The organism is Mycobacterium sp. IDUB_28 (assembly GCF_055419285.1).
Window position 1 is genome coordinate 56028 of the sequence record NZ_JBVAXK010000013.1, and the last position, 57671, is coordinate 113698.

Annotated in this window: 52 protein-coding genes and 1 pseudogene (2 of these 53 cut by a window edge); 34 read left to right on the forward strand and 19 right to left on the reverse strand. The window is 67.2% G+C overall.

The window, feature by feature from the left end:
• Positions 1 to 144, forward strand: partial view of a carbonic anhydrase gene (locus ACZYZ9_RS22895; protein WP_463828560.1) — the 3' portion only. The gene continues 486 nt to the left of window position 1, outside the view; the window shows 144 of its 630 coding nt (coding positions 487-630); its start codon lies off the left edge, out of view; it ends in the stop codon at positions 142 to 144.
• Positions 145 to 249: 105 nt separating this feature from the next.
• Entirely contained in the window at positions 250 to 1050 is an 801-nt protein-coding gene (locus tag ACZYZ9_RS22900; RefSeq protein WP_463828648.1) for a hypothetical protein, read from the forward strand.
• Between the two features lie 21 nt (positions 1051 to 1071).
• Here ACZYZ9_RS22900 and disA read toward each other — a convergent pair whose 3' ends face one another.
• Genes disA through ACZYZ9_RS22915 form a run of 3 tightly spaced genes read right to left on the reverse strand, consistent with a single transcriptional unit; the run spans position 1072 to position 4218 of the window.
• Positions 1072 to 2148 (reverse strand): DNA integrity scanning diadenylate cyclase DisA, encoded by a 1077-nt coding sequence (gene disA, locus ACZYZ9_RS22905; protein WP_463828561.1) that lies wholly within the window; start codon positions 2146 to 2148, stop codon positions 1072 to 1074.
• Between the two features lie 30 nt (positions 2149 to 2178).
• Entirely contained in the window at positions 2179 to 3594 is a 1416-nt protein-coding gene (gene radA / locus ACZYZ9_RS22910) for a DNA repair protein RadA (protein WP_463828562.1), read from the reverse strand.
• Between the two features lie 51 nt (positions 3595 to 3645).
• Positions 3646 to 4218 (reverse strand): copper chaperone PCu(A)C domain-containing protein, encoded by a 573-nt coding sequence (locus ACZYZ9_RS22915; protein ID WP_463828563.1) that lies wholly within the window; start codon positions 4216 to 4218, stop codon positions 3646 to 3648.
• Positions 4219 to 4542: 324 nt separating this feature from the next.
• On the opposite strand from ACZYZ9_RS22915, the gene carD reads away from it, so the two are divergent.
• From carD to ACZYZ9_RS22955, 8 genes are all read left to right on the forward strand, one after another.
• A complete protein-coding gene (gene carD / locus ACZYZ9_RS22920) occupies positions 4543 to 5031 on the forward strand; it encodes an RNA polymerase-binding transcription factor CarD (protein WP_065132069.1) in 489 nt (162 codons plus the stop codon).
• A gap of 18 nt (positions 5032 to 5049) precedes the next feature.
• Positions 5050 to 5721, forward strand: coding sequence for a 2-C-methyl-D-erythritol 4-phosphate cytidylyltransferase (ispD, locus tag ACZYZ9_RS22925; protein ID WP_463828564.1), 672 nt, complete (start codon positions 5050 to 5052; stop codon positions 5719 to 5721).
• Positions 5718 to 6197 carry a 2-C-methyl-D-erythritol 2,4-cyclodiphosphate synthase gene (gene ispF, locus ACZYZ9_RS22930; RefSeq protein ID WP_463828565.1) on the forward strand — a complete coding sequence of 160 codons (480 nt, stop codon included), beginning with the start codon at positions 5718 to 5720 and terminating at the stop codon, positions 6195 to 6197. The genes ispD and ispF overlap by 4 nt, the downstream gene beginning before the upstream one ends.
• Before the next feature lie 46 nt (positions 6198 to 6243).
• Entirely contained in the window at positions 6244 to 7650 is a 1407-nt protein-coding gene (gene cysS, locus ACZYZ9_RS22935; protein ID WP_463828566.1) for a cysteine--tRNA ligase, read from the forward strand.
• On the forward strand, positions 7650 to 8579 hold the full coding sequence (gene rlmB, locus ACZYZ9_RS22940) for a 23S rRNA (guanosine(2251)-2'-O)-methyltransferase RlmB (protein WP_463828567.1): 930 nt from the start codon (positions 7650 to 7652) through the stop codon (positions 8577 to 8579). The genes cysS and rlmB overlap by 1 nt, the downstream gene beginning before the upstream one ends.
• A 90-nt stretch (positions 8580 to 8669) precedes the next feature.
• Positions 8670 to 9590 (forward strand): glycerophosphodiester phosphodiesterase family protein, encoded by a 921-nt coding sequence (locus tag ACZYZ9_RS22945; RefSeq protein ID WP_463828568.1) that lies wholly within the window; start codon positions 8670 to 8672, stop codon positions 9588 to 9590.
• Between the two features lie 70 nt (positions 9591 to 9660).
• On the forward strand, positions 9661 to 10923 hold the full coding sequence (locus ACZYZ9_RS22950) for a TetR/AcrR family transcriptional regulator (protein WP_463828569.1): 1263 nt from the start codon (positions 9661 to 9663) through the stop codon (positions 10921 to 10923).
• Between the two features lie 19 nt (positions 10924 to 10942).
• Positions 10943 to 13564, forward strand: coding sequence for a LuxR C-terminal-related transcriptional regulator (locus ACZYZ9_RS22955; RefSeq protein ID WP_463828570.1), 2622 nt, complete (start codon positions 10943 to 10945; stop codon positions 13562 to 13564).
• On the opposite strand, the gene ACZYZ9_RS22960 is transcribed toward ACZYZ9_RS22955, so the two are convergent.
• The 4 genes from ACZYZ9_RS22960 to ACZYZ9_RS22975 are packed head-to-tail and all read right to left on the reverse strand — an operon-like array spanning position 13561 to position 17223.
• Entirely contained in the window at positions 13561 to 14802 is a 1242-nt protein-coding gene (locus ACZYZ9_RS22960; protein ID WP_463828571.1) for an SLC13 family permease, read from the reverse strand. The genes ACZYZ9_RS22955 and ACZYZ9_RS22960 overlap by 4 nt on opposite strands.
• A 4-nt stretch (positions 14803 to 14806) precedes the next feature.
• Positions 14807 to 15727: an MBL fold metallo-hydrolase gene (locus ACZYZ9_RS22965; RefSeq protein WP_463828572.1), complete on the reverse strand. Its 921-nt coding sequence runs from the start codon at positions 15725 to 15727 to the stop codon at positions 14807 to 14809.
• Positions 15727 to 16485 carry a LamB/YcsF family protein gene (locus ACZYZ9_RS22970; RefSeq protein WP_463828573.1) on the reverse strand — a complete coding sequence of 253 codons (759 nt, stop codon included), beginning with the start codon at positions 16483 to 16485 and terminating at the stop codon, positions 15727 to 15729. Before ACZYZ9_RS22970 ends, ACZYZ9_RS22965 begins: the two co-directional genes overlap by 1 nt.
• A 24-nt stretch (positions 16486 to 16509) precedes the next feature.
• A complete protein-coding gene (locus ACZYZ9_RS22975; protein ID WP_463828574.1) occupies positions 16510 to 17223 on the reverse strand; it encodes a sensor domain-containing protein in 714 nt (237 codons plus the stop codon).
• Between the two features lie 351 nt (positions 17224 to 17574).
• Here ACZYZ9_RS22975 and ACZYZ9_RS22980 point away from each other — a divergent pair, with 351 nt between their 5' ends.
• Positions 17575 to 18654 carry a LacI family DNA-binding transcriptional regulator gene (locus tag ACZYZ9_RS22980; RefSeq protein WP_463828575.1) on the forward strand — a complete coding sequence of 360 codons (1080 nt, stop codon included), beginning with the start codon at positions 17575 to 17577 and terminating at the stop codon, positions 18652 to 18654.
• Between the two features lie 17 nt (positions 18655 to 18671).
• On the opposite strand, the gene kstR is transcribed toward ACZYZ9_RS22980, so the two are convergent.
• Positions 18672 to 19271 carry a cholesterol catabolism transcriptional regulator KstR gene (gene kstR, locus ACZYZ9_RS22985; RefSeq protein WP_463828576.1) on the reverse strand — a complete coding sequence of 200 codons (600 nt, stop codon included), beginning with the start codon at positions 19269 to 19271 and terminating at the stop codon, positions 18672 to 18674.
• 262 nt (positions 19272 to 19533) lie between these two features.
• Between kstR and ACZYZ9_RS22990 the strand changes: the two genes are divergently transcribed.
• Entirely contained in the window at positions 19534 to 21651 is a 2118-nt protein-coding gene (locus ACZYZ9_RS22990) for an acyl-CoA dehydrogenase family protein (protein ID WP_463828577.1), read from the forward strand.
• Between the two features lie 15 nt (positions 21652 to 21666).
• On the opposite strand, the gene ACZYZ9_RS22995 is transcribed toward ACZYZ9_RS22990, so the two are convergent.
• Together ACZYZ9_RS22995 and ACZYZ9_RS23000 are read right to left on the reverse strand one after the other, a co-directional pair.
• Positions 21667 to 22200, reverse strand: coding sequence for a hypothetical protein (locus tag ACZYZ9_RS22995; RefSeq protein ID WP_463828578.1), 534 nt, complete (start codon positions 22198 to 22200; stop codon positions 21667 to 21669).
• Between the two features lie 73 nt (positions 22201 to 22273).
• A complete protein-coding gene (locus ACZYZ9_RS23000) occupies positions 22274 to 23344 on the reverse strand; it encodes a 2Fe-2S iron-sulfur cluster-binding protein (protein WP_463828649.1) in 1071 nt (356 codons plus the stop codon).
• Between the two features lie 172 nt (positions 23345 to 23516).
• On the opposite strand from ACZYZ9_RS23000, the gene hsaA reads away from it, so the two are divergent.
• From hsaA to ACZYZ9_RS23025, 5 genes are all read left to right on the forward strand, one after another.
• Positions 23517 to 24701 carry a 3-hydroxy-9,10-secoandrosta-1,3,5(10)-triene-9,17-dione monooxygenase oxygenase subunit gene (gene hsaA, locus ACZYZ9_RS23005; RefSeq protein ID WP_463828579.1) on the forward strand — a complete coding sequence of 395 codons (1185 nt, stop codon included), beginning with the start codon at positions 23517 to 23519 and terminating at the stop codon, positions 24699 to 24701.
• Positions 24698 to 25573, forward strand: coding sequence for a 4,5:9,10-diseco-3-hydroxy-5,9,17-trioxoandrosta-1(10),2-diene-4-oate hydrolase (hsaD, locus tag ACZYZ9_RS23010; protein ID WP_463828580.1), 876 nt, complete (start codon positions 24698 to 24700; stop codon positions 25571 to 25573). Before hsaA ends, hsaD begins: the two co-directional genes overlap by 4 nt.
• Positions 25570 to 26472, forward strand: coding sequence for an iron-dependent extradiol dioxygenase HsaC (gene hsaC / locus ACZYZ9_RS23015; protein WP_463828581.1), 903 nt, complete (start codon positions 25570 to 25572; stop codon positions 26470 to 26472). The genes hsaD and hsaC overlap by 4 nt, the downstream gene beginning before the upstream one ends.
• A gap of 2 nt (positions 26473 to 26474) precedes the next feature.
• Complete coding sequence (gene hsaB, locus ACZYZ9_RS23020) at positions 26475 to 27041, forward strand: 3-hydroxy-9,10-secoandrosta-1,3,5(10)-triene-9,17-dione monooxygenase reductase subunit (protein ID WP_463828582.1); 567 nt, start codon at positions 26475 to 26477, stop codon at positions 27039 to 27041.
• Between the two features lie 203 nt (positions 27042 to 27244).
• Positions 27245 to 27853 carry a hypothetical protein gene (locus ACZYZ9_RS23025; RefSeq protein WP_463828583.1) on the forward strand — a complete coding sequence of 203 codons (609 nt, stop codon included), beginning with the start codon at positions 27245 to 27247 and terminating at the stop codon, positions 27851 to 27853.
• A gap of 12 nt (positions 27854 to 27865) precedes the next feature.
• Here the strand turns inward: ACZYZ9_RS23025 and ACZYZ9_RS23030 are convergent, their stop codons facing one another.
• Complete coding sequence (locus ACZYZ9_RS23030) at positions 27866 to 29599, reverse strand: GMC oxidoreductase (protein ID WP_463828584.1); 1734 nt, start codon at positions 29597 to 29599, stop codon at positions 27866 to 27868.
• 441 nt (positions 29600 to 30040) lie between these two features.
• Between ACZYZ9_RS23030 and ACZYZ9_RS23035 the strand changes: the two genes are divergently transcribed.
• From ACZYZ9_RS23035 to ACZYZ9_RS23080, 10 genes are read left to right on the forward strand one after another with little or no spacing between them, the layout of a single operon-like run.
• Positions 30041 to 30859 (forward strand): MlaE family ABC transporter permease, encoded by an 819-nt coding sequence (locus ACZYZ9_RS23035; protein ID WP_463828650.1) that lies wholly within the window; start codon positions 30041 to 30043, stop codon positions 30857 to 30859.
• The gene (locus ACZYZ9_RS23040) at positions 30859 to 31731 is read left to right on the forward strand and encodes an MlaE family ABC transporter permease (RefSeq protein WP_463828585.1); all 873 of its coding nucleotides are present in this window, start codon (positions 30859 to 30861) and stop codon (positions 31729 to 31731) included. Before ACZYZ9_RS23035 ends, ACZYZ9_RS23040 begins: the two co-directional genes overlap by 1 nt.
• A gap of 3 nt (positions 31732 to 31734) precedes the next feature.
• On the forward strand, positions 31735 to 32721 hold the full coding sequence (locus ACZYZ9_RS23045) for an MlaD family protein (RefSeq protein WP_463828586.1): 987 nt from the start codon (positions 31735 to 31737) through the stop codon (positions 32719 to 32721).
• Complete coding sequence (locus ACZYZ9_RS23050; RefSeq protein WP_463828587.1) at positions 32718 to 33734, forward strand: MlaD family protein; 1017 nt, start codon at positions 32718 to 32720, stop codon at positions 33732 to 33734. Before ACZYZ9_RS23045 ends, ACZYZ9_RS23050 begins: the two co-directional genes overlap by 4 nt.
• Entirely contained in the window at positions 33734 to 34744 is a 1011-nt protein-coding gene (locus ACZYZ9_RS23055) for an MlaD family protein (RefSeq protein WP_463828588.1), read from the forward strand. The genes ACZYZ9_RS23050 and ACZYZ9_RS23055 overlap by 1 nt, the downstream gene beginning before the upstream one ends.
• 1 nt (position 34745) lies before the next feature.
• The gene (locus ACZYZ9_RS23060) at positions 34746 to 35873 is read left to right on the forward strand and encodes an MlaD family protein (RefSeq protein WP_463828589.1); all 1128 of its coding nucleotides are present in this window, start codon (positions 34746 to 34748) and stop codon (positions 35871 to 35873) included.
• On the forward strand, positions 35870 to 36874 hold the full coding sequence (locus tag ACZYZ9_RS23065; RefSeq protein ID WP_463828590.1) for an MlaD family protein: 1005 nt from the start codon (positions 35870 to 35872) through the stop codon (positions 36872 to 36874). Before ACZYZ9_RS23060 ends, ACZYZ9_RS23065 begins: the two co-directional genes overlap by 4 nt.
• Positions 36871 to 37836, forward strand: a complete 966-nt coding sequence (locus ACZYZ9_RS23070) for an MlaD family protein (RefSeq protein WP_463828591.1) — start codon at positions 36871 to 36873, stop codon at positions 37834 to 37836. Before ACZYZ9_RS23065 ends, ACZYZ9_RS23070 begins: the two co-directional genes overlap by 4 nt.
• Positions 37833 to 38507 (forward strand): hypothetical protein, encoded by a 675-nt coding sequence (locus tag ACZYZ9_RS23075; protein WP_463828592.1) that lies wholly within the window; start codon positions 37833 to 37835, stop codon positions 38505 to 38507. The genes ACZYZ9_RS23070 and ACZYZ9_RS23075 overlap by 4 nt, the downstream gene beginning before the upstream one ends.
• A 52-nt stretch (positions 38508 to 38559) precedes the next feature.
• The gene (locus ACZYZ9_RS23080) at positions 38560 to 39384 is read left to right on the forward strand and encodes a CHAD domain-containing protein (protein ID WP_463828593.1); all 825 of its coding nucleotides are present in this window, start codon (positions 38560 to 38562) and stop codon (positions 39382 to 39384) included.
• A gap of 72 nt (positions 39385 to 39456) precedes the next feature.
• Here the strand turns inward: ACZYZ9_RS23080 and ACZYZ9_RS23085 are convergent, their stop codons facing one another.
• Together ACZYZ9_RS23085 and ACZYZ9_RS23090 are read right to left on the reverse strand one after the other, a co-directional pair.
• Complete coding sequence (locus tag ACZYZ9_RS23085; RefSeq protein ID WP_463828594.1) at positions 39457 to 39921, reverse strand: hypothetical protein; 465 nt, start codon at positions 39919 to 39921, stop codon at positions 39457 to 39459.
• Positions 39922 to 40028: 107 nt separating this feature from the next.
• The gene (locus ACZYZ9_RS23090) at positions 40029 to 43133 is read right to left on the reverse strand and encodes a Kelch repeat-containing protein (protein ID WP_463828595.1); all 3105 of its coding nucleotides are present in this window, start codon (positions 43131 to 43133) and stop codon (positions 40029 to 40031) included.
• Between the two features lie 125 nt (positions 43134 to 43258).
• Between ACZYZ9_RS23090 and ACZYZ9_RS23095 the strand changes: the two genes are divergently transcribed.
• Positions 43259 to 44107, forward strand: a complete 849-nt coding sequence (locus ACZYZ9_RS23095; RefSeq protein WP_463828596.1) for an arylamine N-acetyltransferase family protein — start codon at positions 43259 to 43261, stop codon at positions 44105 to 44107.
• Here the strand turns inward: ACZYZ9_RS23095 and ACZYZ9_RS23100 are convergent.
• From ACZYZ9_RS23100 to fadD3, 5 genes are read right to left on the reverse strand one after another with little or no spacing between them, the layout of a single operon-like run.
• Positions 44072 to 45238, reverse strand: coding sequence for a pyridoxal phosphate-dependent aminotransferase (locus ACZYZ9_RS23100; protein ID WP_463828597.1), 1167 nt, complete (start codon positions 45236 to 45238; stop codon positions 44072 to 44074). The two genes, ACZYZ9_RS23095 and ACZYZ9_RS23100, sit on opposite strands and share 36 nt — an antisense overlap.
• A complete protein-coding gene (gene ipdE2, locus ACZYZ9_RS23105; RefSeq protein WP_463828598.1) occupies positions 45235 to 46188 on the reverse strand; it encodes an acyl-CoA dehydrogenase IpdE2 in 954 nt (317 codons plus the stop codon). Before ipdE2 ends, ACZYZ9_RS23100 begins: the two co-directional genes overlap by 4 nt.
• Positions 46185 to 47126 carry an acyl-CoA dehydrogenase family protein gene (locus ACZYZ9_RS23110; protein ID WP_463828599.1) on the reverse strand — a complete coding sequence of 314 codons (942 nt, stop codon included), beginning with the start codon at positions 47124 to 47126 and terminating at the stop codon, positions 46185 to 46187. The genes ipdE2 and ACZYZ9_RS23110 overlap by 4 nt, the downstream gene beginning before the upstream one ends.
• An 8-nt stretch (positions 47127 to 47134) precedes the next feature.
• On the reverse strand, positions 47135 to 48271 hold the full coding sequence (locus ACZYZ9_RS23115; RefSeq protein WP_463828600.1) for an acyl-CoA dehydrogenase family protein: 1137 nt from the start codon (positions 48269 to 48271) through the stop codon (positions 47135 to 47137).
• On the reverse strand, positions 48271 to 49800 hold the full coding sequence (gene fadD3 / locus ACZYZ9_RS23120) for a 3-((3aS,4S,7aS)-7a-methyl-1,5-dioxo-octahydro-1H-inden-4-yl)propanoate--CoA ligase FadD3 (RefSeq protein WP_463828601.1): 1530 nt from the start codon (positions 49798 to 49800) through the stop codon (positions 48271 to 48273). The genes ACZYZ9_RS23115 and fadD3 overlap by 1 nt, the downstream gene beginning before the upstream one ends.
• A 103-nt stretch (positions 49801 to 49903) precedes the next feature.
• Here fadD3 and ipdE1 point away from each other — a divergent pair, with 103 nt between their 5' ends.
• Both ipdE1 and ipdF read left to right on the forward strand, forming a co-directional pair.
• Complete coding sequence (ipdE1, locus tag ACZYZ9_RS23125; protein ID WP_463828602.1) at positions 49904 to 51052, forward strand: acyl-CoA dehydrogenase IpdE1; 1149 nt, start codon at positions 49904 to 49906, stop codon at positions 51050 to 51052.
• A complete protein-coding gene (gene ipdF / locus ACZYZ9_RS23130; RefSeq protein ID WP_463828603.1) occupies positions 51049 to 51837 on the forward strand; it encodes a (5R,7aS)-5-hydroxy-7a-methyl-1-oxo-2,3,5,6,7,7a-hexahydro-1H-indene-carboxyl-CoA reductase in 789 nt (262 codons plus the stop codon). Before ipdE1 ends, ipdF begins: the two co-directional genes overlap by 4 nt.
• A gap of 25 nt (positions 51838 to 51862) precedes the next feature.
• Here ipdF and ACZYZ9_RS23135 read toward each other — a convergent pair whose 3' ends face one another.
• The gene (locus ACZYZ9_RS23135) at positions 51863 to 53521 is read right to left on the reverse strand and encodes a PPE family protein (protein ID WP_463828651.1); all 1659 of its coding nucleotides are present in this window, start codon (positions 53519 to 53521) and stop codon (positions 51863 to 51865) included.
• A 294-nt stretch (positions 53522 to 53815) separates the two neighbouring features.
• Between ACZYZ9_RS23135 and ACZYZ9_RS23140 the strand changes: the two genes are divergently transcribed.
• The 4 genes and pseudogenes from ACZYZ9_RS23140 to ACZYZ9_RS23155 all read left to right on the forward strand — a co-directional run.
• The gene (locus ACZYZ9_RS23140) at positions 53816 to 54949 is read left to right on the forward strand and encodes a hypothetical protein (RefSeq protein WP_463828604.1); all 1134 of its coding nucleotides are present in this window, start codon (positions 53816 to 53818) and stop codon (positions 54947 to 54949) included.
• Between the two features lie 56 nt (positions 54950 to 55005).
• Positions 55006 to 55608: a TetR family transcriptional regulator KstR2 gene (gene kstR2, locus ACZYZ9_RS23145; protein ID WP_463828605.1), complete on the forward strand. Its 603-nt coding sequence runs from the start codon at positions 55006 to 55008 to the stop codon at positions 55606 to 55608.
• Position 55609: 1 nt separating this feature from the next.
• Positions 55610 to 56770, forward strand: coding sequence for a steroid 3-ketoacyl-CoA thiolase FadA6 (gene fadA6, locus ACZYZ9_RS23150; RefSeq protein ID WP_463828606.1), 1161 nt, complete (start codon positions 55610 to 55612; stop codon positions 56768 to 56770).
• A gap of 186 nt (positions 56771 to 56956) precedes the next feature.
• A pseudogene (locus ACZYZ9_RS23155) lies at positions 56957 to 57671 on the forward strand (DUF559 domain-containing protein); it runs 144 nt beyond the window's last position.

The window sequence follows — 57671 nt, forward strand, 5'->3', positions numbered from 1 at the left end:
CAGCTGATGGAGCGTTCGACCGTCATCTCGGACCGTGTGGCGGCCGGCACGGTGGGGATAGCCGGTGTGACCTATCGCCTGGCCGAGGGACGGGCGGTGCTGGTGCATCACGAGGGCGACATCGGAGCCGAGCCGCAGAGCTGATCGCTCGATGCGCTGGCCGCCACTACACGGCAATCGGCCAGCTAACTCGGCGACACGCCGAGGCAGGTCAAGCGAGTCGGCGTGACCTGGCCCTACCGTGGGAATGTGCTGGATCTGGAACCACGAGGCCCGCTACCTACCGAGATCTACTGGCGGCGCAGGGGACTTGCCCTGGGCATCGCGGTCGTCGCGGTCGGGATCGCCGTAGCCATCGTCATCGCATTCGTCAGTAGTAGCGCCGGAGCGAAGCCTGCTGACAAGCCGACCTCGGCTCAGGGACACCCGGGGTCGGACGCACCCCAGGCGCCGGGGGCGCAGTCGCCGCAGCCGGCCGGACAGACGCAGGCCCCGGCCGGCGCGCCGCCGGGAACGATCAACCCCGAGTCGCCCACGCCGACGGCTGCGGTGCAGCCGCCACCGGTGCTCAAAGAGGGTGACGACTGCCCGGACTCGACGCTGGCGGTCAAAGGACTGACCAACGCGCCGCAGTACTTCATCGGCGACCAGCCGAAATTCACGATGGTGGTCACCAACATCGGGCTGGTGTCCTGCAAACGCGATGTCGGAGCCGCCGTGCTGGCCGCCTACGTGTACTCGCTGGACAACAAGCGGCTGTGGTCCAACCTGGACTGCGCGCCGTCCAACGAGACCCTGGTCAAGACGTTCACCCCGGGCGAGCAGGTGACCACCGCGGTGACCTGGACCGGCATGGGGTCCGCGCAGCACTGCCCGCTGCCACGACCGGCGATCGGACCCGGCACCTACAACCTGGTCGTCCAGCTCGGAAATCTGCGCTCACAACCGGTTCCGTTCGTGCTGAACCAGCCACCGCAACCACCCGGGCCTGCCCCCGCACCGGGACCCGCCCAGGCACCGCAACCCGAGGCGCCGCCGTCGGGCGGATAGCCGCCGGGGATCACTGACTTCTCAGTGATCCGCGATCGTGGACTCGGCCAGTTGCGAGAGTCCTTCGCGCACGTGTCGGGCCCACATCGCCCCGATGCCGTCGACGGACTGCAAATCGTTGGCGCTGGCCGCCAGCAGCCCCTGCAACGTTCCGAATGACCGCACCAGCAGGTCGACGTGGGCGAACTGCAGCCGGGGGATGCCGTCCATGGCGCGGTAGCCGCGCGGGCTCAGCGCCGAATCCTGTGCCTCGGCGCTCGTCGGATATCCGAAGACCTTGGCCAGTGCGGTGAGTTCGAGCAGGTCGGTGTCCGACAGCGCGTCCAGCTCGTTGAGCGTGGCGGCGATCTGTGCCGTGGTCGGCGGTTCAGGGTTGGCGTGGTAGTCGCGCACGATCAAATCGCGGGCGGTGTCGTTGCCGCCCAGCAGTTCCTCCAGCTGTAGGCGCAGTTGGCGGCCGTCGGTGCCCAGCTCCACAGCGTCGGAGTCGATGGCCAGGCCGATGCGGCGGACCAGCTCGAGCCGCTGCACCACCGTCATCACGTCGCGCAGTGTCACGAAATCTTCGATCTCGGCCCGTGAGAGCTGCCGGCTGACCTCGTCCAGGCGTGTCTTGTACCGTTCCAGGGTTGCGATGGCCTGGTTGGCCCGGGACAAAATGGTCGCGGAATCGGCCAGGACGTGGCGTTCGCCGCCGACGTACACCGTCACGATGTTCATCGAGTGGCTGACCGAGATCACCGGGTAGCCGGTCTGGATCGCGGACCGTTCCGCCGAGCGGTGCCGGGTCCCCGACTCGTCGGTGGGTATCGACGGGTCCGGGACCAGCTGGACGTTGGCCCGCACGATGCGGCTGCCGTCGGTCGAGAGCACGACGGCGCCGTCCATCTTGCACAGTTCGCGCAGCCGGGTAGGTGCGTAGCGCACGTCGAGCGAGAAGCCGCCGTCGCAGATGGCTTCGACGCTCTCGTCGTGGCCGAGCACGATCAGGGCGCCGGTGCGGCCACGCAAAATGCGTTCCAGGCCGTCGCGCAGCCCGGTGCCGGGGGCTAGACGGGCGACAGCTTCACGCAGGGTCGGACGGGTCACAGCGTGCATTCTGCTATGCCGCGCGGTCCGGCGGGACCCTTATGCCGAGCCGCCCGTCGGCGGGTTCGGTCGCGGCCGGGCGGCACGGTGATCGGCGATGGCGACGATGTGGTGCATCGCCTCGCCGATGGTGGCCGCACTCAGCGCCCGCATCCCCGTCGGGACGGCAGCACAACCCGGTGGAATCAGCGCCACGGTGAAGCCCTGCCGGGCAGCCTCGGTCAGCCGCCGCTCCATGCCGTGGACCCGGCGCAGGTCGCCCGCCAGGCCCACTTCGCCGATCATCACCGCGGTGGTGGGCAGCGGCAGGCTGTGGTACGCCGAGGCCAGCGCCGTGGCGATCGCCAGGTCCGCCGACGGTTCGGTCAACCGCATGCCGCCCACCGTCGACAGATAGATCTCGGTGACGCCCAGCTTCAAATCGGCGTGCTTTTCCAGCACCGCGGTGATCATCGCGGCCCGGGAATGGTCGATACCGCTGACCGCCCGCCGCGGCGAACCGCCGTTCGGGACGGCCAGCAAGGTCTGGACTTCCCCGATCAGCGGACGCTTCCCGTCCAAGGTCACCGTGATCGCGGTGCCGGGCACCGGGGTCGGCCGCTGGTCCAGGAAGAGGTGTGAGGGATCGGAGACGCCTTCGATGCCGTTGTCGTGCATCAAAAAGCAGCCGACCTCATCGGCAGAACCGAACCGGTTCTTGATCCCTCTGACCATCCGCAACGATCCGTTGCGGTCGCCTTCGAAGTGCAGCACCACGTCCACCAGGTGCTCGAGCGAGCGCGGCCCGGCGATCGCCCCTTCCTTGGTGACGTGACCGACCAGAATCATCGCCACGCCACTGGTCTTGGCGACGGCGGTCAGCGCGGCCGTCACGGCACGCACCTGGGTGACCCCGCCGGCCACGCCGTCGGCCTCGCTGGTCGACATCGTCTGTACCGAATCGACGATGACCAGCGCCGGCCGCACCGTCTCGATATGGGCCAGGACGGCGTGCAGGTCGGACTCGGCGGCCAGATAGACCTCGTCGAACGTCCCGCCGCCGCCGATCCGGTCGGCGCGCAGCCGTATCTGCCCGGCGGACTCCTCGCCGGAGATGTACAACGCGCGTTGCCCGCGCTGCGCCCAGCGGTGGGCCACCTCGAGCAGCAGGGTGGACTTGCCCACCCCGGGGTCCCCGGCCAGCAGCGTCACCGAGCCGGGCACGACACCGCCACCCAGCACCCGGTCCAGTTCGCCGACCCCGGTGCGACGATGCCGGCTGCTGTCGGGCTCGACCGAACTGATCGGCACGGCACGCGACGACGACGGGGGCGAGCGCCGGCCACTGCCGACCGCAGTCAGGACAGCGGATTCTTCAACGGTGCCCCAGCTGCCGCAGTCCAGGCAGCGGCCCACCCACTTGGCGCTGACATGACTGCATTCCGAGCAGCGGTATTGCGAACGCGCATTGGCCACGCCGTGACGCTATCGCCGGGGGGTGACAGATCCCGGTATCGACAGGCTGGTTCAGGAGTGGTGCGGCGCGCGTTCCTGCGCCTGCTCCACACCGGCCGAAATCGGTACCTGGACGCTGCGCTCGCCGGCCTTTTCGAACTTGAAGCTGAACTGGTAGGTGAGGCCGTTCGTGATCGGCTTGGACAGGTTCACGGTCGCTTTCGCGACGCCGTTGGCTCCCGGGGGCCCCGGCGCCACGGTCTGACCGTCCGGTGTCCCGACGAACAGCATCCCGGCGGCCGGCAGCTTGGGGTCCCCGGACAACGTCACCTGCCCGATGTCACTGGTGATGCCGGTCAACCGGTCGGCCTCGTACGGCGAGCTGTTGACGGCCACCAGCACCAGCTCCACGGTGCGGCCGGGCTGCAGGAAGTCACTGGTCTGCGCGGCCTGGATCCGGATGTCGCGCAGCGCCACGTTGCCGATGGTGAGCCGGTTGCCGTTGACGGCGGGTTCCTGGGCGGCGGTCTGCGAGATCTGGCCGGTCCCACAACCACTGAGCACGGCCGCCGCCACACCAGCGGTTGCCACCCAGGTGGTCAGCTTGGCCAGGCGCAGCGGCAGTCGGATGTTGAAGCGGTTCACTCAATGCCTCCTGGTCCCGGATTTCAACTATGGACAGTAGTAGCAACGCATCGTCGGCGGTAGCGGGGACACCCGATATCGAGTGCCGGCCAGCTTGTGCCCGGTGCCCGCTGAACTCCGGCAGGGGCCGGCCAGATATTCTCGGAGGGCGGATTCGGGCCCGTGCCCAAGGGACTGAATGCGCCACCGAAGATGGTCCCCCTGCACGTCCTGGCCCGCCTGTCAAGACCTAATATGCACCCGGCGTGCCTCTGACCTGCACCGTTGTTCCCCACGCGTCGGGCCCGCGTGTTAGACTCAACTAACGAAAGGGGCTCGAATCAGATGATCTTCAAGGTCGGTGACACCGTTGTCTATCCACACCACGGTGCTGCGTTAGTCGAGGCGATCGAAACTCGAACCATCAAAGGGGAGCAAAAAGAGTATCTCGTCTTGAAAGTCGCGCAGGGCGACCTGACCGTTCGAGTCCCGGCGGACAACGCCGAGTACGTCGGTGTCCGTGATGTCGTGGGCCAGGAAGGCCTCGACAAAGTTTTCCAGGTGCTGCGTGCTCCGCACACCGAAGAGCCCACCAACTGGTCCCGCCGGTACAAGGCCAACCTCGAGAAGCTCGCCTCCGGCGATGTCAACAAGGTGGCCGAGGTCGTGCGCGACCTGTGGCGGCGCGATCAGGAGCGCGGTCTCTCGGCGGGCGAGAAGCGGATGCTAGCCAAGGCGCGCCAGATCCTGGTCGGCGAATTGGCCCTGGCTGAAAGCACCGACGAGGCCAAGGCGGACACCATTCTCGACGAGGTCCTGGCCGCCGCCTCCTGAATTCCCCGGAGCTCGTAGGTGAGCGCGGGAAAGGTCGTCGCGATAGTCCCGGCCGCTGGGTCCGGGCAGCGTCTGGCTGCCGGCGTCGCTAAGGCGTTCTATCAACTCGAAGGCCGTTCGCTGGTCGAGCGCACCCTCGAGGGTCTGCGGGCCTCCGGCGTGGTGGACTCCGTGATCGTCGCGGTCCCGCCCGATCGCACCGACGAGGCCAAGCTGATCCTGGGACACCTCGCCACGATCGTGCCCGGGGGGCCGACCCGCACCGAGACCGTGCAGTTGGCGTTGTCGGCGCTCGGCCAACCGCCGGAGTTCGTCCTGGTGCACGATGCGGCGCGGCCGTTGACACCGCCGTCGCTGATCGCGCGGGTCGTCGAAGCGCTGCGGGCGGGTCACCAGGCGGTGGTACCCGGCCTGCCGTTGGCGGACACCATCAAGGCCGTCGACGCCAACGGCGTGGTGCTGGGGACGCCGGAGCGGGCCGGTCTGCGCGCGGTGCAGACGCCGCAAGGTTTCGCCACCGAGTTGCTGGTGCGCGCCTACCAGCACGCCGGCACTGCCGGCTTCACCGACGATGCGTCGCTGGTGGAGCAGATCGGCGGCCGGATCCAGGTGGTCGACGGCGACCCGCTGGCCTTCAAGATCACCACCCAGCTGGATCTGCAGCTGGCCAGGTCGGTGGTGCGGACGTGATTCAGCAGCCACGCGTCGGGTTGGGTGTCGACGTGCACCCCATCGAACCCGGGCGGCCGTGCTGGCTGGTCGGCCTGCTGTTCCCCAGCGTGGACGGCTGCGCCGGACACTCCGACGGCGACGTCGCGGCGCATGCGCTGTGTGACGCGGTACTGTCTGCCGCCGGGCTGGGTGACATCGGTGGCGTCTTCGGCGTCGACGATCCCCGCTGGCAGGGCGTCAGCGGCGCCGACATGCTCAGGCACGTCGTCCAGCTGCTCGCCGCGGAGGGCTACCGGGTGGGCAATGCGGCGGTCCAGGTGATCGGCAACCGGCCGAAAATCGGCCCGCGCCGTTCCGAGGCGCAGGCGGTGTTGTCGCGGTTGCTCAACGCGCCGGTATCGGTGTCGGCCACGACTACCGACGGGCTCGGTCTCACCGGACGCGGCGAGGGTCTGGCCGCCATCGCGACCGCGATGGTCATTCCGCTCCGCTAGGCCGCGCGGCGCCCCGGCCGCGGTGCAGGCAGTAAGCTGGCACGTCGTGACCGATCGTGCCGTCCTGCGGCTCCATGACACGGCAACAGGTGCCGTGCGTGATTTCGTGCCGATCCGGCCCGGCCACGTCTCCATCTACCTGTGTGGCGCGACTCCGGACACGCTGCCGCACATCGGGCACGTCCGCAGCGGTGTGGCCTTCGACATCCTGCGCCGCTGGTTGATCGCTCGCGGCTACGAGGTCTCGTTCATCCGCAACGTGACCGACATCGAGGACAAGATCCTGACCAAGGCCGCCGCGGCGGGCCGGCCCTGGTGGGAGTGGGTGGCCACCTATGAGCGAGCCTTCACCGCCGCCTACGACGCGCTCGGTGTGCTGCCGCCGTCGGCGGAGCCCCGGGCCACCGGTCACATCACGCAGATGGTCGAATTAATGGAACGCCTGATCGAAACCGGTCATGCGTACGCCGCCGCCGGCGATGTGTACTTCGACGTCCTCAGCTACCCCGAGTACGGCCAGCTCTCCGGGCACCGGATCGACGACGTGCACCAAGGCGAGGGCGTGGCCACCGGCAAGCGCGATCAGCGCGATTTCACCCTGTGGAAGGGGGAGAAGCCGGGCGAGCCGTCGTGGCCTTCGCCGTGGGGGCGCGGGCGTCCCGGCTGGCACCTGGAATGTTCGGCGATGGCCCGCACCTATTTCGGACCGGAATTCGACATCCATTGCGGTGGAATGGATTTGATCTTCCCGCACCACGAGAACGAGATCGCGCAGAGCCGCAGCGCCGGCGACGGGTTCGCTCGTTACTGGCTGCACAACGGCTGGCTGACCATGGGTGGCGAGAAGATGAGCAAGTCGCTGGGCAACGTGGTGGCCATCCCGGCGATGCTGCAACGGGTGCGACCCGCCGAACTGCGTTACTACCTGGGCAGCGCGCATTTCCGCTCGATGCTGGAATACACCGAGACCGCACTGCAGGACGCGGTCAGCGCTTATGTCGGGTTGGAGGACTTCCTGCACCGGGTCCGCAGCCGAGTCGGCGCCGTCGTACCCGGCGAATGGACCCCGCGCTTCGCCGCCGCGCTCGACGACAACCTGTCCGTGCCGATGGCGCTGGCCGAGATCCACCAGACCCGTGCCGACGGCAACCGTGCGCTGGACGCCGGTGACCACGAGGGCGCGCTGCGCAGCGCGTCCTCGATCCGCGCGATGATGGGCATCCTGGGTTGCGATCCGCTCGACGAGCGCTGGGAATCCAAAGACGAGACATCGGCCGCGCTGGCGGCGGTGGACGTGCTGGTCCAGTCCGAATTGAAGAATCGGCAGAAAGCGCGCGAGGAGCGCAACTGGGCACTGGCCGACGAGATCCGGGACCGGCTCAAGATGGCCGGTATCGAGGTCACCGACACCGCCGACGGTCCGCAGTGGACGCTGAGCGGTAGCGGCAAGTAGTGGCCGGCAACTCGCAGCGCCGCGGGGCGATCCGCAAATCCGGCTCCAAGAAAGGGCCGACCGTCGGCTCGGGTGGCCAGCGTCGCCGCGGACTGGAGGGGCGCGGACCCACGCCCCCGGCGCATCTGCGCCCGCACCATCCGGCGGCCAAGCGGGCCAAGCCGCAAGCCCAGCGCCCGGCCCGCAAGGTCGACGAGACCGAAACGGTATTGGGCCGCAATCCGGTCCTGGAATGCCTGCGTGCGGGGGTCCCGGCGACGGCGCTCTATGTCGCACTGGGTTCGGAGGCCGACGAGCGACTGACCGAATCCGTCTCCCGCGCGGCCGATTCGGGCATCGCGATTCTCGAGGTGCCGCGCACCGACCTGGACCGCATGACGGCCAACCACCTGCACCAGGGCATCGCGTTGCAGGTGCCGCCCTATGACTACGCCCATCCCGACGATCTGGTCGCCACCGCACTCGCCACGCCACCGGCAATGCTGGTGGCGCTGGACAATATCTCCGACCCGCGCAACCTCGGCGCGATCGTGCGTTCGGTGGCGGCGTTCGGCGGCCACGGTGTGCTGATCCCGCAGCGCCGCTCCGCCTCGGTGACCGCGGTCGCGTGGCGCACCAGCGCCGGGGCGGCGGCCCGGATACGGGTGGCCCGGGCGACCAATCTGACCAGGACGCTGAAGGATTGGGCCGGACGGGGCCTGCGGGTGGTGGGTCTGGACGCCGGGGGCGACACAGTGCTCGACGATCTGGACGGCACCGATCCGATGGTGGTCGTCGTCGGTTCCGAGGGCAAGGGACTCTCGCGGCTGGTGCGGCAGAACTGCGATCAGGTGGTGTCCATCCCGATGGCGGGTCAGACCGAATCGCTGAACGCCGCGGTCGCCGCCGGGGTGGTGCTCGCCGAGATTGCTCGCCAGCGCCGGGGGTGACTTTCCCTGGCCGAGCAGACGCAAAAGCTCCGGAATCTTCGGCGTGTCGCGGGCTTTTGCGTCTGCTCGGCAATAGCGGGGGCGGCGTGGGTGCCGGTGGCGTCGGCGCAACCGGTCGGCTTCGATGTGCAGGCCCACGCGGGGGGCCGCGGTGAGACCACCGGCGAGTCGCTGCGTGCCTTCCGCAAGGCGGTCGAAACAGGGGTCAGCACAATCGAATTGGATGTCGGGATCACCAAGGACGGCCAACCTGTGGTGTGGCACGACACGGTCATCGAGGCCACTGCCTGTGCCGACACCGCGCCGGCGTTCACCGGTGACCCGGCCTATCCGTACGTGGGCAGCCAGGTGCACGAGCTGACCCTGGCGCAGCTCCGCACCTTGGACTGCGGCCGGCCCGACCCGCAGTTTCCCGCAGCAGAAGTGGTGTGGGGCAACAAGATCGCCACCTTGTCCGAAGTGTTCGCCGACACCGGGTCGGCCGGTGTCGGGTACAACATCGAAACCAAAGTGCAGGCGGATCGGCCGGGGGCCACCGCCGGCCCGCAGGAGTTCGTCGACGCCGTGCTGGCCGCGGTCCGGGCCGCCGGCACCACGGACCGGGTGCAGATCCAGAGCTTCGACTGGCGCACGCTGCCGCTGGTGCGCCAGGCCGAGCCGTCGATTCCGTTGGTGGCGTTGTGGAGTGCGCAAACCTGGGTGCCGGGTTCACCGTGGACCGCTCACATCGATCCGGGGATCGTGGGTGACCCGATGCTCGGCGCCGCGATGGTCGGGGCGGACATCCTGTCGCCGGACTACCGTCTGGTTGACACCGCCTTCGTTGCTCGAGCGCACGCGTTGGGACTCAAGGTGATTCCCTGGACCGTCGACGACGCCGAGGCGATGCGCGAGCAGATCGGCGCCGGGGTGGACGGGCTCATCACCAACTATCCGACGCTGTTGCGTACCGTCCTGGCCGATCTCGCACTGCCGGTGATGTGGCGCGACCGCGCACCCCGCGGTTCCTGATCGAGGCGCCCGGAGCCGAATGAGCACGTTCGTCCCTCCGTACCCAGGCCGCGCGGCTACGGTGATCTACATGCCCCAGGCGCGCCGCACCTCCGCCAAGGAAGTCAAGCGGCGTCCGAAGGACCGCAAGGAGCAGATAGCCCGCGCTGCCTCCGACGCGTTCAGCGAATTGGGCTATCACGCGGTGAGTATGGAAAACATCGCCGCCCGGGTGGGGATTTCCGCGGCGGCTCTCTACCGGCACTCCCAAGGCAAGTACGACCTGTTCCGGGATGCTGTGCTGGCACTCGGGCAGCACCTGGTCGACGCAACCGATTTCGCGGAGAACCTGTCCGACGACGCCGATCCCGGCGAGACCGTCCGGCTGTTGATCGGCGCGCTGATCGAAACCACCATCGCCAACCGCACCGCCGGGGGGTTGTACCGCTGGGAAGGCCGCTACCTGCACGGCGCCGACCAGAGCGCACTTGCCGATCAACTCAAGTTGGTCAACCGCCGCCTGCAGCGACCCCTGATGGAGCTGCGGCCGAAACTCACCTCGCACCAACGCTGGAGCTTGTCGGCCGCGATTCTGAGCGTGATCGGCAGCATCACCGACCACCGTTCCCGCCTCAGCAACGGCGAGATTCGGGAGACCCTGATCGACATCTGTGCCGCGGTGCTGCTGACCGACCTGCCGACCCGGCGCGGGACTGCGCCCCGCACGGCGCCGCCGGCCCCGTTCTCGGGCACGGGCGGGGAGTACGAACTGCTGTTGCGCGAATCGATGCGGTTGTTCTACGAGCGTGGCTACCGGGAAACCGGGATGGACGACATCGCCTCCGCGGTCGGCTTGCCGGTGGGCAGCATCTACCGTTACTTCCCCGGCAAAGCCGACATCCTCGCCGTGTCGTATCGGCGGATGGCCGATCAGTTGCTCGCCGATCTGTCCACCAGCCTGGCCGCTAACAGCGACCCGGAACAGGCGCTTGCACAGCTGGTCGACGCCTACGTGGCGCGGTCGCTGGCCAATCCCGAACTGGCGTGCGTGTACTACACCGAGCGACACAACCTGCCCGAGACCGATGCGATCCTGCTGTACAACATTCAGCGGTCCACCGTCGAATCCTGGGCGCGCCTCGCGGTGGAGGCGCGACCGGAGCTCAAGATCGGGCGGGCGCGATACGCCGTGCACGCCGCGTTCGCACTCGCCGTCGACATCGGCCGGCTCATACACTTCGACACCGACCAAGCCGCACGCCTCACGGTCCGTCGGTTGATGGAGGTCACTTTGCTGGGCAGGCCGGCCGTCGTGCCACCGAAGGCGGGCCGCGCCACCATCCGACAGCGCTGACGAACGTTATAGTCGCGGGGTGATCGGCGCCGCGCCGTTGACCGGGCGTGCCAGCGAATTGGCAGCCATCCGCCGTGCCCTCAGCGGGACCGGTGCGCAGGCGGGCGTGCTGATCGCCGGGGCGGCGGGGGTGGGGAAAACCTGGCTGGCGCGCGAAGTGTTGCGACAGGCCAAGATCGCGGGTGGGCGTACCCAGTGGATCGTAGGCACCGAGTCGGCGCGGGCGCTGCCGCTCGGCGCGTTCATCGGTGTGCTGAGTGAGCCGGTCGACCCGTGGCAGAGCGTGCGACGGGTAATCGATTCCTTTGTGCTGCAACAGGATCGAGGCCGAGTATTGGTGGGTGTCGATGACGCGCACCTGCTCGACGGGTTGTCGGCCCTGGTTGTCCACCAGCTGGCCCAGTCCGGCGGGGCGCGGCTGGTGGTCACCATGCGTACCGGCGGCGCGGAACCCGACGCCGTCACGGCGTTGTGGAAAGACGGCCTGCTGACCCGCCTGGATCTGGAGCCGCTCTCGGCCGAGGCGACCCGCGAGGTGATCGAGACCACGCTCGGCGGCCCCGTGGACGCCCGCAGTGCCGCCCGGTTCCGGCAGCTCACCGGCGGCAACAGCCTGTTCCTGCGGCAGTTGCTCGCCGACCAGCTGGCGGCCGGTCGGATGCGGAACCTGGCCGGGGTCTGGATCTGGGACGACGATGTTGCGGTGTCGGCGAGCCTGTCCGACACCGTGATGCGCCAGATGGGCCGGCTGGATCCGCCGATGGCGATGGTGGTCGACGTCCTGTCGCAATGCGAGCCGTTGCCCGTCGACGTGTTGTGCGACCTGGTGAGCCGCGCTGATCTGCACGCCGCCGAGCGGATGGGACTGGTCACCGTCGAGCGCACCGGTGCCGCATTGACGGTCCGGCTGGCGCACCCGTTGTTCGGCGAACTGCGCCGTGCCGTCGCAGGCGAGATGCACCTGTCGGCGATCCGCGGCCGGCTCGCGACGCGGCTGGCCGACGACGGCGACGCCGACATGCAGGCCACCGTGCGCCGGGCGCTGCTGCGCCTCGAGTCCGATCTCGGTCCGGATCCCGTGCTCTATCTGGAATCGGCGCGTCACGCCATGACGCTGCTGGACCTCGATCTGGCCGACCGGTTCGCCGCCGCGGCGACCCGGGCAGGCGCACCCGGTGCGGCGGCGGTGCGGGCGATGAACCTGGTTCTGCTGGGCCGTGGCGATCAGGCGGAGGAGGCGCTGCGTCAGCTCGCCGACCTGCCCGACGGTCAGCACTGGGCGACCGTGCGCGCAGCCAACCTGGTCTGGATGCTGGGCCGGCCTGCGGAGGCGGCCGCCGTCCTGGACGGCCTGGCGGCCGGGTCCGAAACGCCGGCTCAGTCAGCCGAGCGCCTGGCGGTGCAGGCCTGTCTGGATGCGGTATCGGCGCGCTGCCGGGATGCTGCCCAAAATGCTTGCGCCGCCTTGGAATCCACCGAACTGCCGGACTTCCACGCGATGATGGCGGCGCTGGCGTTGATCATGGCCAGGGGAGCGCTGGGTGAGGTCGACGACCTCACCGTGCTGGCCGATCAGGCGTTGCGGCGTGCGACGACGTCGTTCGAGGCCTCGCACATGAGGTTCTGGTTCGGAGCGGTGTACGGCCGGGCGTGCCGGCTGACCGGTCGGATCGCCGAATTCGCCGACATGGCAACGACATTGGCTGATTCGGCGCGCGATGTTCCCGGCCTGGCCTATGCAAATCTGGCGTGCCTGTTGAGTAACGTCGAGTTGGCCCGCGGAGCGGTCGCCGACGCCGCCCGGCTGGGTCACGAAGCACTTGCCGGAGTGCATAAGCATGCCGTCACCACCGGTCTGCGGCCGGCCACCTTTTTCGCGTTGGCCGAGGCGCACGCCAAACTGGGTCAGGCAGCTGACGCCGCCGAAGCGGTCGCTTCGGCGCGGTCCTGCGTACCGCCGGACTTCCTGTTCATGCACACCGGGCTGGCGGTGGCGGTCGGCTGGGGGCTGGCTGCCGACGGGCAGTTGCGCGCAGCCGTGACCGAGGTGCGGCGGGCTGCGGAAATTGCCCGCGACCGCGGGCAACCCACCCATGAACTGGCCTGTATCCAGGCTGCGGCGCAGTGGGGCGACACCGCGGGTGCGGGGCGCGCCCGCGAGTTGGCCAAGACGTTGTCGCTGCCACTGGCGGATGCGGTCGCGGCGCACACGGCGGCGTTGGCGGCCGGTGACGGTACGGCTCTGCTGGCGGCGTCGGCGGCCTACCGCGCCATTGGTGACCGGGCCGCCGCCGCCGATACCGCGGCGCAGGCTTCCGTAGCATTCACCGGCAGTCAGCAACAGCGACGCGGGCTCTATGCGGCGGCACTGGCCAAGGAACTGGCGGTCGAGTGCGGCGGACTGCACACGCCGGCGCTGCGAACTCCGGCCGGGCTCAAGCTGTCCGGTCGGCAGCGCGATGTCACCGAACTCGTCGCGGCCGGTCTGTCCAACCGGCAGATCGCCGAGAAGCTGGTCATGTCGATACGCACCGTGGAAGGCCACATCTACCGCGCCTGTCAGCGGGTGGGGGCACAGTCCCGCGAGGAACTGGCGGCGATCATCCGATCCGGCCCGGGCGGGCCACACCGCGGCGGCTAGACACCCAGTACCCGCACGCCTGCCCACAACGCCAGCACCGCCACCAGCAATGCGGCCGGCACTGTGCACAACCCCAGGAGGGTGTACTCCCCGACACCGGGCTCGACCCGGTACTGGCGCAGCACCCGTCGCCACAACAGGTTGGACAGCGAACCCACGTAGGTCAGGTTTGGTCCGATGTTGACGCCGATCAACACGGCCAGTACGGCCGCAGGTCCGCCGGCGGCGACCAGCGGCACCAACACCAGCGTTGCCGGCAGGTTGTTGACCACATTGGCCAGCACGGCCGCCAGGGCCGCGACGCCGAGCAGGGCCGCCAACCCGGAACCGGCCGGGACCAGGGCCGACATCGTGGCGGCCACGCCGTTGAGCATGACGGCTTGCACCACGATGCCCAGCGCGGGCACGAACACGAGAAACGGAATGTTGAGCGAGTGCAGTATCTCGGTGACCGTCGTGCGCCGGTGCCGCAGACTGCGGGTAGCCAGCACCGCGGCACCGCACAGCGCAGCCCATGCCGGCGGGATGTCCAGGTACTCGGCCACCGCGAAACCGGCCAGCGTCGCACCCACCACCAGCAGCACGAACACCGGTGGACGCGGTGGCGGTCCGAGATCCGCGCGGTCGGGTTGGGTGCGCAGGTCGCGGACGAAGAACAGCCGGAACGCCACGTACACCGTGCCCGTCGCGGCCAGCCACGGCAACGCCATCAGTTCGGTGAACTTGACGAACGAAAGGTGGGCACCGCGGTAGGCGAGCAGGTTGGTCAGGTTGGACACCGGAAGCAGCAGCGAGGCCGTATTGGCCAGGTGCGCGGTGGCGTAGGTATACGGCAGGACCGGGGTCCGCAACCGGCGCACGGTGGCCAGCACCACCGGGGTCAACAGCACGACGGTGGCGTCGAGGCTGAGCACCGCGGTGATGATCGCCGAGATGACGAATACCTGCCGCAACAGCCCGTAGGACCCCGAACCGGTGCGCGCCATCGCCGCACCCGCTGCTTCGAACAGCCCTTCGTCGTCACACAGCTTGGCCAGCACCAACACCGCGCCCAGGAAGGCGACCACCCGGCCGAGGCCGGACACCTGGGCGCCCGCCTGGTGTGGTGAGATCGCGCCGACCGCCACCAGAATCGCTGCCGCCGGTACGGCCGCCACCGCCTCGGGCAGGCCCCGGGGGCGTGCCACCGCGCACGCGAGCACGACAACCAGCAGCACCAGCGAGAGGGTCAGGGTCAACGGTCTAGACCCAGGGATCTTCGCGCCGCCACAGCGTGGGCATCTGCACGGCAACGCCGTCCTCGGCGGCCAGCTCGTCGAGGACGCGGATCGACACATCCAGGTCGTCGCCCGCATAGGGCAAGGCGCGCAACGGTTTCGACAGCGGACGGAAGAAGTCGTCCCAGTGGATCAGGACGACCCGTCGTGCCCCGACCGCCCGCACGGTCTGGTTCCAGTACTCGACGAGATAGGACCGCGGCTGCAGACCCAGCTGGCCGACGCTCAGATAGGCAACGTCGGCCGGTCGGTTGTGCAGCGCACCGGCGACGTAACCGGCGCTGCCCTGGATCAGCAGTCGCCGGCCGGACGGCAGATGGTGAATGAGCGCGGACCAGGCTTCGCCGCACCGGTAGGCCGACGCCTGCACCGGCGGCACCACCGGGGCATCGATCACTCCCGGGAACCGGTCGGGCGGGCAGTGATGCGACTCGATCAGCGTTACTTCGAAGGCGCCCAACATGATCGGCTCACCGGAAACCGCCACCGTCAGGCGGTCGTCGGCCAACCCGTGCCCGCGGCCCACATTGGCCGCCGATTCACCGCCGACCAACCGGGCACCGGTGCGCTCGGCGACCAGCGCGGAATCCATGACGTGGTCGATGTGGGTGTGCACCGGTATGACGGCGGCGAGTCGGGTGATCTTGGCCCGCGCCAGGCAACCGTCAACGCGCGCAGGCGAAGGCGCCACCTTGCCGGCCACCACCCGCGCCAGTCCGGGGCGGGAGAAATAACCGTCGGTCAGCAATGCCGACGATCCGTCGTCCAGGAGCAGGGTCGCCACCCCCATCCACATCGCTGACAGTGGCGAGTCAGGTGCTGCGACAGGCACATCGAACCGATGTGAATATCGGCTGAGGTCGGGACGCCCCAGTTTGAGCCGCACTAGCAGCAGGCCTTCAACTCGACGCCGGCGGCGATCAGCGCCTCGCGCACCGCGGTCGCGATCTGCACCGCGCCCGGCGAATCGCCATGCACACAAACCGATTCCACCGTTACCGCGATCGGGGTGCCGTCGACGGCCGGCACCTCACCCGAGGTCACCATCGCCGCGACCCGCCGCGCGATCGCCGTCGGGTCGTGCAGCACCGCACCCGGTTCGCGGCGGGGCACCAACCGGCCATCCGGGGTATAGGCGCGATCGGCGAAAGCCTCGGCGACCGTGCGCAGCCCGCGGCGTTCGGCTTCCTCGAAGAACGCCGAACCCGTCATGCCCAGCACCGGTAGCGCGGCGTCCACGCGCTGAACCGCGTCCGCCACCGCAGCGGCCTGCTCGCGGTGGGTGACGATGGTGTTGTACAGCGCGCCATGGGGTTTGACGTAGGACACCGTCGAGCCGGCTGCCCGCGCCAGCGCCTGCAAGGCGCCGATCTGATAGATCACGTCCGCGCGCAGGTCTTCGGCGGCGACGTCGATGAAGCGTCTGCCGAACCCGGCGAGGTCGCGGTAACTCACCTGAGCACCGATGCGCACACCGCGCTCGGCGGCCGTGCGGCACACCCGCAGCAGCCCGGCCGGGTCGCCGGCGTGGAAGCCGCACGCGACGTTGGCACTGGTGACGATTCCGAGCATGGCGTCGTCGTCACCCAATCGCCAGATGCCGAATCCTTCCCCCAGGTCGGCGTTGAGGTCGATGCTGGCCACGGGCTCAGCTTAGGCGCGGCGTTCCTACAGCTTGGCGATGTTGCCCGCGATCTTGTTGGCGATGTCCACGGCCGCGGTGCCGGTCTGGTTGAAGGCGCACGTCACGATGTCTATGGCGATGTTGTTGCGCACGGTCAGGGCGTGCTGGCAGGTCCAGCCGTCCCCGCGTTCCTGGACCTTGGTGGTGCTCAACATGCTGTTCTCGTTGTTCACGTCGCCGACGGTCCAGGTGATGTCGGACTGGTTGGGGCTGACGTCGTTGAAGCGCCGGTTGGCGCACGATTTCCAGCTCTGCACCGAGGAGTTGTAGAAGTTGCTGGCGTCCTGGGCGTTGGGGAACGCCACGACCGCCTGCAGCGTGTAGAACTTGCGGTCGCCGGTGTCGTCGACGCTGTCGTCGAGCCGCTGTCCCCGCATCGCGGTCCACCCGGTGCCGGCATACACCTTGTCCTGCGCGGCACTGTCGACTGCCAGGCAGTTCGTGTCGGTCACGTTCTTGCTCCAGTCCCACATGGACTTGGCGCTGAACCACACCTTCATCGAGGTCGCGCCCAGGGCGCTGTTGATCTGGCTCGGGTCGAGCAGCAGGTTGTCCAGCGCGCTCACCGATATCGGAGTCTGATTTGCCAGACCGGCCTTGTCACCTGCCAGGGCCTTACCGTCGACGACGTCGGTGCAACCACTGACGAGGGTGCATGCTCCTACCAGCGCGGCCACCGCGACGATCTGCTGACGCACTGTTCCCCCTTCCCGCCTCGCCGGCCGCACGGGGCCGGCGCGTAATCAGCTTATGCGGTGCTGGTGCCGATGTCGCCCGCGTAGCCAGCAAAAAAGATGGATGACGCAAGAGATGCCGGCCAGGAACACCGAAACAGGCACTCCTGGCGCCAGGGACAGCACGATTCCCCCGACGGTGGCAGTCTCGGCAAACGCCCGCGGGCCGGCGCGGACCCACCGGACAGTGCCGCGGCCAACGCGCTGCGGCGGGTCATTCCCACACAGAGACATAAGTGAAAATCGTCTCCATCAGAAAGTTGAGCGGCACTGTCCCGCAGCGGCGGTCGGGACGGCGCGGTAGCGTCACCGAATGTGAGTCCAACACCGCGCAGGCGGGCGACTCTGGCGTCGTTGGCGGCCGAGCTCAAGGTATCTCGCACCACGATCTCCAACGCCTTCAACCGACCGGACCAGCTCTCCCCTGAACTCCGGGAGCGGGTGCTGGCCACGGCGAAGCGGATCGGTTACGCGGGGCCGGACCCGGTGGCCAGATCGTTGCGCACCCGCAAGGCCGGCGCCGTCGGACTGGTGATGACCGAAGCGCTGACCTACTCGTTCAGCGACCCGGCGGCCCGGGATTTCGTTGCGGGACTGGCCCAGTCGTGCGAGGAACTGGGTCAGGGGTTGTTGCTGGTGGCTGTCGGGCCGGGACGCAGCATCGAGGACGGCACCACGGCGGTGCTGGGTGCCGGGGTGGACGGGTTCGTGGTCTATTCGGTGCGCGACGACGATCCCTATCTGCAGGTGGTGCTGCAGCGCCGGTTGCCGGTGGTGGTGGTCGACCAGCCGATCGGGTTGCCGTCGGTCTGCCGGGTGGGTATCGACGACCGCGCGGCTATGCGCGAGCTCGCCGAATACGTACTGGGCCTGGGTCACCGTGAGATCGGCCTGCTGACCATGCGGCTGGGCCGCGACCGGCGCCGGGGCCTGGTGACTGCCGACCGGTTGCAGTCGCCGATCTTCGACGTGCAGCGGGAACGCATCATCGGGGTGTGGGAGGCGATGACGGCCGCCGGCATCGACCGGGAGTCGCTGACCGTGGTGGAAAGCTACGAGCACCTGCCCTCTTCCGGCGGCGACGCGGCCAGCGTGGCGCTGCAGGCCAATCCGCGCATCACCGCGCTGCTGTGCACCGCCGACATCCTGGCCCTCTCGGCCATGGATTACCTTCGCGCACATGGCATTTATGTGCCGGGTCAGATGACGGTCACCGGCTTTGACGGGGTCGACGAGGCGATCGGCCGGGGGCTGACGACGGTGGCGCAGCCGAGTTTGCACAAGGGCCGGCGCGCAGGCGAATTGGTGCTGCAGCCGCCGCGCTCGGGCCTGCCGGTGGTGGAACTGCTTGCTACCGAGTTGATCCGGGGACGTACCTCGGGTCCGCCGGCCTAGCCGACCGGACGGCCCGACTAGCAGTTCTCGTGATCGCCGATCAGAAGTCGGACCGCGAGGTCGAGGCGCTTGCTCACGTCGGTGGCCGACGCGCGGCGGGTGAGCCACGCCAGCAGGTTGGACAGCCACACATCGGAGATCACCCGGGCAATGTGGTACTGGTCCTCGGTCGGCTCACCGTCGCTCATCGCCCGGGCGAACATGGAGTCGATCAGCTTCTCCACCTGGTCGACTTCGCTGGCCGCCGAGGCGTCGGCGAACACGTAGGCACGCGTCATCGCCTCGGTGAGCAGCGGATTGCGCTGCATCGCGCGATTGAGCTTGCCGACCATGAAGTTGAGTCGCTGGAACGGGGTCCCGCCCGCCACCGCGGAGCGATCGGTCTTGGCATCGATGCGGCTGAATTCGCGGCCCAGGGCCGACACCAACAGGTGCACCTTGGACGGGAAGTACCGGTACAGGGTGCCGACCGCGACGTCGGCACGATCCGCCACCGCGCGCATCTGCACGGCCTCGTACCCGCCTTTCGACGCGATGGCCATGGTGGCGTCCAGGATGCGTTTGCGCCGTTCGCGTTGCGCTTCCGAACCCAGTTCCGACTCAGCAAGTACCGCCACGTTCAGCACCTCGCGAGGTTGGTTGACGGAACCGCTGGCATTCGCTGGCGACATGTGGCTGGCGACTCCTGGTGTGGGCGATCTGTTCGCAAACGATACGCATTCTCGGCGTGCATCTCCCACCTCCCCGCAGTCGGGACAGCGACGTGTCCTGGCCTGATTACCGTCGACTTGACGGTTGATCGTTTCCACTATTAGAACACGTTCTAGTGGGCATGAAAGACTGTGTGCCCGGTGAACTTGATGACGCTGAGGAGTGCTCGTGGTAGCGACCGTCACCGACGAACAGTTCGCCGCGCGCGAGCTGGTGCGCGACTGGGCCCGCAGCGCGGCCGCGGGGGAGCCCGCCGTCGTCCCGGCCCGAGCGGTGGAGCAGGGGGATCCCGACGCCTGGCGGCCGGTTTTTTCGGGCCTGGCCGACCTCGGCTTGTTCGGGGTCGCCGTGTCCGAGGAGGCCGGGGGCGCCGGGGCGGGCATCGAGGATCTGTGCGCCATGGTCGAGGAGGCCGCCAAGGCGCTGGTGCCGGGTCCGGTCGCCACGACCGCGTTGGCGACCCTGCTGGTCGCCGACCCGGAACTGTTGGGTGCGTTGATGTCTGGTGAACGTTTCGCCGGGCTGGCGCTGGACGGTGACGTGCAGTTCGACGGCGAGGCGGCCTCCGGCATGCTGCCGTGGGTGCTCGGCGGTGCGTCGGGCGGGTTGTTGTTGGTGCCGGCTGACGGCCAGTGGGTGCTCGTCGATTCCGACGCCGACGGGGTGACGCTGGAGCCGCTGCGCGCCGCGGACTTCTCCCGCCCGTTGGCCCGGGTGAAGCTGACGTCCGCCCGGGCCGTCCCGCTCGAAGCCCCGCGCGGGCGGGTCGAGGACCTGGCAGCGACGCTGCTGGCCGCCGAAGCCGCGGGCATCACCCGATACGCCCTGGAAACTGCCGTCGCCTATGCCAAGGTGCGGGAGCAGTTCGGCAAGCCGATCGGCAGCTTTCAAGCGGTCAAACACCTGTGCGCGCAGATGCTGTGCCGCGCCGAGCAGGCCGAGGTGGCCGCCGGTGACGCAGCCCGCGCGGCCTCCGATCCGGACCACCGGCAATTCGCCATCGCCGCAGCCCTGGCGGCCGGTCTGACCATCGACGCCGCGAAGGCCAACGTCAAGGACTGCATTCAGGTACTCGGCGGCATCGGCTGCACCTGGGAGCACGACGCGCACCTCTACCTGCGGCGGGCGCACAGCATCGGCCGGTTCCTCGGCGGTGCGCAGCGCTGGTTGCGCCGGGTCGCGGCGCTGACCCAGGACGGGGTCCGCCGGCAACTGTCCATCGACCTGACCGAGGTAGAAGGTCGGCGGGCCGAGATCGCCGCGGCGGTGGCCGAAGTGGCGCAACTGCCGGTGGAGCAGCGGCAGGCCGCGCTGGCCGAGGCCGGCCTGCAGGCGCCGCACTGGCCGGCGCCGCACGGGCGTGGGGCCGGCCCGGCCGAACAGCTGCTGATCGATCAGGAGCTGGCAGCGGCAGGCGTCGAGCGTCCGGACCTGGTGATCGGCTGGTGGGCCGCGCCGACCATCCTCGAGCACGGCACCCCGGAACAGATCGAACGGTTCGTGCCGTCCACCCTGCGCGGCGACTTCCTCTGGTGCCAGCTGTTTTCCGAGCCGGGAGCCGGTTCCGACCTCGCGTCGCTGCGCACCAAGGCGGTGCGCGGTGACGGCGGTTGGCTGCTCACCGGACAGAAGGTGTGGACATCGGCCGCCCACAAAGCCGCCTGGGGGGTGTGTCTGGCCAGGACGGACCCGGACGTCCCCAAGCACAAGGGCATCACGTACTTCCTGGTGGACATGAAGGCGCCGGGCATCGAGATCCGGCCGCTGCGCGAGATCACCGGTGACTCGCTGTTCAACGAGGTGTTCCTGGACAACGTGTTCGTTCCCGACGAGATGGTGGTCGGCAAGGTCAACGACGGTTGGCGGCTGGCCCGCACCACCTTGGCCAACGAGCGGATAGCGATGGCCAGCGGAACCGCACTGGGCAACCCGATGGAAGAGCTGCTGCGGGTCCTGGCCGAGATCGACCTCGACGTCGCCCAGCAGGACCGGCTCGCCGGCCTGATCCTGTTGGCCCAGTCCGGGGCGTTGCTGGATCAGCGCATCGCGGTGCTGGCAGTGGGTGGCCAGGATCCGGGGGCGCAGTCCAGCGTGCGCAAGCTGATCGGTGTGCGCTACCGCCAGGAGCTGGCCGAATTCATGATGGATGTGTCCGAGGGTGGTGGGCTGGTGCACAACCGGGCGGTCTTTGACTTCCTGAACACCCGGTGTCTGACGATCGCGGGCGGCACGGAGCAGATTTTGCTGACCGTCGCTGCCGAGCGGCTGCTGGGTCTGCCGCGCTGAGGCGGGGGCGGACCGTCAGGTGATCGGCGTCTGCGCGCAGGTGCTGGGCGAGGTGAGGTTGACGCCGGGATAGACGACCTGGATGTGCGTGCACACGTACACCAGCGTGTTCGCCGACATCGGCTTTCCCGTCGACCAGCTCGTCGAGTTGATCACGCCGGTCGTCTGGTACTTGTCGGGCGGGCCGTCACCGAAGTACTGCGTGGTGATCGTGTCGATTCCGCCCTCTTTGAACACCCGCTCGAACTGGCTGGTGGCGTGCACGTCCAGATACGCCAGGCGGTTGTTCGACCGGATCTCGGTGGTCTGGCGGGCCCACAGGCCGGAGGGGAACCCGGCCGGGCCGTCGGGTGTGCGCAGGTTGGCCCCGGCGACGAAGTCGCAGGTGCCGCCACCGTGGCAATTGACGTAGGAATGTGTCTCGATCTGGCTCGCCTCGTCGACGGGGAACAGGGTGGTGGCGGCGTTGTCGCCGGCCGCCGCGACGGGAACGGGCGACCACGTCAGCAGCACGCCTGCGGTCGCCAGAGCCGGTACCAGACGCTTCATCCCGCTTCCCCTTCCCGGTCCAGCACAGTCTCGTCTACCGAAGCAGATTTGGGGTGAGATTGACAGGGCGCGATCACTCGTCGTAGGTGACTTCCACCGAGTCCGAAGCCGGGTGGGCCTGACACGCCAGGATCAGCCCCTCGTCGAGATCCTGCTGTTCGAGCACGTCGTTGACTTCCATCGTGACGTTGCCGGTGCGCAGGGTGGTCGCGCAGGCACCGCAGTGCCCTTCCCGGCAGGAGAACGGGGCGTCGAGCCCCCGGGCAAGCAGCACATCGAGCAGTTTGGCGCTGCGCGGCCACGACACCGTGTGGGTTTCGCCGTCCAGTTCGACCACCGCGGTCGCCGGTCCGGCGTCGTCGTCGGCGCTGTCGTCCAGGGTGACCGCCGCGAAGGGGTCGGATTCCAGCGACTTGAACACCTCGATATGCACTTGCCGCGCAGGGACATTCAACGATTCCAGGGCCAGGCGCGCCGCCTCCATGAACGGGCCCGGCCCGCAGATGAAGACCGGCCGGCTGGTGAAGGGGGTGGCCAGCCGGGCCAGCGCGGCGGCACCCGGCAGTCCCTGCAGGGACTCCAGCCAGTGCAGCACCGTGAGCCGATCCGGATACTTCGCCGCCAGGTCGCGCAGCGTGGCACCGAAGATCACCGAGTTCTCGTCCCGGTTGGCATAGATCAGGGTCACCTGACCGCTGCCTTCGGACAGTGCCGACTTGCAGATGGACATGATCGGGGTGATCCCGCTGCCGGCGGCCAGCAGCAGGAAGTCGTCGTCCAGGGTTGTGGGCACGAAGGTGCCCGACGGGGCCAGCAGGTGGATGCGCATGCCTTTGTGGGCGTTGTCGCAGAGCCAGTTGGATGCGTAGCCGTCGGCGGTGCGTTTGACCGTCACCGTCAGCGCGTCGTCGGTGAACGGCGAGCTGCACAGGGAGTAGCAGCGGGCCACCGACCCGGTGCGGTCGCTGGGTACCCGCAGGGTCAGAAACTGGCCGGGCGCGTAGCGCAGCCGCTCGGCCGGGATGGCGGCGTCGTCGGGAACGGCGAATACCAGCGATCGCGCGTCGTCGGTCTCGGCGACGACATCGGCGATCTGCAGCTCCAGGACATGGTCGCCGAGCGGCTCGTCGGGTACTCGGTCCAGATCCGCCTGGGTCAAGGCGCGCCCTCTCTTCGGTCAACTAGAACATGTTATAGAAAACCCGATTCGCATCTCTACCAGCCGCAGGAATACCCTGCTCGACACAAATCGGAACGTGTTCTAGTCTTTTCTCTACGTGCGACTCAGCCCGCGCTCCCACAGGAGGCAAACGTAAGTGACCACCATTCAACAGCGTGATGCGCAGCAGGTGTTAGCTGCCATCGACGATCTGCTGCCGCGGATCCGCGAACGCGCTCAGGCGACCGAGGATCTGCGCCGGCTGCCGGACGAGACGGTGCAGGAACTCGCCGAGGTTGGCTTCTTCACGTTGTTGCAGCCCGAGCAGTGGGGCGGCCTGCAGTGCGACCCCGCCCTGTTCTACGAGGCGGTGCGCCGGATCGCCAGCGCCTGCGGCTCCACCGGCTGGGTGAGTTCGATCCTCGGGGTGCACAACTGGCACCTGGCGCTGTTCGATCAGCAGGCCCAGGAAGAGGTGTGGGGCGAGGACACCGCGACGCGGATCTCGTCGTCCTACGCCCCGATGGGCGCCGGCGTCGTCGCCGACGGCGGCTACCTGGTCAACGGTTCATGGAACTGGTCGTCCGGTTGCGACCACGCCACGTGGGCATTCCTGGGCGGGCCGGTCATCAAGGACGGCCGTCCGGTCGACTTCGGCAGCTTCCTGATCCCGCGCAGCGAGTACCGCATCGACGACGTCTGGCACGTGGTCGGTTTGAAGGGCACCGGCAGCAACACCGTCGTGGTCAAAGACGTCTTCGTGCCCCGGCACCGGTTCCTGTCGTACAAGGCGATGAACGACGGCACCGCCGGCGGGTATGAGCGCAACACCGCCCCGGTCTACAAGATGCCGTGGGGCACCATGCATCCCACCACCATTTCGGCGCCGATCGTCGGTATGGCCTACGGCGCCTACCAGGCGCACGTCGAGCACCAGGGCAAGCGGGTACGTGCCGCGTTCGCCGGCGAGAAGGCCAAGGACGACCCGTTCGCCAAGGTGCGGATCGCCGAGGCGGCCAGTGACATCGACGCGGCCTGGCGTCAGCTCAGCGGCAACGTTGCCGACGAGTACGCGCTGCTGTCCGCCGGCAAGGAGATTCCGTTCGACCTGCGGGCCCGCGCGCGGCGGGACCAGGTGCGTGCCACCGGTCGCGCGATCGCGTCGATCGACCGGCTGTTCGAGGCCTCCGGTGCGACCGCGCTGGGAATTGAGCAACCCGTGCAACGCTTCTGGCGCGACGCGCACGCCGGCCGGGTGCACGCGGCGAACGACCCGGAGCGGGCCTACCAGATCTTCGGTAACCACGCGTTCGGGTTGCCGCCCGGCGACACGATGGTATGAGCACAACGGACGAGCTCACCTTCGAGTCCACCTCGCGGTTTGCCGAAGTCGACGTCGACGGTCCGCTGCGGCTGCACTACCACGAGGCGGGGGTCGGCAACGGGCAGACGGTGGTGCTGTTGCACGGCGGCGGGCCCGGTGCGTCGAGTTGGACGAACTTCTCTTGCAATATCGCGGTGCTGGCCGAGCAGTTCCACGTGCTGGCGGTCGATCAGCCGGGGTACGGGCACTCCGACAAGCGTGCCGAGCACGGCCAGTTCAACCGCTATGCGGCCCGGGCGCTCCACGGACTGTTCGAGCAACTTGACTTGAAACGCGTTCCGCTGGTTGGCAATTCGCTGGGCGGCGGCACTGCGGTGCGGTTCGCGCTGGACTATCCGGAGTTGGCCGGACGGTTGGTGCTGATGGGTCCGGGCGGTCTGAGCGTGAACCTGTTCGCGCCCGACCCCACCGAGGGCGTCAGGCGGCTGGGCAAATTCTCCGTCGAGCCGACCCGGGACAACCTCGAAGCATTTCTGCGCGTCATGGTCTACGACCAGAAGCTGATCACCCCCGAACTGATCGACCAGCGTTTCGAACTGGCCAGCACCCCGGAGTCGCTGACGGCGACCCGGGCGATGGGAATGTCGTTCTCCGGCGCGGATTTCGAGCTCGGCATGATGTGGCGCGAGGTGTACAAACTGCGTCAGCCGGTACTGCTCATCTGGGGCCGCGAGGACCGGGTCAACCCGTTGGACGGCGCACTGGTGGCACTCAAGACGATCCCGCGGGCTCAGCTGCACGTGTTCGGGCAGTGCGGACACTGGGCCCAGGTGGAGAAGTTCGACGAATTCAACAAGCTGACAATCGATTTCCTGGGAGGTGCGAGATGAGCATCCGGTCACTGGGCTATCTGCGCATCGAGGCCACCGACATGGCCGCCTGGCGCGAGTTCGGGCTGAAGGTCCTCGGCATGATCGAGGGCAAAGGGGCTACCGAGGGCGCCCTCTACCTGCGGATGGACGACTTCCCGGCCCGGTTGGTGATCGTCCCGGGCGAGCAGGACCGGCTCATCGAAGCCGGCTGGGAATGCGCGAATGCCGCTGGGCTGCAGGAGATCCGGAACCGGCTCGACATCGAGGGCACGCCCTATAAGGAAGCGACCGCCGCCGAACTGGCCGATCGCCGGGTCGACGAGTTGATCCGGTTCGCCGACCCGTCCGGCAACTGCCTGGAGGTTTTCCACGGCGCCGCCCTGGAGCACCGTCGGGTGGTCAGCCCGTACGGGCACACGTTCGTCACCGCGGAGCAGGGTCTGGGGCATGTGGTGCTGACCACCCGCGACGACGAAGAGACGTTGCACTTCTACCGGGATGTGCTGGACTTCAAGCTGCGCGACTCGATGCGGCTGCCGCCACAGCTGGTCGGCCGGCCGGCCGACGGCCCGCCGGCGTGGTTGCGGTTCCTGGGCTGCAACCCCCGTCATCACAGCCTGGCGTTCATGCCGGGACAGACCCCCAGCGGCATCGTGCACCTGATGGTCGAGGTGGGCGAAGCCGACGACGTCGGGCTGTGCCTGGATCGGGCATTGCGCAGAAAGGTGCCGATGTCGGCGACGCTGGGCCGCCACGTCAACGACCTGATGCTGTCCTTCTACATGAAGACACCCGGTGGCTTCGATGTCGAATTCGGTTGTGAGGGAAGACAAGTCGAGGATCACGACTGGATCGCGCGGGAGAGCACCGCGGTGAGTCTGTGGGGTCACGACTTCTCGGTCGGGTTCAAGAGCTAGCCGTGAGCGCTGCGCCGATCGACCCGCGAACGTTCCGCAGCGTGCTGGGTCAGTTCTGCACCGGCATCACCATCATCACCACCGTGCACGACGACGTGCCGATCGGCTTCGCCTGCCAGTCCTTCGCGGCGCTGTCGCTGGACCCGCCGCTGGTGTTGTTCTGTCCGACCAAGGTGTCGCGTTCCTGGCAGGCAATCGAGGCCAGCGGACGGTTCTGCGTCAACGTGCTGACCGAGGGCCAGCAGCACGTGTCGGCACGGTTCGGCTCCAAAGAGCCGGACAAGTTCGCCGGAATCGACTGGCGCCCATCAGAGCTCGGGTCTCCGATCATCGAAGGGTCGCTGGCCTACATCGATTGTGCTGTCGCGTCCGTGCACGACGGCGGTGACCATTTCGTGGTGTTCGGTGCGGTCAACTCGCTGTCTGAGGTCCCCGAGATCAAGCCGCGGCCGTTGTTGTTCTATCGCGGCGATTACACCGGCATCGAACCGGACAAGACCACACCGGCCCAATGGCGTGACGACCTGGAAGCGTTCCTCACCACCACCACCGACGACACCTGGCTCTGACAGACCCTGTCGGGCCATTCCCAAAACTTGGGAAAATCAAATACGGTGTCAAATGATTGGACTTTTCCTCAGTAGTATTCGACAAGAAAATATTCACCATTGCCTTTTTTGAAATCGGGTTTTAATTTTCGTGGTGCGGCGTTCATGGTGTCCGGAACGTCGCATTAACCGACCCCACAGGTCCGATCCAGAAAAGGTATGACATGTCAATCGAAGCAACTGAAAGCCGCGTCAGCGAACTCCGAGAACGGGAGGCCGCGCAGGAGGCGTGGGATTGGATCGTCGACCTCAAAGAGCGGGCGAAAACAGACAGTGCCGCCGCCGAAGCCGAACTCGACGCGATTTTCCGCCACGGCACCGCGCCCGGTGACCTGGACGGACCCACCGACGGGATCCTGGTGATGACCACCACCAACGCCGTCGTCGATGCGGCCGCCCGGTTGGTGACCAGCCTGTGGATGCCGTGGCAGGGTAAACGGTTCGACCTGTCCGCAGGCACCGGCGACAACCGCATGACCAACAACGCCAAGCTGCCGTCCAAGCTGTTGTGGCCGCTGTACAAGATGAAGGACACGGCCGGCGGCAAGCTCGCCTTCGACTTCAAGACCTACCAGGACGCCGGCAAGCTGGACCCGGACGTGCAGGTCATGGTCATCGACTACGCCGACGTCAAGGAGAACCCCTACGTCATCATCCGCAGCATCCGCGACGAGCTGGTCGAGGTGGTGCCCGGTACCTATCTGGGCAAGATCTTGTACCGGCTGCCCCGCGAGCGGTACGAGATGATCGGCTTCTTCGCCCTGCGGACCTAGCCCTCGGCCGGCTCAGGCCCGGTCGTCGGCTTCGACGGCCGGGTCGTAGCCGGGCAGGCCCAGCTCCTCGCGCATGAGTTCGGCGGTGCGTTCGGCGAACATCGAAATGGTCAGGAACGGGTTGACGCCGATAGCCCGCGGGATCACCGATGCGTCGCAGACGTAGAGCCCGTCGTAGGTGCCGCCGTCGGGCCGGAACACCCGTCCGGCGTGGTCGACCACGCCGGCGTCGACGTTGTCGGCGGTGGTGCAGCCGCCCATCGGGTGCGCGGTGATCAGGTGCTTGCCCAGAAAGCGCGTGTCCCAGCGCGGGTTCTTGATGTAGGTGCCGCCGATGGCCTCCACCGCCGGCTGCAGCACGGCGTCCACGTCCTTGTAGACGCGCTCGGTGGGGGCACCCGGCCAGTCGACCTTGACGGTGCCGTTCTTGCGCAGCACCAGCTCTCCGTCGGAGTTGTCGTGCACCATGATCAGGAAGCCGAGCGAATGGTTCATCGCCCCGTCGGTGTTGAACGCGATGTCGCGGCGCCACCGCTCCAGCTTGGCCTTGCGGTAGTCGCGGTAGCTGGTCGCGGCCAGCCCCATCAGCCCGAACCGGAAGCTGTCGATCAGGGCGCGCGGCAGCGAAAGGTCCTGGACGGTGAAACGTTTGCGCAGGTCCGACTGGTCGGCGCCGAAGCGCATCGCCGCGGTGATGCTGGGTCCGCACGCCAGCAGTGAGCGTGGTGGTCCGTCGGTGGTGGCCCAGGTCTGGGTGTCGGTCTGCATGTCGGTGTTGTAGGCGATACCGAAGTTGTCGCCATTGCCACTGAAGTTCTTGCCCACCCGCGTCGAGAGCTGCAACCCGGCCTGAGCGGACCTGAGCAGGATTCCGTTACTGCCGAGGGTGCCTGCCGAGACCACTACGCGACGCGCGACGACGGCGGTGACGCCACCGGCACCCTTGTTGCCGGTGTGGCGCGTGATCACCCGCCACCGTCCGTCGTCGGTTGCCTCGATGCGCTGTGCCTCGACACCGGCGAACAGCTCGACGCCGTAGTGGGCCGCCATTGGCAGGTAGTTGGTCATCAACGTGTTCTTCGAACCGGTGTTGTCACCGGTCCCGTCGCCGCCGTGGTTGGGGCACCGCCGGCGTTGCACGCCGTACTTGGTGACCCGGTCCTCGGTGCTGACCGTGATGTTGAGCAGCTCCAGTTGGGCGCCGGCGTTCTTGGCGATCTGGGTGAACGCCTCGACGCGGCGCAGCGGCACATTCTCGGCGTAGGGGAAGGCGCCGAGCATCTTGCGGGCCCGACCGTAATACGTTTCGAGGCCGCCCACGCCAGCTCGCTGCCGCTCGACCAACCGCTGGAACTCTTTCGGCCACGACGCCAGGAAGACCTCCCGGTCGGGCACGATCGCCACATTGAAGTTGATCAGTGAGGTACCGCCAAGGCCGTTGGCGTGAATGACGTCGATGGTCTTGAAACGTTCGAGCTCGATCAGACCGAGCGGGTTCAGCGGCGACCGCAGCTCGGCCGCCGCCGCTTTCTCCGACTCCGGAAATGTGCCGGTCGGCCGCTCCGACCCACGCTCGAAGACGGCGATGTCGAGCTTGCGGCCGGCGCGCGCATTCGCCACACCCAGGCGCGCGGCGGTGATCGCGCCTCCGTAGCCCGAACCGAGGATCACCACGTCGTACTCGCTGCGCATCGCTTCCGGCGGTGTCGCCAGACGGGCAGCGGTGAGCGGGGCCGGATCCACCATGACGACAACCTCCAATTTCGGGGACCGCTAAATGTGTAGCGCAGCGTAAACCCCGCTACCACCTCTCCACCATGGTTCGAAGCAAATTAATCGACCAATCTTTCCGTGTTGACTCAGCGGTGTTCACCGGCGCCGACTGCGGCTTTTGTAAAGAAGTTTGACAGCCGCATTCGCGCGGTGCTTGTCGAGCTGCTTTACACCGCAAAAAAATTGAAAAGAAGGCTCGCATTAGTAATGCCTGGTGTGTACTCTGCGAACTCAACAACAATCGTCCAGCCCTCCCAATGCATCCATGTGATCGGGGATTTGTCATGCCTTTTTCAGCTGCCTGCCGGACTACCCGGGCCGGCGTGCGGAAGGAGACGGCCGGTGGTCGCTAGTGCGCAAGTGCTGACGGTGCCGCCCCGGCCCCCGGCGTCCCCGCTGCGCCGTCGCTCGCCGGTGTTCGGCACGTTCGCCAGGGGCGCCCGCCGCGTGGTGGGCAAGGCTGACGGCTCGGTGCAGTCCCTGGGCCGGTTCTTCGAGCTGGCGGCGCAGGCCGTCGGGTACCTGCTCACCGACCTGTGCCGGCTGCGCCACCCGTGGCGAGACACCCTGCAGCAGGCGGCATTCATCGTCAGTGTCACCGCCGTTCCGGCGCTGCTGATCTCGGTTCCGTTCGGGGTCATCGTCGCGGTGCAGGTGGGCAGCCTGATCCAGCAGGTCGGTGCGACGTCGATCTGCGGGGCGGCCGGCTGTCTGGGTGTCATCCGGCAGGCCGCGCCGATCGTGGCGGCGCTGCTGCTCGGTGGAGCGGCCGGCGCAGCGGTGACCACCGACCTGGGCGCGCGCAGCATCCGCGACGAGGTGGACGCGCTGCGGGTGATGGGCATCGACCCGGTGCAGCGCCTCGTCACGCCCCGGCTGGCAGCGATGATCCTGGTGGCGCCGTTGTTGTGTGTCTTCATCATCTTCATGGGCCTGTCGGCCGGTTACGTCATCAACGTCGGGTACCAGTCCGGCACCCCGGGCAGTTATATCGCTTCGTTCGGATCCTTCGCCAGCACAGCCGATCTCGTGGTGGCGCTGCTCAAGACCTGGCTCTTCGGGGTGATCGTCACGCTGATCTCCTGCCAGCGCGGCCTGGAGGCCAGCGGTGGCCCGCGCGGGGTGGCCGACGCGGTCAACGCAGCGGTGGTGCTCGGCGTAGTCACCGTCTTCCTGCTCAATCTGGTGATCACCGAATTCGTCACCATGTTCATGCCGACGAAGGTGGGCTGATGGCTACCCCGTCGAGATACCTGCCGCACGGATTGGCGACCGCGGTCCGGTTGCCCCTGGCCGCCGCGACCAGAAGTATGTCGGTGTTCGAGCGCCTCGGGCATCAGGCCAGCTTCGTGGTGCTTGCGCTGGCTGCCATCCCGCGGACCCTCACCCGCTACCGCCGACACATCGGGGTTGTGCTGGTCGACATGATCTGGGGGAACGGATCATTCATCGTCGGAGGCGGAACGGTCGGGGTGCTGGTCTTCATGGGCGCCGCGATCGGGGCGTCGGTCGGGATCGAGGGTTACGCGGCGCTCGACATGGTCGGCATGGGGCCGCTGACCGGCTTCATCTCCGCCTACGCCAACACGCGGGAGATGGCGCCGATGATCGCGGCCATCGGTTTCGGTGCGCAGGCCGGCACCCGGATGACCGCCGAGATCGGCGCGATGCGGGTCTCCGAGGAGATCGATGCCCTGGAGGTACAGGGCATTCAGTCGATTCCGTTTGTGGTCACTCCACGCGTCATCGCCAGCGTGATCACCATCGTTCCGCTGTATCTGATGGCGCTGGTGCTCAGCTACCTGTGCTGCGCGCTGGTCGTCAACGTCGTGCACCACCAATCCACGGGCACCTACTCCCACTACTTCGACGCGTTCATCCAACCGTCGGATGTGCTGTTGTCGGTGCTCAAGGCGGCGATCTTCGTCCTGCTCATCGTCGCCATCCACTGCTATGAAGGCTATTACGCCGGCGGTGGGCCCGAAGGCGTCGGGCAGGCATCCGGTCGCGCCATCCGGGCCAGCCTGATCTCCGTCGTTATCGCTGACATGGTGCTGACGCTGGTCTTCTGGGGCAACAACCCGGGCCTACGGTTGTCGGGGTAGCACATGACATTTCGAGAACTGATCGCGCTGGGAGCAACTGCGCGGACGTTGCGAATCCGCGGTGTGGCGGTCGCCGCCGTGCTCACCGGCATTGGCGTCCTGCTCTACCAGACCGCAGATGGGGCCTACGACAACACCTTCCGGCTGACCGTTGTCGCCGACACGATCGGTGAGGGCCTGGCGCCCGGCGCCGAGGTGAAGTTCCACGGCCTGGCCATCGGGTCGGTCAAGGAACTGGAATCGGCCGGTTACAACCGGCAACGCATGACGGTGCTGTTGGACCCGCAACAGGCCCGGGCGCTGACCACCGCCACCAAAGCCAGGTTCACCTCGTCGAACGTGTTCGGCACCGCAGCGGTCGAACTCGTCAGCGACGGCAATGGTCCCCCGCTACGGCCCGATCAAACCCTGGTGATGAGCGTCGATGCGCAGGCTGCCTCCATCACCGGGCTGTTGCGGCAGGGTCAGAAACTGAGTCGAAGCTTCGACACCCCCGAATTCGAGCACGTCGTCGAGGTGCTGCGCCGGCACGCCGGCATCATCGAACCGGTCGCCAGGGCCGGCTCAGACCTGGCCAGGATCATCTCCGATACCAAGACCATGCCTGTCGCACAATCACTTTCGGTACTGGCGTCGTTCGTCAGCGGTCTCAACGACACGCTGCCCGCGGTCGGTCAGACGACCGGCCTGCTCGACGGGCTCACGCCGCTGGTAGCGGCCGGCGGTGTCGATCGCACCAACCGGGTCTTCACCCAGACCGGTCAGCTGTTGATCGACGTCGGTCAACTGTCGGCGCGACACAACACCTGGATCGCTGCGCTGGTCAACGCGATCATGAATGTCGGAATCCCGGCCTCGTTCGCCGCCGGCAGCCTGGCGCCCGCCTATGACCGGCTTTCCGGGCTGCTCGACCGCTTCGGTGGCGCATTCGTAATCGACGACGGACAGGTGAAGCTGCGCACCGAAGTCAGTGTGGCGCCGGGCCGATGAGAAACCTTGCCAGACCCGCATTCTGGGTGACGCTGTTCACCGCAGTGGCCACGGTGTGTGCCATCCTGTTGCTCAGCGCGCTGCGCAACCCGGTCACTGGACCGGTATCGCACTATACGGCGACGTTCACCGACGTCTCCGGACTCGACGTCGGCAACGACGTCCGCATCTCGGGGGTCCAGGTCGGAAAAGTCGAGACCATCCGGCTCGACGGCCGCAATGCCCAGGTCTCCTTCAGCTCACTCGACGAACACCCGTTATACCGCAACACCATTGCGGCGGTGCGCTACCAGAACCTGCTGGGCCAGCGTTACGTGGAACTGGTCCAGACGTCACCGGGGGGTGTGACGCCCGGCGACCGGCTACCCGACGGCTCCACCATTCCGGTGGGACAGACCGTGCCGTCGTTCGACATCACCAAGCTGTTCAACGGGTTTCGCCCCGTCTTCCAGACCCTCGACGCCGCGCAACTCAATCAGTTCGGGGAGAATCTGCTGCGGTTGATCCAGGGTGACGAGACCGGAATCGGGCCGGTGTTGCGTGATCTCGACACCATCTCCAAGTACGCGGTCAACCGCCAGGCCGTGATCACCGTGCTGCTGCGCAACCTCAGCGAATTGTCCCGGGACCTCGGCGGCAAGTCGCAGCAGCTGTTCAATCTCATTGACGCGCTCAACGATGCGCTGACCACCTTCACTGCCAAAGCCGAGGCGTTCCGCACTTCGATCGACATCGAACTACCCATGATGCGCAGCCTCGTGCACCTGTTGCAGAGCGCCGAACAAGGTTTCGACGCGTCGACATCGCCGCTGTACGGGCTCGCCACCCGGTTGTTCCCGCAGACCCCGACGGTGATCGCCGGCCTGTCCCTGACGCCCACCCCGATCCAGGGCCTGCGTGACTCCCTGGTCGACGACCAGCGGCCCGCCTACTCCTGCTCCAACGGCGAGGTCCACCTCCCCGGCATCGGCGAAGTGTCCTTCGCGCAACAGGATTTGGTGGTGTGCAGATAGTGGCACTCTGGTTCCGTCACCGGCGCGCGCTTGACGATCGCGCCGAAGCAGCCCGCACCCGACGGCTGGGAGTCGTCGGCCTCTGCGCGATCCTGGTGGCACTGGTCACCACCGGCCTGGCTTACGTCAATCCGACCGGGCAAGCCGGGTACACGGCGCATTCCAGCACCTCCGGCGGGGTGCGGCCCGGCGACGAGGTTCGCATCGCCGGGGTTCCGGTCGGAAAGGTCACCAGTGTCGCATTGAACCGGGCGCTGGTCGAGGTGAAGTTCGACATCAAGCGCTCGGTGGCCATCGGTTCGGACTCCACCCTGGACATCCGGCTGCTGACCCCACTGGGTGGCCACTACGTGGCTCTCGACCCGCAGGGCAGCAAACCGTTGGGGGACAACGTGATTCCCCCGCATCATGTCAAGACGCCGTTCCAGGGAAATGACATCATCCAGGCCGTCACCCCCTTCATCAGGGATGTCAACGGCCGGGTCATCCACGACACCTTCACCGAGCTCGCCGACGCCACCAACAAATACCCCAACGCCTTGCGGGAAATCCTGCAGTCCGCCAACGAACTGACCCGTTCGATGAGCAAGATGAGCGGTGACTTCCACCGCGGCATGGATTTCATCAACGACGCCAGCAGTGCCTTCGCGGCGGGCCGGAACCAGCTCACCGAACTGATCGAGCAGTTCGCGTTGGTCGGGCAGCGCTACACCTCGAAGTCCGTCGACATCATCGAGTTCTTCACGCTGTTGGGTGAACTTACCCGCATCATCGACCGCGTCATGGTGTTCTACCACCGCGAGCTGGCCCCCTCGGTCAACGGCATCGACGACATCGTCACCGCGCTGGTCGGCCACCCGGAGCGGGTCGGCAAGGCCAGCGAAGGACTGACGCAGATCGCCAACGTCCTGTTGCCGATGCTGCAAGGAAAGACTCTCGTCGTGGACCAGAGCAACCGGGTGGCGCGGGCACCGGACATCTGCCTGCCGAGCATGGCGAAGCGGTGCTGATATGACGAAGAAGTCCGCCTGGATCGGGGCCGCCGCTGTAGTCCTGGTGGCCGTTGTCGCCGTCGTCACCGGCGCCACGATGGTGGCGCCCACCACCAGGACGTTGTGCGCGGAATTCACTGATGCCGTGGGGCTTTACCTGGGGAACAAGGTGCAACTGCTGGGCATCGATGTGGGTTCGGTGACCAGGATCACCAACACAACCGACCACGTCCAGGTCGACTTCACCGTACCGGGCGACCTCGACCTGCCGGCCGACGTCGGCGCGCTCACCTATTCTCAGTCGATCGTCGCCGACCGGCACGTCGAACTCACCAAACCGTACGCTGCCGGGCCGAAATTCGCCGGCTCGCAGTGCATCCGGCTAGAGTCCACTAAAACACCGATCAGCGTGAGCCAAACCTTCTCTGCCGTGGACAAACTCGCCGGTGCGGTGTTGGGAACGTCCCCGGGCCAGGATCCGATGCATGCACCGGGTGCTGAGGCGATCAACGAGAGTCTGGGTGCGCTGAGTCGCTCGTTGGAGGGCACCGGGCCGGGAATCAACCAGACCTTGCGCGATCTGGTCACTCTGATCGGCGACCCCAACCACGCCGATGCCGAATATCGCCAATTGCTGTCCAACAGCGAGGTTCTCACCTCCGACCTGCTGCAGCACTGGGACACCTTGGCCGGTGTGCTGCAGACACTGCCGGAGAGCCTGCGGATGATCGAAGGTCTGTCGACCGGGTTCGGTACGGCGCTGGCCCACCTTGCGCATTCGTTGCCGTTATTGGTCGATGCGCTGAATCGGTTCGGCCCCAGGGCCTACAACAACATCGGAGACAAGCTGATCCCGTGGCTGCGTGATGTGCTCACCGCCTACACCCCGCAGATCGTCGGTCTCATCAACGCTCTGCCGCCGATCACCAATTGGATTGCGACGCAGTACCAGCCGGCCTGGGGAACCCACAATGTCACCTACCTGCCACCACAGATGTCGGTGTCGCCGGCACAGGCCGACGCCATTTGCAGCGTGTTGCAGCAGCGCAGGACACCGGGCGCTGAGGTGGCCTGTGCGCCCGGCGCCACCTCCGAGGCGGCCGCCCTGGGGCTGACCGATCTGCTGCTCGGGGCGGCGGTCTCGTGAAGCTGCGGATCCTGACGGTGTTGGCGTGCACGGTGATCGGCCTGTTGCCAGGTTGCTCGCTGGACCCGAGCCGATTGCCGGTGCCCGGCGCCTTTGTGCCGGAGGACAAGTACACCATCAAGATCGAGTTCTCCAGCGTGCTGAATCTGCCGGCCAGGGCCAAAGTCGATCTGGGCGGAGTACAGGTGGGAGTCCTGGACCGGGTCCGGTTGGTGGGCCGCACCGCGGTGGCCTACGTCGAACTCGACAAGAACATCAGGGTGCCGAAGAACACCCGGGCCGAGTTGCGTCAGGCAACGGTGTTGGGAGACATCTACATTGCGCTGCTACCGGAGCAGAATCCGGCCGCTGCCGCACTGCGCGATGGCGACACCATACCGCTGCGCAACACCGTCCCCGCCGACAATATCGAGGACGTGTTGCGATCGGTGTCCACCCTGGTCTCCGGCGGCTCGCTCGGCACGCTCGAAGAATCCGTCGTCAACTTCAACGCGGCGTTCTCCAAGGACCCGGCCGAGTTGGACCGGATGCGCGACAAGCTCGCCGCAATGCTGCACGACCTGGCAACCAACCAGGGCACTATCGACGAAATCCTGACCGGGACGCAGCGGGTCAGCGCCGAACTACTGGCCGACACCGGGGCATTCGACCGGTTGATCAACGAAGGACCGGTACGACTGCGAGCGATGTCGGCGGTGTTGCCCGGCATCGTTGCGCTGCTGGTCTGCGCCCAGGATCTCGGTCGCTACGGGGGACAGTTGTTGGTCCCCAACACCCCCGACCTCCTGCAGATGCTGTCCTACATCACCCCGACGGTGCGGACCATCGCCTCGGCCGATATCACCTTGCCTGCCATGGCCGACAAGATGATCGCTCTGATCCGCGACCGCCTGATCCCGTTCTACAGCAGTGGTGGGCCCAGGCTCAGCGTGTCGGTCACCCCCAGAACTCGTGCGGACGAGGCGATCTCAGTGCTGCAGTCGATGGGGATGCTGCCATGAAGTTCAACGCCGTTGTCACCTCAGCGATCCTCGCGGTCGCGACGCTGCTGGGTGCGGGGTATTTGACGTTCGGTGTGCTCGGCGCCGATCCGACGGCCCAGCCGTGCCGGCTCACCCTGTTGCTGGACAACTCCGGTGGCCTGATGCCCACCTCGCAGGTGACCATGCGTGGCATCCGGGTCGGCAGGGTGGCCGGAATCCACACCACCGCAAGCGGATTGACGGTGTCAATTGATCTGGATCGCCATCATCCGATTCCGGCCGACAGTGGGATCAGTATCCAAAACCTGTCGCTGGTCGGCGAACAGTACATCGACTTCACACCCAAGCGCCTCGCCCCGCCGTACTTCAGCGACGGTACGGTGATCCCACCCGGCCGGGTGGCCGCCGCGGTTACGGTCAGTGATCTGCTCAACAAGGCCAATGCGCTGCTCTCGGTGCTCAATCCGACTTACGTCAACACCATCGTCAGCAACGTGTCGGAGGCGTTCGCCGGTAACGATGCCGCCGTCGACTCGCTGGCGGCCACCGCGGCTGCGGCCGCCAACATGGAGAGCGCGAACAAGCAGGAGCTGTCCACGCTGTTCGGCAATCTTGCGACGCTGACCGACAACCTCAGGGATCAGGATGTCGGCGGCGTGCTGAGTCGCAGCGGCAGGTTGCTGCCCGGTTCGTTGCTCGCACTGGCGCGGCTGACCCGAGATGTGGACGCCTACGCCCACACCGGGGACGGTGCCTTCGCCCCGGGCGCTCCCATTCCCACCCTGGTGGCCAACCTCAAGCAGTACCTCGAGATGTTGTCGGGGCCGTTGAGTACCTTCGCTGCGGCATTGGAGCCGGCGACCGCGCCGTTGCGCGGATTCAAGGTCGACGCTGGGCATTTCGTCGACATTTGGGAATCCACTTTCACCGATGCGGGCGCGGTCCGCGTTCAGGTGACCGTCCCGGAAGGACACCGATGAGTACCGTGACCGAGGAGATCGTCGAGGACGTCGCTGACACCACGGCCGATGAGGTCGAGGAGTCGGGGGTGCCCGCCGCGCGGCCGCGGCCGCAGCCGCAGCAGAGAAGAGTGCGCAGGTGGATGCTGGTCGTCGCGGTCGCTGCGGTGGCGGTGGCCGGATGGCTCTGCTTCGACAAGTACCGAGCGGTGTCCGCTCAGCTGGCCGGGATGCGGCACAGCGCGGCCGATCGGGATGCCGCGGCCAACCTGGCCCGGGACTATGCGCTGAAATCGCTGACGTACACCTTCGAGGACCCCGACGCCTTCTTCCGCTCGGTCGAGGATGGGGTGTCGCAGTCGTTGAAGGACAAGTACGTCAACGCGAGCGAACTGCTCAGGGGGATCATGACGCAGGCGCAGGTCACATCGTCCGGCGAGGTACTCGCCACCGACGCCGTGGCCCAGCCCGGGCAGGTCTACCAGGTGGTGGTGTCCGCTGCGCAGACCACCCGCAACGTGCAGAATCCGAAGGCGCGGGTATCGGTCATCCTGCTGCAGGTCACGGTCAACAAAGCCGGCGACAAGTGGCAGGTATCCGATATCGGCCCGAAGACCGGCACTCACCTTGCCGCTGACCCGGCGGGTCCGGTGGGTCCGGGTCCGGGTCCGGGTCCGATGCCGGGTCGGTGAGGTCGGTCCGGCCGCAGGTTTGACCGGTGCGCGACTGGAAATGCGGTGGGGTATGCCCGGAAAACATGCCACCAACGCCCTTGTCGGATATCTGAGCACCCAGATCGACGCGGTGCTGGCCGGTGACACCGGTCTGCGCAGCGGGGCAGATCCCATCCACGACACCCGGGTGGCGATCCGGCGGCTGCGCAGCACGTTGCGCGTCTTCAGCAAGGTGCTGGACGGTTCCGCGATCGGCGAGCTGGACGGGGAACTGAAGTGGTTCGCGGGCCTGCTCGGCGAGGTCCGCGACTGCCAGGTTCAGCTCGGCCGGTTTGCCGCGGCAATCGACGAGCTTCCCGCAGAGCTGGTGCTGGGTCCGGTCAAGTCACGGATCCGCAATGACCTCAAGGCCGTCGAGCTACCCGCCCGCACCCGGGTGGGCGAGGCGATGGAATCCGACCGGTATGCGGCCCTGCTGTCGGCGTTGCTCGATATGCGGGCCAAACCACCTCTAGCACAAGATATTTCATCAAAGACGCTGCAGCAGCGGGCGCGCCGGGCACAGCGTAAAGCGAACCGCCGGCTGGCATCTGCGGTGCGACAGGGGTCGGGGGAGTCGTTGCACCGAGCGCGCAAGGCCGCCAAGCGGGCCCGGTACGCCGCTGAACTGTGCCGGCCGTTGGACAAGTCGGCGAAGCGCACCGTCAAGCGCTACAAGCGCATTCAGTCGATACTGGGCGATCATCAGGACGCGGAGGTGGCCACCGGGGTGCTGCGTCGAATGGCGGTCTCGGCAGGGACCACCGCCGGCGAGAACGGCTTCACCTACGGGTTGTTGTACGCGCGCGAGCGGCAGGTCGCCGCCGAGTCCCGGCGGGCGGTCAAGCAGCTCTAGGCCGCATGGGTAACGCTGCTGCGAAAGGAGTTTGGAGGGAGTTTTCGCAGCAGCGTTACTTGACCGGGGAGTTCAGTTGCGGGCCCCACGGAAATGCTCGTCGTCCTGGTAATTTCCGGATTCGCCGGCCCACGCCTCTGCACCGGTCGCCGCGGTGCGATCGGTGCGGGCTGCGTCCGGCTGCTCTACGCCGCCGGTCGGGTGCAGCTGCTCGGCGCGCTGCCACTGCTCGTCGAGTTTCTCGCGCGAGGTGGCCGCTTCGCTCTGGTGGGCGGCGGCGCGGTCCTGCAGTCGGGCCGCCTCGGCGGCTTTCGCCTCCGCCTCGGCCTGCGCCGCGCGCGCCTTGGCCGCAGTCTCTTCGGCGAGCGCCTCGCGCCGCTCCACCCGGGAAGTCTCCACCCGGGCCTGCTCGCGGATCTCCTCGGCCTGCTGCACGCGGCGGCGGCGTCTGGCCCTGGCCGCGAGGGCGGCGATCAGCGCGATCAAAGCGATGATTACCAGTGCGGCGATCACAATCCGGACGGTGTTGTCACTCATGATCAGCTCCGTTGCTCGATCGATCTGCGGTGGTGTGGGCGAACGTCTGTAACGAGTCCCCATATTCCACAGAGCTAAAACAAGCGAACGCCGCACCCGGAATGGTGCTAATTGAAGTCGAGGGCCTCGACGGTCGCGGTGCCGCCTTCGTGGGAGGGGCGATTCGCCCCACCGATGACGTAGATGGTGTGGCCCACCGCGGCCACCGCCTCACCGTGCCGCGGGGTCGGCATCGGGGTCAGCGTCGACCATTTCGCCTCGGCCACGTCATAGGCCTCGACGACGGCCAGCACCTGGGTCGGTTCTTCGCCGCCCACGGCGACCACCCGCCCGTCGATGAACGTGGCGCCGTAGCTTCCGCGCGGTGTCGGCATCTCGACCAGCTTGGCCCAGCTCCCGGCTGCCGGGTCGAACCGCTCCAACGCCGCGGAATTTTTGTCGGCAGACAGGAACCGCCCACCGACGGCGTAGACGTAGGTGCCGTCCGACACCGCGGCCAGGTGCTCGCGCGGGGTCAGCATGTTGGCGGAGTCTTTCCACGACGTACCGTCGAAGACCTCGGTCTGGGGCACCAACTGCTTGGCGCTCTGCCCGCCCATCACGACGAGCTTGTCGCCGACCACCGCGGCCGCCGGTGCCGCCCGCGAATGGGTCAGGCTGGGTAACTCGACCCAGTTGTTGCCGCGCAACGCGAAGACCTTATTGGATGCGTCCGCGATGTTGTCGCTCGCGCCGCCCAGCACGATCACCTCACCCCGATACGTGGCCGCAGCCGCATGGTGCAGCGGTATCGGCAACGGAGGTCCGGTTTCCCAGACGCCGGTGCTCGGTTGGTAACTCTCGACGGTGGTCAGCACGCCGCCGTTGTACAGGCCGCCCATCAGCCAGATCTTGTCGTTGAGCACCGTCCACGCCATCATCAGCCGGGGGCTCTTGGCCGGGGGCAGGGTGCGCCATTGGGCCGCGGGTTGCGTCTTGCGAGCCGGCAAGGTCAGCGACTCCGCCGTGGAAACCACCTGCTGATCTGTGGCGTCGGTCGACCCGCCGATCGCGTACACCGTCTTGGCCACCGCCGCGACCGCCATGCCGTGCCGGGCCGACGCCATGTCGGGCAGGTTGTCCCAAGACTTGGCGGTCAGGTCGAACACGGACACGCTCTTGAGCACCTGACCACCGGACAAACCGCCGGCGGCCACCAGACGTCCATCGGCGATGGCCACCCCCAGGTCACTCCGCGGCTGCGGCAGCGACGGCAGCGTGGTCCAGGTCTTGGCATCCGGGTCGTAGGCCTCGACGGCGGCCGAATCGGTGCCTGCACTGGCTCCGCCGACCACGTACATCAGCTTGCCGTCCGAGGCGGCGGCGGGCAGCTGCCGCGGCGTCGGAAGGGGGGCGCCCAGGATCCAGGAGTTGCCGTCGAAAATCTCGGTGGTGCTCACCAGTGCGCCGTTGGCGTCCACACCGCCGGCGACGATGATGCGGTCGCCGATCACTACCGCGGCCGCGGCCGCCCTGGGTTGCAACATCCGCGGCAGCTCCACCCAGTGGCTGTTGACTACACGCCAAACCTGGTCGCTGGCAACGGGTTTCGCGCCCGTCGTCTTCCAGCCGCCAAGTATCACCGGATTGCCCTGCCAGGTCACTGCCGAGGCACGCTGAATCGGGACGGGAAGGTCGTCGCCACCCTTCCATTCGTCGACGGCCGGGTCGTAACCCTCGTGCCGGGCGGTGACCGTGCCGTTGCTGCCGACGCCGCCGAAGATCCATATCGTGCCGTCGGACTGCGTGGTCGCTGCGGCATCGCGCGCGATGCGCGCATTGGTGATCGATTTCCACTGCACCGGCGCCTGGGTCGGCGGGTGGGACGACGCGTTCTCGTGTTTCTCGGCCTGGGGAAGCGCGATCAGGACGATGCCGGCGACCAACAGCAACGCCGCGGCAACCGCGGCCGCTATCAGCAGGCGGCGCCTGTTGGAACCCGGCGGCCCGAATCGTCCCGCCGTGCCGGCCGGTTCAGGGCGGTGTGGTGGCGGCGTGCCGCCGGTGCCGGCCGGCGGTTGGGCAGGTGCGGCGTTCGCGGTCCGCAGCACCTGCGCGGCCTCGGAAAACTCGTCCCGGCCAGGGTCGCCCTGGGAGGTGGGGGGCTGACCGATGAACGACGTCGGCCCGTCCTGGCGTGGGATCTGCCGGGTCGGCGAATGCATGTTCGACGTGTCCGGGCTGGGCGGCGGAGTCTGCCGGGTATCGCCGGTCGCGCCCGGCGGGGTCACCGACACGCCCGGGGTCAGTATTGCGGTGCGCCCGGTACCGTCCGGCGCGCTGGTGATGGCCATCGCGTCGGGCTTCAGGCCGTTGGCGCGCTGCGCGGCTTGCAACTCGCGTCCGAACGCCTCCGCCGACGACGGGCGTTTCGCGGGCTCGATCGACATTGCGTGCTCTATCGCCGCGCACACCGAGTCGGGGATTCCTTCGGGGCGCAGATCCGGGACGCCGCTGGAACTGATGCGCAGATACTGGGCGATGAGGTCTTCGCCCTTCCTGCGCTCGTGTGCGGCATTGCCTGCGATCAGCGCGAAGATGGTGGCGCCGAGCGAATAGACATCGGAGACGACGGTCGCCTGGTTGCCGGTCATCACCTCTGGCGCGGTGTAGTCGATGGTGCCGGAGAAGAACCCCGTTGCGGTCTCGTAGCCACCCTCGATACGGGCGATGCCGAAATCGCTCAGTTGCGGTTCGCCGTAATCGTTGATCAGCACGTTCGCCGGCTTGATGTCGCGGTGCAACGTGCCGTTGCGGTGGGCGGTTTCCAGTGCCCCGCAGAGCTTTACACCGATCCGCAGCGCCTCGGGCCACGGAGTCGCACCCTCGTTGTGCAAACGCACCGCCAGGGAATCCGCGGCGTGATAGGGCATTACGATGTAGGGCCGGTTGCTGGTGGTGACCCCTACCCGCAGGATGTGGACGATATTCGGGTGGCCGGACAATCCGCCCATCGCGTAGCCCTCGCGCAGGAAGCGTTCCTGACTCTCCTGGTCGAAGGAAGACGGCAGCACTTTGACCGCAACGCTTCTCCCCAACGCCGTCTCCGAACAGCGGTAGATGACACCGGCGCCGCCGCGTCCGACCTGCTGCGCGTCTTCGAAGCCGGCCGCTGCCAACTCCGCAACGATCCCGCTGGCTGCCGCGCCCTCGGTAGGGGAGTCTTCAGGCATATCTCGGCGTTTCCCCTTCGCGGCGTTGGATGATGCGCGAGGTCAACAGTAGCGAACCAGTTCCTTGCGTAGGTACCGTTCCGGCAACTATCGCCCGGGAGGGTCGTGGGGGCCACAATGGCGGCATGGCACTGGATCTGACCGCGTACTTCGAGCGCATCGACTACCGCGGCGCTGCTGAGCCGACCCTGGAGGTCCTCGAACAGTTGATCGCCTCCCACACCCGGGCAATCCCGTTCGAGAACCTGGATCCGTTCCTGGGTGTGCCCGTGGACGACCTGAGCCCCGCGGCACTGGCTGACAAGCTGGTCCACCGGCGTCGCGGCGGTTACTGCTACGAGCACAACGGCTTGCTGGGATATGTGTTGGCCGACCTGGGTTTCAAGGTGCGCCGCCTGACCGGACGGGTGATTTGGATGAGGGCTCCGGACGCCCCGATCCCGGCGCAGTCCCACACCGTCCTGGCGGTGACCTTCCCCGGCTGCGCCGGCCCCTACCTCGTCGATGTCGGCTTCGGTGGCCAGACGCCCACCTCGCCGCTGCGGTTGCTGACCGGCGGTGCGCAGCAGACCAGGCACGAGCCGTACCGTCTGCAGGACGGCGGCGACGGACTCGTCCTGGCGGCCCGGCTGCGCGACGAGTGGCAGCCGTTGTACGAGTTCGCCACGAAGACCCGGCCGCCGATCGATCTGACGGTGGGAAGCTGGTATGTCTCGACGCATCCGTCGTCGCACTTCGTCACCGACTTGATGGCGGCCCGAGTCACCGAGGAGGGGCGGATGAACCTGGGCGGGCGCACGCTGGTCATCCACCGGCCCGGCGGCACCGAGAAGATCGACCTCGACGACGCGGCAGCGGTGGTGGACACCCTCGCCGCCGATTTCGGGATCAACCTCGGCGACCTGGACCGGGCCGCTCTCGAGGCCCGCATCGACGCGCTACTGGCGCGGGAGCCACGAACCGAGCCGGCGTAACGCCTCTTCGACGTCGCCGGTCGGTCCGGCGAACGACAGCCGGACGAAGGAGCTGCCCCGTGCCGGGTCGAAGTCGATACCCGGTGCGATCGCAACACCGGTGTCGCTCAACAATTTCGAACAGAACCGCAGCGAGTCGGCAGTGAAGTCGGAGACGTCGGCGTAGACGTAGAACGCACCGTCGGTCGGGGCCAGCCGGTCGAGGCCGATGCCGCGCAGTCCGTCGAGCAGCAGCGCGCGGTTCACCGCATAGTGCTGCAGATTCGTCTCGGCCTCAGCGGTCGATTCCGGGGTGAACGCCGACACCGCGGCGATCTGCGACAACACTGGCGGGCAGATGCTGAAGTTGCCGGTCAGACAGTCGACTGCGCGGCGCAGTTCGGCCGGCACCAGCAGCCAGCCCAACCGCCAGCCCGTCATCGCGTAGTACTTGGAGAAACTGTTGACCACCACGGCATTTCGCGAGGTCTGCCAGGCCGAACTGGTCTGCGGCGCCCCGTCGTACACCAACCCGTGGTAGACCTCGTCACTGATCAACCGCACGCCGGTGTCGTCACACCAGGATGCGATCGCCGCGAGTTCCTCCGGCGGGATCACGGTGCCGGTCGGGTTGGCCGGACTGGCGACGATGACGCCCTGCACCGGCGGGTCCAGCGCGGCCAGCATCTGGGCAGTGGGCTGGAACCGGGTCTCGGGTCCGCACGGGATCTCGACCACTTCACATCCCAATGCCGACAGGATGTTTCGGTAGCAAGGGTACCCGGGACCGGCCATCGCGACCCGGTCGCCCACGTCGAAGCAGGCCAGAAACGCCAGCAGGAAGCCACCCGAGGATCCCGTGGTGACGATCACCGCATCCGGCTCAACCGAAATACCGTGACGCACTTGATAATCTGCCGCTATCGCGGCCCGCAGCTCGGGAATGCCCAGCGCTACGGTGTAACCCAACTGGTTGCGATGCAAGGCCGCGGCGGCCGCGGCGCGCACCGGTTCCGGGGCACCCACGCTGGGTTGGCCGGCCGACAGATTCACCAGGTCGCCGTGCGTGCGCTGGCGCTCGGCGGCCGCCAGCCAGACATCCATCACGTAGAACGGTGGGATGCCTGCGCGCAGCGCGACGTGCCGGGTCACGATGCCGGCAGAACTTCGGATTCCAAGCCGCGCAGAATGTCTCGCGTAGTGCTCAGCAACTGCGCACTGCCGTGGGCGCGTTTGAAGTACAGATGCATATCGTGTTCCCAGGTGATCGCGATCCCACCGTGCAGCTGAATAGCCTCGGCCGCCACCATGTTCAGCGCCTCGGTCGCGGCCAGTCTGGCCGTGGCGGCATTGACGGGTGTGGGCTGGTCGCATGCCTCGTTGACGACGGCCTTCGCGGCGGCGACGGTGACGTACAGGTCCGCCATCCGGTGCTTGAGCGCCTGGAAGCTGCCGATCGGGCGGCCGAATTGCACGCGGCTCTTGGCATATTCGACGGTCAGGTCCAGACACCGTTCGGCAGCACCGATCTGCTCGGCCGCCAGCAGAATGGCCGCGAAGTCCGCCAGACCCGGATCGGCACCCAGGTCGGCGGCGGTGTCCGTGGGGGTCAGGCGCGCCAGTCGGCGAGTCAAATCCATGGTCGTCACCGGTTCCGCGCTGAACTCGGTCCACCTGCTCACCCGGCCGTCGGCGGCGGCCACGACGACGTCGGCGACGTCACCGTTGACCACGTAGTCCGGGTCGAGCACCAGCGCCCCGATCGAGCTGCCGTCGGCCAGCGCCGCCAGCGTCTCGGCATCGGGTTCTGCCGCGGCCAGCAGCGCGAGCTCGGCCAGGGTGGTACCCCACAGCGGGGACGGCACCAGCGCGCGGCCCAGCTCCTGCAGCACCGTGGCGGCATCCGCCAGTTCGCCGCCCGCGCCGCCGAGTTCGTCCGGGACGACCAGCGCGGCGGCGCCGACCTGCTCGCACAACAACTGCCACAGCGACTCGTCGTAACCTCGTTCGGACTCGATCGCCGCCCGCACGGCGGCCGGGCCGGCGTGCTTGCCCACCAGTGCGGCGACGGTGTCGCGCAACATCTCGCGTTCTTCGGTCATAACGCCTCCAGCACTCGTCGCCGGTGCGATCGCGGTGTACCCCAGGCCGATCGCAACGCCTGCACCCGCAACAACAACAGCGATAGGTCGTGCTCCTGAGTGAAACCGATGGCACCGTGGGTCTGCAACGCCGAGCGTGCGGCCAGCAGACCAGCTTCGGCCGCTGCCGCTTTGGCCGCGCTGACGTCGCGGGGCTGCATCGACAGCGCCGCGCCGTACACCAGCGGCCGGGCCAGTTCGACCGCGATGTGCACGTCGGCAAGCTTGTGCTTGATCGCCTGATACGAGCCGATCACACGGCCGAACTGGGACCGCTGTTTGGCGTAGTCCACGCTGCCGGCCAGCAACGCCTCAGCCGCACCGACCAGCTGCGCCGCGGTGGCCAGTGCGCCGAACTCGAAGGCCCGGTCGACATCCGCCGGCCAGGCGTCCCCGGTGGCCGTGACGTCGAACAGGCGACGGCTGGGGTCCACGGACTCGTGGCGTTCACCGGGGGTCGCTTCGCTGACGTCTTGGTCCACCATCAGCACCAGCCCGGCGACGTCGGCGTCGACCGCCCGCGGCACCTGTGGCGGCAGCGCGACGGTGGCGATCAACTCGCCGGCGGCCAGCCGGGCGGAGCGCTCGGCTTGAGCATCGCAGGCAAGCAATACCGGTGCGACGGCGATGGATTCGGTGACCGGGCCGGGCACACACCAGCGTCCGAGGCGCTCACACGCCACCACCAGATCGACCGGCGATGCGTCGATGCCGTCGTACTTCTCCGGCACCATCAGCGCGGTGACGCCGAGGTTGGCCAGCTGCTCCCACACCTTCAAGCCGGGTTTGGCATCGCCTGCGGCCCAGGCGCGCACCGCGCCCGGGAGGTCCGCGGCGCCCAGGGCGGCGTCGATGCTCGCGGCGAAGTCACGCTGCTGTTCGTCGAGGATGAATTCCATTGGCGTTTCTACCCCTTCTTTTCTCGAGGCAGGCCGAGCAGGCGTTCGGAGATGATGTTGCGCTGAATCTCGTTGGTGCCGGCGTAGATCGGGCCGCCGAGGGCGAACAGCAGGCCTTCGGTCCACGGGCCGGCCAGTTCGCCGTCGGCGGCGCGCAGATCGAGTGCGGTCTGGTGCAGTTGCACGTCCAGGTCGGACCAGAACACCTTGGTGACAGACGACTCCGCGCCCAGTTCGCCTCCCGCGGCCAGCCGGGTGACGGTGCCGAAAGTCTGCAGCCGGTAGGCCTGCGCCTTGATCCAGCCGTCGGCGACCCGGTCGGCGAACTCCGGTGGTGCGCCGCTCTCCTTCCACAGCTGCACCAGCCGTTCGGCGGCGGCCAGGAACCGGGCCGGGCTGCGCAGCGACATGCCCCGTTCGTTGCTCGAGGTGCTCATCGCGACGCGCCAGCCGTCGTTGGGCGTGCCGATCACGTCCTCGTCGGCAACGAAAACGTCGTCGAGGAAGATCTCGCCGAATCCGGTGTCACCACCCAGTTGGACGATCGGGCGTACCGTCACCCCCGCGGCCTTGAGGTCGAACATGAAGTAGGTCAGCCCTTGATGGCGCTGGGATTGCGGATCGGAGCGGAACAATCCGAATCCCATCTCGGCGAACGGCGCGCGGGAGCTCCAGATCTTCTGCCCGTTGAGCAACCAGCCGCCGTCGGTCCGCGTCGCGGTCGACCGCAACGACGCGAGGTCGCTGCCGGACTCGGGCTCGGACCAGGCTTGTGCCCAGATCTGTTCGCCGCTGGCCATTTTCGGCAGAATGCGGTCCAGCTGCGCTGCGGTGCCGTGCGAGAAAAGCGTGGGTGCCAGCATCGAGGTGCCGTTGGCGCTGGCCCGGCCGGGTGCTCCGGCCCGGAAGTACTCTTCCTCATAGACGACCCAGTGCAGCAGTGGGGCGTCGCGGCCGCCGTACTTCTCCGGCCAGGTGATCACCGACAAACCGGCATCGAAGAGCACTTTGTCCCAAATGCGATGTTGGGCAAAGCCTTCGGCGTTGTCGTAGGACTTCGTCGGGATCGAGTCGCGGTTGGCGGCCAGGAAATCGCGCACCTCGGCCTGAAACTCCTGGGTCTGTTCGTCCAGTTCTAGATCCATCACGTCATCTCTCGCAGTTGTGGTTTGACCACCTTGCCGCCTGGGTTGCGCGGCAACGCGTCGACGAACCGCACCGAGCGCGGTATTTTGAAATTCGCCAAATGCGCACGGGTGTAGGCGATTACCGACTCCTCATTCAGATCGGCACCGGGCCGCGTCACAACGAAGGCGCGGCCCACCTCACCGAGTCGCCGGTCAGGGATCCCGATGACGGCGGCGTCGGCGATCCCATCCATGCGGGCCAACACCTGTTCGACTTCGGCCGGATAGACGTTGAACCCGCCACAGATGTACATGTCCTTGAGCCGGTCGGTGATGCGCAGGTTGCCGGCGTCATCAACGGTGCCGATGTCGCCGGTGTGCAGCCAGCCGTCGGCGTCGATCGCGGCCGCGGTCGCCGTCGGATCGTCGAGGTAGCCCAGCATCACGTTGGGACCGCGCAGCAACACTTCACCGCTGTCGTCGATGCGTAGCTCGAAGTCGGCGAACGGGCGCCCACAGGTGGTCGCCACGGTCACCGCGTCGTCCTCAGGCCGGCAGGCGGTGCCCATGCCGTTGGCTTCGGTCAGGCCGTACGCGGTCAGCACGATGTCGATGTCGAGTTCGGACTGCATGCGTTCCACCAGCACCACCGGAACGGTCGCCGCGCCGGTCACCGCGAACCGCAGCGAACTCAGGTCGTAGTCGGCGCGGGCCGGGTGGTCGAGCAGCACCTGATAGATGGTCGGCGGCCCGGGCAATACGGTGATGCGGTGCCGCTCGATGGCCTGCAGCGTGCGCAGCGGATCGAAGGTCAGGTGCGGGATCAGCGTCGCGCCGGTCTGCAGACAGGCCAGGATGCCCGCCTTGTAGCCGAAGTTGTGGAAGAACGGGTTGATGCACAGATAGCGGTCCGCGCTGGTGATCTTGCCGTTGGCCGCCCACGCTGCCGATGCCGCCAGCGACTGCCGGTGCGCGCACAGCACACCTTTGCTGCGGCCGGTGGTCCCGGAGGTGAACAGGATGTCGCTGACGTCGTCGGGTGTGACGGCCGAGGCGCGCCCGGCTGCCTCGCGGACCGCCGCGGGGTCGTCACCGTGGGCGACGAATTCCGCCCAGGTGCCGTCGGACTCGTCGATCCCGATGCGCACGATGTGACGCAGCGCGGGCAGTGCCGCGCGATCGAGATCCGCGGTCCGGTCAGTGCCCAGGAAGCGGCCGGCGGCGAACAACACCGGAGCGTCGGTGCGGGCCAGTATGTCGGTGGCTTCCTCGGCGGTGTAGCGCGTGTTCAGCGGCACCATCGCGGCGCCGACGTGGTGAATGGCCAGGCAGGCCACCACCCAGTGCCAGGTATTGGGCGACCAGATGGCTACCCGGTCCTTCGGTGCCACACCCAGGGTCACCAGTGCCGCGGCCGCCCGGCGTACTTCGTCCCGCAGGGCGGTCGCGGTGAAGCTGCGGTCGTCGGTGATCAGCGCGTCGTGATCGGGGTAGCGGCGGGCAAGGTCGTCCAGCGCCGCCGGTATGGTCCGGGGATCGCTGGTCATCGACGCTCCTGTATCGATTGCCCGCCTGCTCAGCACACGGCCGCATCGCGGGCTGCGTCGCCAGGCTAACAAAGCAAGTGCTTGGTAGGTTAGCCTACAGGTTATGCAGGACGTCGAAGAGTTCCGGGCCGAGGTACGGCAGTGGCTCGCCGACAATCTGGTCGGCGAATTCGCAGCACTGAAGGGACTCGGCGGTCCGGGACGCGAACACGAAGCGTTCGAGGAACGCCGAGCCTGGAACCAGCATCTGGCCGCGGCGGGCCTGACATGTCTGGGCTGGCCGGTCGAACACGGGGGCCGGGGACTGTCGACCGCGCACCGGGTGGCGTTCTACGAGGAATACGCGCTGGCCAACGCCCCGGACAAGGTCAATCACTTCGGCGAGGAACTGCTGGGTCCGACCCTGATCGCGTTCGGCACTCCCGAGCAGCAGCAACGCTTCCTGCCGCGCATCCTCGACGTCACCGAATTGTGGTGTCAGGGTTACTCCGAGCCGGGCGCCGGCAGCGATCTCGCCAACGTCGCGACCACCGCCGAGCTGGACGGCGACCACTGGGTGATCAACGGCCAGAAGGTCTGGACCTCACTGGCGCACTTGTCGCAGTGGTGTTTCGTGGTGGCCCGCACCGAGAAAGGCTCCAAACGCCACGCCGGGTTGTCGTATCTGCTGGTGCCGTTGGATCAGCCCGGTGTGGAGGTGCGGCCAATCATCCAGATCACCGGCACCGCGGAGTTCAACGAGGTGTTCTTCGACGACGCCCGCACCGAGGCGTCGCTGGTGGTCGGTCAGCCCGGCGACGGGTGGCGGGTCGCGATGGGAACGCTCACTTTCGAGCGTGGCGTTTCCACGCTGGGTCAGCAGATCGTCTATGCCCGAGAGCTTTCGAATGTGGCGGAGCTCGCACAGCGCACCGGTGCGGTGGACGACCCGTTCATCCGGGAACGGCTGACCCGGGCCTGGACCGGGCTGCGGGCCATGCGTTCCTACGCCCTGGCCACCATGGATGTGGAGCAGCCCGGTCAGGACAACGTGTCGAAGTTGTTGTGGGCCAACTGGCATCGCAGCCTGGGTGAGCTGGCGATGGATGTGCTGGGCAAGCCGGGACTGACCCTGGCCGACGGTGATTTCGACGAGTGGCAGCGGTTGTATCTGTTCACCCGCGCCGACACCATTTACGGCGGATCCAACGAGATCCAGCGCAACATCATCGCCGAGCGGGTGCTCGGCCTGCCTCGGGAGGTTAAAGGGTGAGCTTGGCCGAAGCGCCGAAAGAGATTGCCGGACACGGACTGCTGGACGGCAAGGTCGTGGTGGTGACCGCCGCTGCCGGCACCGGCATCGGATCGTCCACCGCGCGCCGGGCACTCGTCGAGGGCGCCGACGTGCTGGTCTCCGATCACCACGAACGGCGCCTGGGTGAGACAGCGGACGAGTTGACGGCGCTGGGGCTGGGCCGGGTCGAGCATGTCGTGTGCGACGTGACGTCCACCGCGCAGGTCGACGCGCTGATCACCACGGCGACAGCGCGATTCGGTCGGCTCGATGTGCTGGTGAACAACGCCGGACTGGGTGGTCAGACGCCGGTGGCCGATATGACCGACGAGGAATGGGACCGCGTCCTGGACGTATCGCTGACGTCGGTGTTCCGCGCCACCCGGGCGGCGTTGCGGTACTTCCGCGACGCGGACCACGGCGGCGTGATCGTCAACAATGCCAGCGTGTTGGGCTGGCGGGCGCAGCACTCGCAGTCGCACTACGCCGCCGCGAAAGCCGGTGTCATGGCGTTAACCCGTTGCAGCGCAATCGAAGCCGCCGAGTACGGAGTGCGGATCAATGCGGTCTCGCCCAGCATTGCGCGGCACAAGTTCCTGGACAGGACGTCGTCTGTGGAACTGCTGGACCGGCTGTCCGCCGGGGAGGCATTCGGGCGCGCCGCGGAGCCGTGGGAGGTGGCCGCCACCATCGCATTCCTGGCCAGCGACTACTCGAGTTACCTGACCGGGGAAGTGATTTCGGTCTCCAGTCAGCACCCCTGAACCGTGGCGCCGCTCTCGGGCGTCGTCAGAACGGGGTGTTCAGCAGTCCGGCGATGCTGAACAGGCCCGCCATTTGCGAACCCATATTCCATAACCCGGTGGTGAAGCCGCTGACGAGGTCCGAGTTCGGTTCGGGCACCGCGGCATTGAAGAAGCCGGAGACGCGGCCGTTCTCACCCAGCGTGGGGTCTGCGCCGCCCGCCGAATTGAAGAAACCCGATATGCTGCCGTTCACCAATCCGCCGGAGGCCCTGTTGTTGAAGCCACTGACGTTCAGACCCGTATTACCGAATCCCGAGGTGGCTGCGCCACTATCGGTGATAACCCCGACGCCGGTGTTGGCGTTGCCGGAATTGAAGAATCCGGTGTTGGTGTTGCCCGAGTTTCCGTCGAAGGTGTTGTAGTCGCCGGAATTGTCCATCCCCGTGTTGAGTACGCCCGCGTTCGCGAAACCGGTGTTCAATCCGCCGGAGTTACCGAAGCCCGTGTTCAACACGCCTGAGTTGCCGATGCCGAAGTTTCCGCTCGCCGAGTTTCCGAAACCGATGTTGCCGAAACCGGAATTGCCGATGCCCAGGTTGCTCAGACTGCCCGGGGCGTAAGGGTTGCTGCCCGTGTTGAACAGGCCGACGTTGCCGCTGCCGGAATTGAAGAAGCCGATGTTGTTGGATCCTGAGTTGCCGAAGCCGATGTTGCCGCTGCCGGAGTTCAGGCCGTGGAAGGTGAACTGTCCGGTGGACAGGTTGTAGTACGCATTGCCGATGCCGATCAGTCTGTTGCCGTCGAGGCCGAAACCGATGTTGTACTCGCCGTTGTTACCGGCGCCGATGTTGGCGGTGCCGTTGTTGCCGAAACCGAAATTGAAGTTGCCCCAGTTACCGGCGCCGGCGTTGCCGCCTTTGTCAAAACCGACACTGAGATTCCCGAGTCCGAAATTGCCCGCGCCGGTGTTCCCGAAGCCGACGTTGCGGTCGCTGTAGTTTCCGCCGCCGATGTTCGCGTTGCCGTTGTTGCCCCCGCCGACGTTCGAGTTGCCTCGATTGCCGTTGCCGAAGTTGCCGGCACCGGTGTTGCCGCTGCCGACGTTGCCGCTGCCTCGATTGCCGACGCCCAGGTTGAGATCCTGCGCACTGGCCACAAGCCGGCCGATACCGGGCAGTTCCGACAGCGTCTGCTGCCAGGACGACAGCTGTGCGACCGCCGCGGACGCAGCGCCGTGGTAGCCGAGCATCGCGGTGACATCGGCGGCCCAGAACTCCTGGTAGATTCCCTCGACTGCCGCGATAGCCGGAGCGTTGAGCCCGAAGATGTTGGAGCGGAACAGGTTCAGCATGGTGTTGCGATTTGCTGCGATCAGCTGGGGATCGACGGTGGCCGCCTTGGCCGCTTCGAAAGCACTTGCCACCGCGGTAGCTTGGGCGGCCGCGACGGTCGCCTGTGCCGATGCCGAGTTCAGGAGCGTCGTGTACTGAGCCGCCTTGGCGGCCATGGCGATAGCTGCCGGACCGTGCCATACCTGTCCGGCCAGGTTGGCGGTCACCGAGCCGAAAGATTCCGCGGCGGAGCCCAGTTCGTCGGCCAGTCCGCACCATGCGGTGGCCGCTTCCAGCATCGGCGCCGCTCCCGCTCCGGCGAACATCCGCAGTGAATTGATCTCCGGCGGCAACGTCAGGTACAACACGATTCCGGCCCTTCCTGTGTCGGAGCAACTGTGGACTGACTGAGCAAAATTCGACCCGGGAGAACATACGACGCGACGAACGGATTGTGTGGTGTTTCGCGGAATTGGCGCCGCCCGGTCGACAATGCGCGACCGAACGTCGCCGCGCACCGTGACGGCCGGCCACCGGCGGCCGGATCGAGCGCGGAATAACCGCAACGAGACGACTTAGGATCAGCCGAGGCCTGGCATCGGTTACGGGCCGTTCAACGGGGGATGCACATAGCTGATGAGCAACGCTGGGAAAGAAGGTTTGTGGTGACTACGGGTCCATGGGGCCAGGCCCCAAATCCCGCTGACGGTGCGACCCAGGCCGGTTGGCAGCTGCCGCAGCCCGGGTCCGCGCCGCCGGTGCCGGCCCCTCCGGCGTGGCCGGGGCAGCCGCCGTCGGGCTACCAGCAGTGGCCGTCGGGTCCCCAGCATTTCGGCCAGTTCGGACCACCGGGCCCGCGCAACCGAAAGCCGCTCATCATCGCCCTGACTGTCGCCGCCGCCGTCGTCGTGGTTGTCGTGTTCGTCGTGATCGCGGTGGTGTCGTCCGGAAGTGACGGCAGATCGGGCAGCGCCGGGGACGCGGTGAAGGGATACCTCGAGGCACTGGCGCGGGGCGACGCGGAGACGGCCCTGAGCTACGGCAGCGATCAGCCGGGGTCGAAGGAATTCCTCACCGACGAAATCCTCAAGAAGCAGATCGCGCATTGGCCCATCACCGACATCAAGATCCTCGGCGACTCCGGTGCGCTGAGTTTCGGCCAGGTTCACGTGAGCGCGAAGTTCGGCGAGAACATGTCCGATGTGACGTTGTCGACCAAGAGGTCCGGCAAGGAATGGAAGATCGATCAAGCGGCGATCAAGATCGACACGGTCAGTTCCGTCGACAACAAGGCGTTCGAGACCTTGACGTTCTTCGGAACCGCGGTCGGCAAGTCGCCGGCGTATGTGTTCCCAGGCTGGGTGAATGCGGGCAGCACCAACGCGAATGTGGCAGTCAAGCTGAAGAAGCCGTACCTGCTCGACAGTCTGTCCACCGGCAGTTTCGGCAGCTTGGATTTCGAGCTGAGCGATTCCGGGCAGTCGGCGATCATGTCAGCCATATCGGCGCAATTGACTCAGTGCACGCGGTCCGCGCAATTGGCGCCGCCCGGCTGCCCACAGCGGGCACGCGATTACGACCTGGTCGACGGCACCGTGGTCTGGGGTAAGCCGGACGTGAGTGGTCTGAGCGTAGCGTTCTTCGACCAATATCATTTGGACGCACGGGTTTCCGGGGACGTCATCTTTCCGTTGACCGCCCAGACCAAGGCCGGCGGGACCAAGTCAGGTCAGGTGCGCTCCTACGTGAGCGCGAAAGCTGACGTGTCGCAGAGCCCACCCGTGGTGACGATGCGCTGACCACCTCGCGGGGAGGCCCGTTGGCCGAGCAAGCGCTTGGTTGATACGCTGACCGGGTGGAGCGCGTGGCCGGCCAGGCTAACAGCCGCCGCGACGAGTTGTTGGAACTCGCTGCGGTGATGTTCGCCGAGCGCGGGTTGCGTGCCACCACGGTGCGCGACATCGCCGACGGCGCGGGCATCCTGTCCGGCAGCCTGTATCACCACTTCGCCTCGAAAGAGGAAATGGTCGACGAACTGCTGCGCGGCTTCCTGGACTGGCTCTTTCTGCGCTACCGGGAAATCGTCGACAGCGAACCCAACCCGCTGGAGCGGCTCAAGGGCCTGTTCATGGCATCCTTCGAGGCGATCGAGCACCGCCACGCCCAGGTGGTCATCTACCAGGACGAAGCGCAACGGCTGTCGTCGCAGCCGCGGTTCTCCTACCTCGAGGACCGCAACAAACAGCAGCGCAAGATGTGGGTCGACGTGCTGCACCAGGGCATCGAGGAGGGTTACTTCCGGCCCGATCTCGACGTCGACCTGGTCTACCGCTTCATCCGCGACACGACCTGGGTGTCGGTGCGCTGGTACCAACCGGGCGGACCGCTCACCGCCCAGCAAGTCGGTCGGAAATACCTCGCCATTGTGCTGGGCGGGATCGCAAAAGAAGGAGTCTGAAATGCCGGAGGCCTATGTCATCGACGCTGTGCGTACCGCGGTTGGCAAGCGCGGGGGCGCATTGGCCGGGGTGCATCCCGTCGACCTGGGCGCGCTGGGCTGGCGCGGACTGTTCGACCGCAACGACGTCGACCCGGGCGCCGTCGACGACGTGATCGCCGGGTGCGTCGACGCCGTCGGCGGTCAGGCCGGCAACATCGCCCGGTTGTCGTGGTTGGCCGCGGGATATCCCGAAGAGGTGCCCGGCGTCACCGTCGACCGGCAGTGCGGCTCAAGTCAACAAGCTATTTCCTTTGGGGCACAAGCGATCCTGTCGGGTACCGCCGATCTGATCGTGGCCGGCGGCATGCAGAACATGAGTCAGATCCCGATCTCCTCGGCGATGACCGTCGGCGAGCAGTTCGGTTTCACCTCGCCGACCAACGAGTCCAAGCAGTGGCTGCACCGCTACGGCGACCAGGAGATCTCCCAATTCCGCGGCTCCGAACTGATCGCCGAGAAGTGGAACCTCTCGCGCGAGGAGATGGAGCAGTATTCGCTGGCCAGTCACGAGCGTGCCTTCGCGGCCATCCGCGGGGGTAACTTCGACAACGAAATCCTCACCGTGGAAACCGAATCCGGGTCGTTCCGGGTCGACGAAGGACCACGTGAGTCGTCGCTGGAGAAGATGGCGGGGCTGAAGACATTGGTCGAGGGCGGCCGGCTGACGGCGGCGATGGCCAGTCAGATATCCGACGGCGCTTCGGCGGTGCTGCTGGCTTCCGAGCAGGCCGTCAAGGAGCACGGCCTGACCCCGCGTGCGCGCATCCACCACATCAGTACCCGCGGCGCCGACCCGGTGTTCATGCTCACCGGTCCCATCCCAGCCACCCGTTATGCGTTGGAGAAGACCGGGCTTTCCATTGACGACATCGACACGGTCGAGATCAACGAGGCGTTCGCGCCGGTGGTCATGGCGTGGCTCAAGGAGATCAAGGCGGACCCGGAGAAGGTCAACCCGTCCGGCGGCGCGATCGCGCTCGGGCATCCGCTGGGTGCCACCGGAGCCAAGCTGTTCACCACCATGCTGAATACGTTGGAGCGCACCGGCGGTCGGTACGGCCTGCAGACCATGTGCGAGGGCGGCGGCACCGCGAACGTCACCATCATCGAACGGCTGTAGTTTCGCGCGCCCGACCCGGTGGCCCTCCCGCGCGCCCTCCCGCGCCCGCCCGCCCGCGTGCCCGCCCTCCCGCGCGAGTGTGCGTCTGGCGACCCTCCACCTGGGTTTTGCGTCGCGATTCGCACTGTCGGCAGGGTTGGGGATGAGTGACTGGCCGCGACCGCAGGGCGGGCGCACGATCCGTCGATGGACTGGCCGTTTCGGGCCGCGGAAGCACTCGCCGCAGGCGCTATCCCGGAGCGCACCATGCGGGCGCTGTATGAACCGGTGTACCCAGGCGTCTACGCCCCCTCCGGTATCAGGCTCAGTGGGCGCCAGCGCGCGCGCGGCGTGGCTCTGGTCGCGTCGGCGCGGTGTACTGGCCGGCACGTCCGCATCGGCGCTGCACGGTGCGAAGTGGGTCGGCCCCGAGCTCGACGCAGAATTGGTGCACGACAACCGAAGACCGCCAAAGCGCATCATCGTCCACTCCGACGTCCTGGCGCCCCACGAAACGCTGCTGATTGGAGCGATGGCCGTGACCACCCCGGCACGCACCGCCTTCGACATCGGCCGACGAACACCGAACAGACTTCGGGCCATCGAGCGGATCGATGCTTTGGCGAATGCGACTGATCTGAAGATCACCGACATCAAGGCAGTTATCGCCGAGCATTCCGGCGCACGGGGACTGGCCAGACTTCGGCGGGTGTTGCCGCTGGTTGACAGTGCCGCCGAGTCGCCACCGGAAACGCGGACGCGGTTAGCGATGATCGATGCCGGGTTGCCGGCACCTCAGACGCAGATCGTGGTGCGGGACGAGTTCGGCGACTTCGTGGCCCGGATCGATATGGGCTACAAGGAGTTTCTTGTCGGAGTCGAATACGACGGGTCGCAACACTGGACCGACCCCGCGGTACGC

Coding starts and splice junctions, on each gene's coding strand:
- ACZYZ9_RS23070 (WP_463828591.1), top strand. CDS start 36,871: ATGAAGTTCAACGCCGTTGTCACCTCAGCGATCCTCGCGGTCGCGACG.
- disA (WP_463828561.1), bottom strand. CDS start 2,148: ATGCACGCTGTGACCCGTCCGACCCTGCGTGAAGCTGTCGCCCGTCTA.
- ACZYZ9_RS23075 (WP_463828592.1), top strand. CDS start 37,833: ATGAGTACCGTGACCGAGGAGATCGTCGAGGACGTCGCTGACACCACG.
- fadA6 (WP_463828606.1), top strand. CDS start 55,610: ATGCCGGAGGCCTATGTCATCGACGCTGTGCGTACCGCGGTTGGCAAG.
- ACZYZ9_RS23085 (WP_463828594.1), bottom strand. CDS start 39,921: ATGAGTGACAACACCGTCCGGATTGTGATCGCCGCACTGGTAATCATC.
- ACZYZ9_RS23045 (WP_463828586.1), top strand. CDS start 31,735: ATGACATTTCGAGAACTGATCGCGCTGGGAGCAACTGCGCGGACGTTG.
- ACZYZ9_RS23025 (WP_463828583.1), top strand. CDS start 27,245: ATGTCAATCGAAGCAACTGAAAGCCGCGTCAGCGAACTCCGAGAACGG.
- hsaD (WP_463828580.1), top strand. CDS start 24,698: ATGAGCACAACGGACGAGCTCACCTTCGAGTCCACCTCGCGGTTTGCC.
- ipdE2 (WP_463828598.1), bottom strand. CDS start 46,188: ATGACCGAAGAACGCGAGATGTTGCGCGACACCGTCGCCGCACTGGTG.
- ACZYZ9_RS23110 (WP_463828599.1), bottom strand. CDS start 47,126: ATGGAATTCATCCTCGACGAACAGCAGCGTGACTTCGCCGCGAGCATC.
- hsaC (WP_463828581.1), top strand. CDS start 25,570: ATGAGCATCCGGTCACTGGGCTATCTGCGCATCGAGGCCACCGACATG.
- ACZYZ9_RS23115 (WP_463828600.1), bottom strand. CDS start 48,271: ATGGATCTAGAACTGGACGAACAGACCCAGGAGTTTCAGGCCGAGGTG.
- ACZYZ9_RS23050 (WP_463828587.1), top strand. CDS start 32,718: ATGAGAAACCTTGCCAGACCCGCATTCTGGGTGACGCTGTTCACCGCA.
- ACZYZ9_RS22950 (WP_463828569.1), top strand. CDS start 9,661: ATGCCCCAGGCGCGCCGCACCTCCGCCAAGGAAGTCAAGCGGCGTCCG.
- ACZYZ9_RS23040 (WP_463828585.1), top strand. CDS start 30,859: ATGGCTACCCCGTCGAGATACCTGCCGCACGGATTGGCGACCGCGGTC.
- ACZYZ9_RS23080 (WP_463828593.1), top strand. CDS start 38,560: ATGCCCGGAAAACATGCCACCAACGCCCTTGTCGGATATCTGAGCACC.
- ACZYZ9_RS23090 (WP_463828595.1), bottom strand. CDS start 43,133: ATGCCTGAAGACTCCCCTACCGAGGGCGCGGCAGCCAGCGGGATCGTT.
- ACZYZ9_RS23030 (WP_463828584.1), bottom strand. CDS start 29,599: ATGGTGGATCCGGCCCCGCTCACCGCTGCCCGTCTGGCGACACCGCCG.
- ipdE1 (WP_463828602.1), top strand. CDS start 49,904: ATGCAGGACGTCGAAGAGTTCCGGGCCGAGGTACGGCAGTGGCTCGCC.
- ACZYZ9_RS22995 (WP_463828578.1), bottom strand. CDS start 22,200: ATGAAGCGTCTGGTACCGGCTCTGGCGACCGCAGGCGTGCTGCTGACG.
- ACZYZ9_RS23060 (WP_463828589.1), top strand. CDS start 34,746: ATGACGAAGAAGTCCGCCTGGATCGGGGCCGCCGCTGTAGTCCTGGTG.
- fadD3 (WP_463828601.1), bottom strand. CDS start 49,800: ATGACCAGCGATCCCCGGACCATACCGGCGGCGCTGGACGACCTTGCC.
- carD (WP_065132069.1), top strand. CDS start 4,543: ATGATCTTCAAGGTCGGTGACACCGTTGTCTATCCACACCACGGTGCT.
- ACZYZ9_RS23095 (WP_463828596.1), top strand. CDS start 43,259: ATGGCACTGGATCTGACCGCGTACTTCGAGCGCATCGACTACCGCGGC.